The sequence below is a fragment of the Streptomyces sp. NPDC056480 genome, from assembly GCF_042795405.1.
GTDB lineage: Bacteria > Actinomycetota > Actinomycetes > Streptomycetales > Streptomycetaceae > Streptomyces.
In genome coordinates this window covers 1-47,426 of sequence record NZ_JBHTSA010000067.1, presented here as the reverse complement: position 1 = coordinate 47,426, position 47,426 = coordinate 1, and the positions used below count along the sequence as shown (strand labels likewise).

General features: G+C 72.3%; 41 protein-coding genes. 18 read left to right on the top strand and 23 right to left on the bottom strand.

Annotation, left to right across the window (positions count from 1 at the left end):
- Positions 1-143: 143 nt before the first annotated feature.
- Entirely contained in the window at positions 144-2,525 is a 2,382-nt protein-coding gene (treY, locus tag ACFQ79_RS26150; protein WP_383587657.1) for a malto-oligosyltrehalose synthase, read from the bottom strand.
- 90 nt (positions 2,526-2,615) lie between these two features.
- On the opposite strand from treY, the gene ACFQ79_RS26145 reads away from it, so the two are divergent.
- Positions 2,616-3,848: an MFS transporter gene (locus ACFQ79_RS26145; protein WP_383587660.1), complete on the top strand. Its 1,233-nt coding sequence runs from the start codon at positions 2,616-2,618 to the stop codon at positions 3,846-3,848.
- Here the strand turns inward: ACFQ79_RS26145 and glgX are convergent.
- Positions 3,817-5,937 carry a glycogen debranching protein GlgX gene (gene glgX / locus ACFQ79_RS26140; RefSeq protein ID WP_383587653.1) on the bottom strand — a complete coding sequence of 707 codons (2,121 nt, stop codon included), beginning with the start codon at positions 5,935-5,937 and terminating at the stop codon, positions 3,817-3,819. The two genes, ACFQ79_RS26145 and glgX, sit on opposite strands and share 32 nt — an antisense overlap.
- A gap of 138 nt (positions 5,938-6,075) precedes the next feature.
- Here glgX and ACFQ79_RS26135 point away from each other — a divergent pair, with 138 nt between their 5' ends.
- The 4 genes from ACFQ79_RS26135 to ACFQ79_RS26120 all read left to right on the top strand — a co-directional run bounded on the left by ACFQ79_RS26135 (position 6,076) and on the right by ACFQ79_RS26120 (position 10,645).
- On the top strand, positions 6,076-6,987 hold the full coding sequence (locus tag ACFQ79_RS26135) for a Tat pathway signal sequence domain protein (protein WP_383587650.1): 912 nt from the start codon (positions 6,076-6,078) through the stop codon (positions 6,985-6,987).
- A 74-nt stretch (positions 6,988-7,061) separates the two neighbouring features.
- Positions 7,062-8,438, top strand: a complete 1,377-nt coding sequence (locus ACFQ79_RS26130) for a copper amine oxidase (RefSeq protein ID WP_383587647.1) — start codon at positions 7,062-7,064, stop codon at positions 8,436-8,438.
- Positions 8,439-8,548: 110 nt separating this feature from the next.
- On the top strand, positions 8,549-9,832 hold the full coding sequence (locus tag ACFQ79_RS26125; RefSeq protein WP_383587644.1) for an SAV2148 family HEPN domain-containing protein: 1,284 nt from the start codon (positions 8,549-8,551) through the stop codon (positions 9,830-9,832).
- An 87-nt stretch (positions 9,833-9,919) separates the two neighbouring features.
- Positions 9,920-10,645: a 3'-5' exonuclease gene (locus ACFQ79_RS26120; protein ID WP_266970295.1), complete on the top strand. Its 726-nt coding sequence runs from the start codon at positions 9,920-9,922 to the stop codon at positions 10,643-10,645.
- A gap of 10 nt (positions 10,646-10,655) precedes the next feature.
- Here the strand turns inward: ACFQ79_RS26120 and ACFQ79_RS26115 are convergent, their stop codons facing one another.
- The gene (locus ACFQ79_RS26115; protein WP_383587641.1) at positions 10,656-11,480 is read right to left on the bottom strand and encodes an alpha/beta fold hydrolase; all 825 of its coding nucleotides are present in this window, start codon (positions 11,478-11,480) and stop codon (positions 10,656-10,658) included.
- Positions 11,481-11,527: 47 nt separating this feature from the next.
- Complete coding sequence (locus ACFQ79_RS26110) at positions 11,528-12,385, bottom strand: phosphotransferase (RefSeq protein WP_383587638.1); 858 nt, start codon at positions 12,383-12,385, stop codon at positions 11,528-11,530.
- A gap of 165 nt (positions 12,386-12,550) precedes the next feature.
- Here ACFQ79_RS26110 and ACFQ79_RS26105 point away from each other — a divergent pair, with 165 nt between their 5' ends.
- From ACFQ79_RS26105 to ACFQ79_RS26085, 5 genes are all read left to right on the top strand, one after another.
- Positions 12,551-13,495 carry a carbohydrate ABC transporter permease gene (locus tag ACFQ79_RS26105; RefSeq protein WP_383587635.1) on the top strand — a complete coding sequence of 315 codons (945 nt, stop codon included), beginning with the start codon at positions 12,551-12,553 and terminating at the stop codon, positions 13,493-13,495.
- Positions 13,492-14,334 carry a carbohydrate ABC transporter permease gene (locus tag ACFQ79_RS26100; protein WP_383587632.1) on the top strand — a complete coding sequence of 281 codons (843 nt, stop codon included), beginning with the start codon at positions 13,492-13,494 and terminating at the stop codon, positions 14,332-14,334. The genes ACFQ79_RS26105 and ACFQ79_RS26100 overlap by 4 nt, the downstream gene beginning before the upstream one ends.
- Positions 14,331-15,626 (top strand): ABC transporter substrate-binding protein, encoded by a 1,296-nt coding sequence (locus ACFQ79_RS26095; protein ID WP_383587629.1) that lies wholly within the window; start codon positions 14,331-14,333, stop codon positions 15,624-15,626. Before ACFQ79_RS26100 ends, ACFQ79_RS26095 begins: the two co-directional genes overlap by 4 nt.
- 152 nt (positions 15,627-15,778) lie before the next feature.
- Positions 15,779-16,336: a DUF1697 domain-containing protein gene (locus ACFQ79_RS26090; RefSeq protein WP_383587626.1), complete on the top strand. Its 558-nt coding sequence runs from the start codon at positions 15,779-15,781 to the stop codon at positions 16,334-16,336.
- A gap of 74 nt (positions 16,337-16,410) precedes the next feature.
- Entirely contained in the window at positions 16,411-17,037 is a 627-nt protein-coding gene (locus ACFQ79_RS26085; protein WP_383587623.1) for a DsbA family protein, read from the top strand.
- A gap of 105 nt (positions 17,038-17,142) precedes the next feature.
- Here the strand turns inward: ACFQ79_RS26085 and ACFQ79_RS26080 are convergent, their stop codons facing one another.
- From ACFQ79_RS26080 to ACFQ79_RS26010, 15 genes are all read right to left on the bottom strand, one after another.
- Positions 17,143-17,997, bottom strand: coding sequence for a D-alanyl-D-alanine carboxypeptidase family protein (locus ACFQ79_RS26080; protein ID WP_383587620.1), 855 nt, complete (start codon positions 17,995-17,997; stop codon positions 17,143-17,145).
- Between the two features lie 194 nt (positions 17,998-18,191).
- A complete protein-coding gene (locus ACFQ79_RS26075; RefSeq protein ID WP_383587617.1) occupies positions 18,192-18,935 on the bottom strand; it encodes a sirohydrochlorin chelatase in 744 nt (247 codons plus the stop codon).
- Positions 18,936-18,946: 11 nt separating this feature from the next.
- Complete coding sequence (locus tag ACFQ79_RS26070; RefSeq protein WP_266970309.1) at positions 18,947-19,834, bottom strand: ABC transporter permease; 888 nt, start codon at positions 19,832-19,834, stop codon at positions 18,947-18,949.
- A complete protein-coding gene (locus ACFQ79_RS26065; protein ID WP_383587612.1) occupies positions 19,821-20,615 on the bottom strand; it encodes an ABC transporter ATP-binding protein in 795 nt (264 codons plus the stop codon). The genes ACFQ79_RS26070 and ACFQ79_RS26065 overlap by 14 nt, the downstream gene beginning before the upstream one ends.
- A gap of 55 nt (positions 20,616-20,670) precedes the next feature.
- Positions 20,671-21,780, bottom strand: a complete 1,110-nt coding sequence (locus tag ACFQ79_RS26060) for an aliphatic sulfonate ABC transporter substrate-binding protein (protein ID WP_383587609.1) — start codon at positions 21,778-21,780, stop codon at positions 20,671-20,673.
- Positions 21,781-21,985: 205 nt separating this feature from the next.
- Entirely contained in the window at positions 21,986-23,329 is a 1,344-nt protein-coding gene (locus ACFQ79_RS26055; protein ID WP_209497425.1) for a sulfate adenylyltransferase subunit 1, read from the bottom strand.
- Positions 23,329-24,264, bottom strand: a complete 936-nt coding sequence (cysD, locus tag ACFQ79_RS26050) for a sulfate adenylyltransferase subunit CysD (RefSeq protein WP_383587606.1) — start codon at positions 24,262-24,264, stop codon at positions 23,329-23,331. The genes ACFQ79_RS26055 and cysD overlap by 1 nt, the downstream gene beginning before the upstream one ends.
- On the bottom strand, positions 24,261-24,842 hold the full coding sequence (gene cysC / locus ACFQ79_RS26045; RefSeq protein ID WP_383587603.1) for an adenylyl-sulfate kinase: 582 nt from the start codon (positions 24,840-24,842) through the stop codon (positions 24,261-24,263). Before cysC ends, cysD begins: the two co-directional genes overlap by 4 nt.
- Positions 24,824-25,531 (bottom strand): phosphoadenylyl-sulfate reductase, encoded by a 708-nt coding sequence (locus ACFQ79_RS26040; RefSeq protein WP_383587600.1) that lies wholly within the window; start codon positions 25,529-25,531, stop codon positions 24,824-24,826. Before ACFQ79_RS26040 ends, cysC begins: the two co-directional genes overlap by 19 nt.
- A complete protein-coding gene (locus ACFQ79_RS26035) occupies positions 25,528-25,707 on the bottom strand; it encodes a hypothetical protein (protein ID WP_078944884.1) in 180 nt (59 codons plus the stop codon). Before ACFQ79_RS26035 ends, ACFQ79_RS26040 begins: the two co-directional genes overlap by 4 nt.
- A complete protein-coding gene (locus ACFQ79_RS26030; RefSeq protein ID WP_383587597.1) occupies positions 25,704-27,401 on the bottom strand; it encodes a nitrite/sulfite reductase in 1,698 nt (565 codons plus the stop codon). Before ACFQ79_RS26030 ends, ACFQ79_RS26035 begins: the two co-directional genes overlap by 4 nt.
- Positions 27,402-27,537: 136 nt before the next feature.
- Positions 27,538-27,621: a putative leader peptide gene (locus tag ACFQ79_RS26025; protein ID WP_310591794.1), complete on the bottom strand. Its 84-nt coding sequence runs from the start codon at positions 27,619-27,621 to the stop codon at positions 27,538-27,540.
- 237 nt (positions 27,622-27,858) lie between these two features.
- Positions 27,859-28,428, bottom strand: coding sequence for a GNAT family N-acetyltransferase (locus ACFQ79_RS26020; protein WP_383587593.1), 570 nt, complete (start codon positions 28,426-28,428; stop codon positions 27,859-27,861).
- Positions 28,429-28,635: 207 nt separating this feature from the next.
- Entirely contained in the window at positions 28,636-29,937 is a 1,302-nt protein-coding gene (locus ACFQ79_RS26015) for a GAF domain-containing protein (RefSeq protein ID WP_383587590.1), read from the bottom strand.
- Between the two features lie 277 nt (positions 29,938-30,214).
- A complete protein-coding gene (locus ACFQ79_RS26010) occupies positions 30,215-31,912 on the bottom strand; it encodes an acyl-CoA dehydrogenase family protein (RefSeq protein WP_383587587.1) in 1,698 nt (565 codons plus the stop codon).
- 17 nt (positions 31,913-31,929) lie between these two features.
- Between ACFQ79_RS26010 and ACFQ79_RS26005 the strand changes: the two genes are divergently transcribed.
- A complete protein-coding gene (locus ACFQ79_RS26005; protein ID WP_383587584.1) occupies positions 31,930-33,054 on the top strand; it encodes a YihY/virulence factor BrkB family protein in 1,125 nt (374 codons plus the stop codon).
- A gap of 27 nt (positions 33,055-33,081) precedes the next feature.
- Positions 33,082-33,855 carry a helix-turn-helix domain-containing protein gene (locus ACFQ79_RS26000; protein ID WP_383587581.1) on the top strand — a complete coding sequence of 258 codons (774 nt, stop codon included), beginning with the start codon at positions 33,082-33,084 and terminating at the stop codon, positions 33,853-33,855.
- On the opposite strand, the gene ACFQ79_RS25995 is transcribed toward ACFQ79_RS26000, so the two are convergent.
- Positions 33,756-34,205, bottom strand: coding sequence for a VOC family protein (locus tag ACFQ79_RS25995; protein ID WP_383587578.1), 450 nt, complete (start codon positions 34,203-34,205; stop codon positions 33,756-33,758). The genes ACFQ79_RS26000 and ACFQ79_RS25995 overlap by 100 nt on opposite strands.
- A gap of 341 nt (positions 34,206-34,546) precedes the next feature.
- Between ACFQ79_RS25995 and rsgA the strand changes: the two genes are divergently transcribed.
- Together rsgA and ACFQ79_RS25985 are read left to right on the top strand one after the other, a co-directional pair.
- Positions 34,547-35,659 (top strand): ribosome small subunit-dependent GTPase A, encoded by a 1,113-nt coding sequence (gene rsgA, locus ACFQ79_RS25990; RefSeq protein WP_383587575.1) that lies wholly within the window; start codon positions 34,547-34,549, stop codon positions 35,657-35,659.
- An 81-nt stretch (positions 35,660-35,740) separates the two neighbouring features.
- Positions 35,741-37,198 carry a DNA-3-methyladenine glycosylase 2 family protein gene (locus tag ACFQ79_RS25985; RefSeq protein WP_383587572.1) on the top strand — a complete coding sequence of 486 codons (1,458 nt, stop codon included), beginning with the start codon at positions 35,741-35,743 and terminating at the stop codon, positions 37,196-37,198.
- Here ACFQ79_RS25985 and ACFQ79_RS25980 read toward each other — a convergent pair.
- The 3 genes from ACFQ79_RS25980 to ACFQ79_RS25970 all read right to left on the bottom strand — a co-directional run bounded on the left by ACFQ79_RS25980 (position 37,119) and on the right by ACFQ79_RS25970 (position 39,282).
- Positions 37,119-37,517 (bottom strand): PPOX class F420-dependent oxidoreductase, encoded by a 399-nt coding sequence (locus tag ACFQ79_RS25980; RefSeq protein WP_383587569.1) that lies wholly within the window; start codon positions 37,515-37,517, stop codon positions 37,119-37,121. The genes ACFQ79_RS25985 and ACFQ79_RS25980 overlap by 80 nt on opposite strands.
- 77 nt (positions 37,518-37,594) lie before the next feature.
- Positions 37,595-38,077 carry a DUF456 domain-containing protein gene (locus ACFQ79_RS25975; RefSeq protein ID WP_383587566.1) on the bottom strand — a complete coding sequence of 161 codons (483 nt, stop codon included), beginning with the start codon at positions 38,075-38,077 and terminating at the stop codon, positions 37,595-37,597.
- A gap of 221 nt (positions 38,078-38,298) precedes the next feature.
- Complete coding sequence (locus tag ACFQ79_RS25970; protein WP_383587563.1) at positions 38,299-39,282, bottom strand: helix-turn-helix domain-containing protein; 984 nt, start codon at positions 39,280-39,282, stop codon at positions 38,299-38,301.
- Positions 39,283-39,515: 233 nt separating this feature from the next.
- Between ACFQ79_RS25970 and ACFQ79_RS25965 the strand changes: the two genes are divergently transcribed.
- From ACFQ79_RS25965 to ACFQ79_RS25950, 4 genes are all read left to right on the top strand, one after another.
- A complete protein-coding gene (locus tag ACFQ79_RS25965; protein ID WP_383587560.1) occupies positions 39,516-43,277 on the top strand; it encodes a S8 family serine peptidase in 3,762 nt (1,253 codons plus the stop codon).
- An 81-nt stretch (positions 43,278-43,358) separates the two neighbouring features.
- Complete coding sequence (locus tag ACFQ79_RS25960) at positions 43,359-45,065, top strand: protein phosphatase 2C domain-containing protein (protein ID WP_383587557.1); 1,707 nt, start codon at positions 43,359-43,361, stop codon at positions 45,063-45,065.
- Positions 45,066-45,106: 41 nt separating this feature from the next.
- Complete coding sequence (locus tag ACFQ79_RS25955) at positions 45,107-46,849, top strand: pyruvate dehydrogenase (RefSeq protein WP_383587554.1); 1,743 nt, start codon at positions 45,107-45,109, stop codon at positions 46,847-46,849.
- A gap of 25 nt (positions 46,850-46,874) precedes the next feature.
- Positions 46,875-47,324 carry an ATP-binding protein gene (locus ACFQ79_RS25950; protein WP_383587551.1) on the top strand — a complete coding sequence of 150 codons (450 nt, stop codon included), beginning with the start codon at positions 46,875-46,877 and terminating at the stop codon, positions 47,322-47,324.
- The last annotated feature ends 102 nt before the right edge of the window (positions 47,325-47,426 follow it).

Genomic DNA, 47,426 nt, shown 5'->3' with positions numbered 1-47,426 from the left:
GACGGCTCCTTTTACACCATGTGCGTGGTCTCGCGAGCCACCCGAACCTGACCCACCCAAGCCTCCGTGGGGCCCCGGGGTTCACCCCGGGGCCCCTCGGTCCGTCACTCCGTCACTCCGTCGCCCGTCAGTCCGTCAGCCCCTCAGCCGTGCAGACGTGCCAGCAGCGCCACCGGCCGCTCCGCGAACAGCTCCGCCAGTTTCAGCTCCGTCGCCGGCCCGCCGGTGAACTCCCTTACGCCGTCCAGGACATCGCCCCAGCGGCCGTCCGGGAGGACCAGCTCCGTGTCCTGCCAGCCGCCCGCCTCCCAGAGGCGCAGCGGCAGCCGGGTGACGGCGGTGATCACCTCGTCGGAGCGGCTGAAGGCCAGGCAGTGGGCGGCCGTCGGGCCCTCCGCCGTGAGCGGCGTGTACGCGCCCCGGGCGCCGAAGGCCGCGGGGCGCTCGCGCCGCAGCCGCAGCGCCGCCCGGACCAGGGCCGTGTGGTCGTCGTCCGGGCCGACCGCGAACGGGGCCCGGTTGTCCGGGTCGACCAGCGCCCGGTACTCCCGCTCCGTGTTCTGGTACAGCTCCGGCACCCCCGGCATCGTCAGCTGCGTGAGGAGCGCGCCCAGCGCGTGCGCCCGGATGTGCGGCTCCAGGGCGAAGGCCGCCTCCGATGCCGCCCGGAGCGGGATGCGGCCGGGCCCGGCGGCCGCGAACTCCTCCACCGCCCGCTCGTACTCCGTGTCGGGCTCCGTCCAGCTGGTCCTGAGACCCGCCTCCCGTACGGACTTGAGGATCGCCGGGCCGAGCCGGTCCGGGTCCGGGGTGCCGAGGCCGAAGGCGGTCTGCCAGGCCGTCCAGGCCACGTGCGGGTCCGGCGCCGGCACCCCCGCGACCTCCCCGAGGAGATCCGCCCACACCTGCGGGCACTGCGACAGGACCGCGATCGCGGCCCGGACGTCGGCGCTGCGCTTGGTGTCGTGCGTGGACAGGACGGTGCCGGTGCCCGGCCAGTCCCGTGAGATCCGCAGGCAGTACGCGTGGAACTCGTCCACCGGCACCGCCGGGCGCCCCGCGTCACCGCCCACCTCGTTCGCCGAGAGCAGCGGGGTGTACCGGTAGAAGGCCGTGTCCTCCACGGACTTGGCCCGCAGAGCCGACGAGGTCTGCGCGAACCGGGCCCGGAACGCCCGGTGTTCGGGTCCGTCCCCGAGCGTCCCGAGCGCCAGGTCCCGTACGAGGTCGACCGCCGCGGCCTCCTCCGGCACCGCGAAGGCCGCCTTCGCGCCGCGCGCCGCCTCCGGGGTCAGCACCTCCTCGCCGCCGGTCCGGTACGGGCGGTAGACCGGGACCCGGACCAGGAGTTCACGGACGGCGGTGCGCAGCGCCCAGGGCGCATGGTCCCGCAGGGCGGGATCGGCGGCGCAGATCCGCTCCGCGATCCGGGTCAGGACGGCCGTCTCCGCGGCCAGGTCGTGGCCGACCACCTCGTACGCGGCCCGCCGCTCCGTCGCCTCCCAGCGGCCGCCCCTGTCGCCCGCTCGGCAGACGAACTCACGGTAGAGATCGGACAGTTCATGGCAGCCGACCGGATCGGTGAACACCCCGTCGACGTGCCGCAGGGCGTCGTACCCGGTGGTGCCGGCGACCGGCCAGGCGGCGGGCAGGGTCTCCGGACCGGTGAGGATCTTCTCCACCACGGTCCAGCAGCGCCCGCCGGTGGCCCCGGCGAGCTGCTCCAGGTAGCCCTGCGGGTCGGCGAGTCCGTCCGGGTGGTCGATCCGCAGCCCCTCGATCACCCCGTCCCGGACCAGTTCCACGATCTTCGCGTGGGTCGCGCCGAACACCTCGGGGTCCTCCACGCGTACCCCGATCAGATCCGAGATCGTGAAGAAGCGCCGGTAGTTGAGCTCGGTGCGGGCGAGCCGCCACCAGCCGAGCCGGTACCACTGGGCGTCGAGCAGCTCGTCGAGCGGCAGCCCCTCCGTGCCGGCCCGCAGCGGGAAGTCCTGTCCGTCCAGGTGCAGCGATCCGTCCGCGACCCGCAGCCGGTCCCGTACCTCCGGGAGCCGCGCGGGCAGCACCGGGAGCAGCAGCCGGCCGTCCCCGGCGGACCGGTCGATGTCGAACCAGCGGGCGTACGGCGAGGCGGGGCCGTCGCGGAGCACGGCGCGCAGCGCGTGGTTGTGCCGGGCGGAGGCCGCCATGTGGTTGGGCACCAGGTCGACGACGAGGCCGAGCCCGTGGGCCCGCGCGGTCGCGGCGAGGGCCCGCAGCCCCTCCTCGCCGCCGAGCTCGGCGCGTACGGAGCGGTGGTCGGTGACGTCGTACCCGTGGGTCGAGCCGGGGACCGCCTCCAGGACGGGGGAGAGGTGGAGGTGCGAGACCCCGAGGCCCGCGAGGTGCGGCACGGCCCGCTCGGCCGCCGCGAACGGGAACCCCGGCTGGAGCTGGAGCCGGTAGGTGGCGGTGGGAAGCGCGGGACGGGGTGAGGCGGAACCGGACGGGAAGGAGGTCGGGCCGGACGGGAGGGAGGTCATGCGAACGTACGTACCCCGCGGGAGGGCTTCTGTGTCATCGCCTCATGCACCCGTTCGTGTGCATCGCGTTACGTTCGCCCGATGCTCCGGATGTATCGCGACACGCTCTCCCTGCTCGGCCCCGCCCTGCCCGTCGTCTCCTTCCTCGGCCGGCTGCCCACCGCCATGTGCCAGCTGGGCAGCCTGCTCCTGGTCGCCGAGACGAGCGGCTCCCTCGCCACGGCAGGCCTTGCGGGCGGGGCGCTCGCGGCGGGGCAGACCCTCGGCGGGCCGGTCATCGGACGCCTCACCGACCGGCACGGCCAGCGCGGAGTCGTCCTCACGGCCTCCCTCGCCAACGCCGTCGCCGTCACCGCCCTGGTCCTCGCCGCGCTCGCCCACGCCCCCACGGCCTGGCTGATGGTCCTCGGCGGGCTCGCCGGGGCGACCGTCCCGCAGGTGGGGCCGCTCGCCCGGACCCGCTCGGTGGCCCTCGCCCGCCGCTCCGGAGCCGACGACCGGACCGTCGGCACGGTGCTCTCTTTCGAGGGCACCCTCGACGAGGTGTCCTTCGTCCTCGGCCCGGCGTTCGTCGGCCTCGCCGCCGCCGTCGCCCACCCGGCGGCCGCGCTCCTCCTGGCTGCCCTCCTGCTCGCCGTCTTCGGTACGGCCTTCGCCCTCCATCCGACGGCGCGGGCCACCCTTCACGAGCCGTCGGCGTCCACCCGTACGGGCGCCGCCGAACGGACGCGGCTGCCGGGATCCGCGTACGCCCTGCGCGGCACGATGGTCCTCCAGGGCGCCATGTTCGGCGCTTCGCAGGCCGGGATCACCGCACTCACCGAGGAGCTCGGCGCGCCCGCCCAGGCCGGTCTCGTCTACGCGGCCATGGGGGTGATGAGCGCCGCCGTGGGTCTCTCCATGGCGGCCGTGCCCGCCCGGATCGGGCTGACGACCCGCTGGCGCGCGGCGACCGCGGCGCTGGTCGTCCTCTCGGTACCGCTGCTGTTCGTCGGCTCCCTGGGCGCCCTGTACGCGGTCGTGGTCGTCCTCGGCGCCGCCTACGCCCCGCACCTGATCACCGTCTTCGGGCTCACCGAACGGACCGTGCCGGCCACGCGGCTCGCCGAGTCCATGGCCTTCCTCACCAGCGGGATCGTGGCCGGTCAGGCCCTCGCGCTGGCCGTCTCGGGGCGGCTCGCCGAAGGCCACGGCGCCCCCGCCGCCTTCGCGGTGGCGGTGGGGGCGGCCGTGGCCTGCGCGCTGCTGTCCTGGACGGTACGGGCGGCGGTGCCCGGTCCCGTACGGGAACTCAGGCCGGCCGGCGCAGAACGGTCAGGCTGAGCGGCGCGAGGGTCACCCGCTCGCCGCCCACGAGCTCCGGACCCTCCTGCGGCGGCATGCCCTCCGGGTCGGAGGTGTCCACCACCGTGCGCCAGCGGGTTCCGTGGCTGTCGGGGACCGCGAACTCCAGCTCCTTCGACGAGGCGTTGAACATCAGCAGGAAGGAGTCGTCGGCGATCCGCTCGCCCTGGGTGCCGGGCTCCGAGATGGCGTTGCCGTTGAGGAAGACGGTCAGCGCCTGGGCGTGCGCCGCCTGCCAGTCGCGGGAGGTCATCTCCTCGCCCTCGGGCGTGAACCAGGCGATGTCCGTGAGCTCGTCGTGGGTGCCCTCCACCGGTCGCCCGTGGAAGAAGCGGCGGCGCCGGAAGACCGGATGGTCCCGGCGCAGCCGCACCATCGCCCGGGTGAAGCGGAGCAGCGTGGCCTCGGCCTCGCTGTTCTCCTTCGGCCAGCGCACCCAGGAGACCTCGTTGTCCTGGCAGTACGCGTTGTTGTTGCCGCCCTGGGTGCGTCCGAACTCGTCGCCGTGACTGAGCATCGGCACCCCCTGCGAAAGCATCAGGGTGGCAAGGAAGTTGCGGGTCTGCCGGGCGCGCAGCTCGGCGATCCCGACGTCCTCGCTCTCGCCCTCCACGCCGCAGTTCCAGGAGCGGTTGTAGCTCTCGCCGTCGCGGTTGCCCTCGCCGTTCGCCTCGTTGTGCTTGTCGTTGTACGAGACGAGGTCCCGCAGGGTGAAGCCGTCGTGGCAGGTGACGAAGTTGACCGAGGCGAGCGGCCGCCGCCCGTCGTCCTGGTAGAGGTCGGAGGAGCCGGTCAGCCGGGAGGCGAACTCGGCGAGGGTGCGCGGTTCACCCCGCCACAGGTCCCGTACGCAGTCCCGGTACTTGCCGTTCCACTCGGTCCACAGCGGTGGGAAGTTGCCCACCTGGTAGCCGCCCTCGCCGACGTCCCAGGGCTCGGCGATCAGCTTCACCTGGCTGACCACCGGGTCCTGCTGCACCAGGTCGAAGAACGAGGACAGCCGGTCCACCTCGTGGAACTGGCGGGCCAGGGTGGCCGCCAGGTCGAAGCGGAAGCCGTCCACGTGCATCTCGGTCACCCAGTACCGCAGGCTGTCCATGATGAGCTGGAGCACGTGCGGGGAGCGCATGAGCAGCGAGTTCCCCGTACCGGTGGTGTCCATGTAGTAGCGGGGGTCGTCCGCGAGCCGGTAGTACGAGGGATTGTCCAGGCCCCGCATGGAGAGCGTCGGGCCCAGGTGGTTGCCCTCGGCGGTGTGGTTGTAGACCACGTCGAGGATGACCTCGATGCCCGCCTGGTGCAGCGCCCGCACCGCCGACTTGAACTCCAGGACCTGCTGGCCCCGGTCGCCCCAGGACGCGTAGGCGTTGTGCGGGGCGAAGAAGCCGATCGTGTTGTAGCCCCAGTAGTTGGACAGCCCCGCGTCGACCAGCCTGTGGTCGTTCACGAACTGGTGAACGGGCATCAGTTCGAGCGCCGTGACGCCGAGTTCCTTCAGGTGCCCGATCACCGACGGGTGCGCGAGACCCGCGTACGTCCCGCGCAGCTCCTCCGGCAGGTCCGGATGGAGCATCGTCAGGCCCTTCACATGGGCCTCGTAGATCACCGTGTGGTGGTACTCGGTGCGCGGCCGCCGGTCGTCGCCCCAGTCGAAGTACGGGTTGACCACGACCGAGGTCATCGTGTGCGGACCCGAGTCCAGGTCGTTGCGCGCGTCCGGCTTCCCGAAGGGATAGCCGTACACCGCCTCGCCCCACTTCACCTGTCCCGACACCGCGCGCGCGTAGGGGTCGAGGAGCAGCTTCGCCGCGTTGCAGCGGAGCCCGCGCTCCGGGGCGTACGGGCCGTGCACCCGGAACCCGTACCGCTGACCGGGCATCACACCCGGCAGATAGGCGTGCCGCACGAACGCGTCGGTCTCGCGCAGCTCCACCGCCGTCTCCGAGCCGTCGTCGTGGAGCAGACACAGCTCGATCCTGTGGGCGGCCTCCGAGAAGACCGCGAAGTTGGTTCCCGCTCCGTCATAGGTGGCGCCCAGAGGGTACGCCTGTCCCGGCCAGACCTGCATGGATACGACTCTTCCTCTTCTGTCCGGGTTTTATAGCTGTTCTTCGGCCGAATCCTGCCCGAAAGAGGCGCAACCTCCTAGGACTTCGCCCCGTCCTACCGGGTGACCGCAGACCTAGAGGGGGAATGAGGGGGAAGTGTGTACGAAATAGCACGCCGTCACCTGGGGAAGGTGGTGGCGGGAGCGGCCATGGCGGTGACGGGAACCGCCGTCGCGGTCGCGATCAGCCTGCCGGGTCCGGCGGGAGCGGACGACACGCCGGGCGGCCGCGCCGCCGCCGGGGCGGGGACGGCCGGAACCGTGGGGGCGGCCGGAACCGCGGGATCGGCCGGAGCCTCCGCCGCGACCGGACAGGGGGGCGCGGACGGAGCACAGGGCGGCGACGCGCAGGCACAGGGCGCCGCGCCCCCGCCGGCGACCGTGGTCCCCGCGGCGGCCGAGGGGGAGAAGGGCGTGGGCAGCGACCCGCTCACCGACGACGAGCTCACCCGGGCCGAGACGCTGGCGCTGACCGCGCCCGGCGCCGCGGCCCAGCAGAACGTCGAGGGCGGCCGGGGGCCCCAGCACCTGGGCACCGTTCTCGCCGACCCTCCCCCGGTCTCCGACCGGGGGGACCCCCAGCCGGGGGACGGCACGCGCCGCGCCGAGGTCCGCCTCTACGACTACGGGCGGGACGAGCTCATCACCAGGACCGTCAACCTCGCCACGGGGAAGGTGGAGAAGTCCGTCGCGCAGCGCGGGGTCCAGCCCTCCGCCCACCCCGAGGAGCTGCGCGAGGCCCTGGAGCTGATCCTCGCGAGCCCGCTCGGCAAGGGCGTCAAGGAGGACTACGAGGACGCCACCGGCAAGGAGCTCACCTCCACCGCCCAGTTGTGGTTCAACGGCGACCTCTACCGCACCTACCGCGAGGCGAACGTGCCCGCGCAGCTCACCCGTTGCGGCGAGCACCGCTGCGTACGGCTCGTCACCAAGGTCCTCAACGGGGCCTGGATCGACACCCGCGACCTGATCGTCGACCTCTCCGCGAGGACCGTCACCCGCGTCGGCTGACCACCGCCGCCGGTCCTCTCCCGCCGTACCTCGCGGACGGCGGGCCCGAACTCCGTACGAGGGAGTACGTTCCCATGTCCACCCCGCACAGCCCGTCCACCCGGCGACGGCGGCGCACGCGCGGCGCCTTCCTGACCGCGGCCGTCCTGCTGGGCACCGCGACCGCCGCCACCGCTCCGGCGACCGGGGCCACCGCGGCCCCCGCCCCCGCCCCGGCCCCCACGCGCACCCTCGCGGTGCCGCCGCCGTCCTCGACGCGCCCGCCCGTCGCACCCGACGCCGACTGCTCGAAGGCCTACCGCATCACGCAGAAGCTCGACGGAGGCGCCACCTGGCGCATGTGCTGGCGCTACGACACCGACGCCGGCCTCACGCTCGACAAGGTGACCTACCAGCCACCCGGCGCGGCCGCCCCGATCAAGGTCCTCACCAGCGCCCGGCTCGCCCAGATCCACGTGCCCTACGACGACGGCGTCGCCGAGTACGACGACCTCACCGGCGCGGGCTTCGGCTGGGGCCTGCAGAACCTCAAGCCGGCCGAGTGCCCCGGCGGCACCGTCACCACGGTCAAGGTGCCCGAGGTCGGTCAGATCAAGGGTCTCTGCACCACCACGCGGGCGCGTGGCCACGCCTACCGCATGGCCAGCGACAACGGGAGCAAGGTGTACCAGGCGCAGGCCAAGGACCTGCTCGTCTACACGGTGAACAAGGTCGGCTGGTACGAGTACATTTCCGAATGGCGCTTCTCCGCCGACGGCACCATCGGCGCCAACGTCGGTGCCACCGGCAGCCTTTCGCCCGTCGACTACAACGCCACCGACGGCCGCGGCTGGCCCATCGGCAAGGGCTCCCGCGCCTACGCCACCAGCCACGCCCACAACGTCTTCTGGAAGCTGGACTTCGGTCTCGACGGCTCCACCAAGGACCGCGTCGAGCAGTTCGACTCCACCGTCACCGCGCCCGCCCCGGGCGGCGGTGGACCGACGGTGAAGACCAAGCGCACCGTCGTCACCAAGGAGCTCGCCGGCGACGCCAAGAACATGCGCTGGTGGCGGGTGGTCAGCGGCACCGGCAAGAACGCCGACGGCCACGCCCGCTCGTACGAGATCGTCCCCGGCCACACCGACACCCACGCCGGGCGCGGCTTCACCAAGCACGACGTGTACTTCACACAGGCGCGCGCCTGCGAGAAGTTCGCCAGCAACAACATCGGCGGCTGCGCGCCCAACGCCGGTGACAGCGTGGACAAATGGGTCAACGGCGAGACTCTGACCAAGCCGTCCGTCTGGGTCAACATCGGGTTCCACCACATCGCCCGGGACGAGGACCAGCAGCCCATGCCGGTCCACTGGCAGGGCTTCCAGCTCGCCCCCAGGGACGTAACCGCTATGAATCCGCTCACTCCGTCCGATCTCGCCTCCCAGAACGGGCAGCCCGATCTGGGGAGTTGAGGAAGGAGCCTGACGATCCTGCTGCACCGCCTCCCGCTCGCGGAGTACCCTTCCTTGATCGTTGTCGGACCGGTCGACACGGGCGTCCAGGAGCAGAAGGCGGTGCGCGGGTGAGCTCGGGAGGTCTGGAGCTGCCCCCAGGGGATCCGGGTCAGGAGAAGGGTCCCGCCGGCCCCGCCGAGGCCCCGCCGGGCGCGGCCGCGCCGCCGGGCGCCGCGCCGCCCGGCACCGTCGCCGTGGCCCGGCCGGTGGAGATAGGCGCCGAGCTCGACTGGGACGCCGAGGCCTGGAGCGAGGTCCGCACCCGCGCCCAGCGCGCGGGACGGGCCTACATCTGGCTGAACCTCGTCGAGCAGCGGCTCCGTGCCGTGGTCGCCGCCGTCCTGCGGCCCGTGTACGAGCCCGTGCACGGCGAGGAGTGGGTGGTGGCCGCGGCCGGCCCGGCCGGCCAGGAGTGGGTGCAGCGGGCGGTCGCCGTGCGCGAGGTGTCGCGCCGCAAGGGCTATCTGCTCGACCCGGCCGACGACAACGTCCTGAGCTTCCTCACCCTGCCGCAGCTGCGCGAGCTGATGGTGCAGCACTGGCCCTGCTTCGAGCCCTACTTCGACGACCGGCGGGAGGTCGAGCTCGCCCTCGACGAGCTGGAGGTCACGCGCAACGTGGTCTCCCGCAACCGGGCGCTGTCGCTGACCGTCCTCGCCCAGTCGGAGCGGGCCTCGGCCCGCATCCTGGAGATCCTCGGCAGCGGCGCCGGGGTGCCCTCCGCCGACCGGCTGCCCGTGGACGCGGTCGAGGACCTCGTCGGGGACCGGTACGCGGACGTGGTCTCCGTCCACCCCGACCGGGTCCGGCTCCAGCGGCAGCTGCCGGCCGAGGACCTCTTCGGCGGGGCCCGTCGCCTCGACGCCACCGGCATAGGTCTCAACCTGCTCGTGCAGAACTTCTCGGGGCGTCGCATGGTCAGGCTCGCCGAGTCCGGCTGCCGCACCCGGCTCCTCTTCCTCAACCCGGCCAGCAGCGCCGTGAAGCGCCGCGAGCGCGAACTCGGGCTCAAGAAGGGCGAGCTGAGCCGCTCGGTGGAGATGAACATCCTGCACATGCGCCGGGTCCGCTCCAAGCTCCGGGACCCGGGCGCCTTCCAGATCCACGTCTTCGACGAGACGCCCCGCTTCACCGCCTATCTGGTCGACGGCGACGGGCCGGACGGGGTCGGCGTCGTCCAGTCCTATCTGCGCCGCGCCCGGGGCATGGAGGCGCCGGTGCTCGTCCTGCGGGGCGGCGGGAGGAACGTGGTGCGGCACGGTCAGGGCATGCGTGACGGCGATCACGGACTTTTCGAGACATACCGGGAGGAATTCGAGTCCGTCTGGCTCGATTCCCGACCCGTCTCCTGACCCTTCGACGGGGGAGGCCGGGAGCGTTGTCAGTGGTGCGTGCGAGGGTGGTCAGCACCACGGGGGAGATCACGTAAGGAGGACCCGATGGCTTGGCACGGCGAGACGCTGGTCGGCTTCGACCTGGAGACGACCGGCACCGAACCGCTGGAGGCCCGGATCGTGACGGCCTCGATCATCGAGGTCGACGGCGGGGGACACGTCACGCGCCGGCGGGACTGGCTCGCCGACCCGGGCATCCGCATCCCGGAGCAGGCCTCCGCGATCCACGGCATCAGCACCGAGCGGGCGGCCGCCGAGGGCCGGCCGGTGCGCGAGGTCGCCGACGAGATCGCGCAGGCCCTCGCCGAGTACTGGGAGGACGGCGTCCCGGTCGTCGCGTACAACGCCTCCTTCGACCTGACGCTGCTCTCCGCCGAGCTGCGCCGGCACGGACTGCCCTCGCTCAGCGAGCGGCTCGGCGGCGTCCCCATCGGGCCCGTCGTCGACCCGTACACCATCGACCGGGCCGTCGACCGCTACCGGCGCGGCAAGCGGAACCTGGAAGCGGTCTGCGGGGAGTACGGGGTGGTGCTCGAAGCCGCCCACCAGGCCGCCGCCGACGCGCTCGCCGCCGTCCGGGTCGCCGTCGCGATAGCCGAGCGGCACCGCCAGGTCGCCGAGCTGAACCCGGCCGAGCTCCATGAGCGCCAGATCGGCTGGTACCGCGCCTGGGCCGAGAACTTCCAGGCCTTCCTGCGCCGCAAGGGCGACGCGGAGGCGGTCGTCGACTCCACGTGGCCCCTGCGCGAGGCGGTCGCGGCGGCGGTCTAGCACCGACGCGTCAGGAGTTCTCCTTCAGGAAGGAGAGCAGCAGGTCGTTCACCCGCTCCGGCCGGTCCAGCGGGAACCAGTGGCCCGCGTCCTCCACGCGCTCGTAGCGCCAGGGACCGGAGACGTGCTCGCCGGTGTCCACCATCTGCCGCTCGCCGAGGAAACGGTCGCCGGTGGACCAGACGCCCATGACCGGTACGGACAGCGGGGGAAGCACCGGGGGCTCGCCCAGCTGGGTCTCGATGGACAACCCCGACCGGTAGATCTGGAGGGCGGCGGTCAGCCCGCCGGGAGCGCGCAACGGCTCCAGGACGGCCTCCGCCTCCGCGTGGTCGTCCAGCATCTCGCGCATCCGCGCGAAGTCCTCGCGCGAGAGCCACTCCTCGGCGAGTCCCTCGTGCTGGAACATCGACAGGTGCCACAGGCGCTGCCGCTGCTCCCAGCCCGCGGCGAGGATCGCCGCGAGGTTGCCCACCGACATGAGCGTCGCACTCGCCACCCGGTCGGGTACGACCTGCGCGATGCCCTGCGCGAGTCCCGAGCCCCAGTCGTGGCCGACCACGTGGAACCGGTCGATCTCCAGCCGGGCCAGCAGCTCCAGCACATCGCCGACGTGCTTGGCCGGGTGGTACGCCTCCGGACCGCCCTCCGGGCGGTCCGAGGCCCCGAAGCCGCGCAGCGTCGGGGCGACCGTCGTGAACCCGGCCGCGTTCAGCGCCGGGATCTGATGACGCCACAGACGGTGGCTGTCGGGGAAGCCGTGCACGAGCAGCACGGCCGGTCCCTCACCGCTCACCTCGACGTCGAGCGTCACCTCGGACAGTTCCACGCGCATCCCAACACCCCGTTCTCGGACCCCGGTTCGGTCAGGACCTCATGATGTCAGAACGGATACCAGCGCACCTCGGGGTCGCCGTCCCGCAGCGAGGCCACCCGCCGCTCGAATTCGGCCAGCGCCTTCGGGTTCGTCGGCGCGTGCTGCGCCACCCACGCACAGCTCGCGGTCTCCCGCGCCCCGCGCAGCACCGCGCATCCCTCCCACTCCCGCACGTCCCAGCCGTACGCCTCGGTGAAGGCCTCGTACGCGGCCGGGTCCAGGCCGTACCGGTCCCGGGAGAGCGCGAGCACCACGAGGTCGTGCTCGCGCAGATCCGAGGAGAAGGTCTCCAGGTCCACCAGGACCGGTCCTTCGGGGCCGACGTGGACGTTCCGGGGGAGCGCGTCGCCGTGGATCGGGCCGGGCGTCAGGTGCGGCGTCAGCGCGGCCGCCGCCGGGGCGAAGGCATCGCGCCGCTCCCGCAGGAAGGCCGCGTCCGCCGGGTCGATCGCGTCGCCCGCGAGCCGCAGCCATCGCTCGACCCCGCCGAGCAGCTCACGGCGCGGCAGGGTGAAGGCCGCCGGCTCCGGCAGCGCGTGGATCCGCCGGAGCAGCGGCGCCAGATCACGGGGCTCCGCGGGCCGTACGGCCTCGGGCAGCCGGTGCCAGAACGTGAGCGGGTGCCCCTCGACCAGCCGCGGCTTCTCCTCGGCGGCCCGCACCGCCGGGACCCCCGCGTCGGCCAGCCAGGCGGCCAGCGCCAGCTCCCGCTCCGCCCGCTCGAACAGCTCGGCGTCCCGGCCCACCTTCACGGCGAGATCGCCCACGGCGAAGACCGCGTTCTCCCCGAGGGCCAGCAGCCGTGCCTCCGCGACCGGCAACCCCGCCGCGGCCAGGATCTCCCGCGCCCGCGCCTCGTCCATGGACCTCTCCCTACCTGTGTGATTGAGCCAAAGTCTCCCATCCGCGCAGCTCACCGCGCAGATCGCCTTGACCGGCCCCCGGGCCGTCAGCACCATGGCGGGGTTCCCACGGCGGTGCGGGTCCCCCGGCCGGAGTCCGGGGACGGGCGGACGGGGGTCGAATCGGTGAGCTCGCTGACCGCGACGAAGCGGCCGGGCCGGACGCGCACACCGCGCGCCACCCACGGGACACGCCCGCGCGGACCCGACTTCGGCGCCTGGTTCCTGGTCCTCCCGGCGCTGCTGCCGATCCTGGTCCTCAGCGTCGGCCCGCTGCTCTACGGCATCGCGCTCGCCTTCACGGACGCCCAGTCCGGACGCACCCGGGCCACCGGCTGGGTGGGCACGCTCAACTTCCAGGACCTGCTGCACGACACCCTGTTCTGGGACTCGTTCCGCATCGGCGCGGTCTGGGCCGTCGGGGTCACCGTCCCCCAGTTCCTGCTCGCGCTCGGCCTCGCCCTCCTGCTCGACCAGAAGCTCCGCTTCCGCTGGCTGGCGCGGGCCCTCGCGATCGTTCCCTGGGCGATGCCGGAGGTCGTCGTCGGCATCATGTGGCGGCTCGTCTACAACCCCGACGCCGGCATCCTCAACGAGACGATCCGGAACCTCGGCCTCGGCGAAGGCCGCGACTGGCTCTCCGGCCTCGCCACCGCGCTCCCCGCCGTCGTCCTCGTCGGCGTCTGGGCCGGGATGCCGCAGACCACCGTCGCCCTGCTCGCCGGACTCCAGAACACCCCGCACGAACTCCACGAGGCCGCCGCCCTCGACGGCGCCGGAGCCTGGCGCCGCTTCCGCGTCGTCACCTGGCCCGCGCTCAGACCGGTCGCCCTCGCCATCACCGCCCTCAACCTCATCTGGAACTTCAACTCCTTCGCCCTGGTCTATGTGCTGACCAACGGCGGACCGGGCGGCCGGACCCGGCTCCCCATGCTCTTCGCCTACGAAGAGGCCTTCCGCTACGGACAGTTCGGCTATGCCGCCGCGATGGGCTGCGTGATGATCGCCGCCGTCTCGGTGCTCATCGCCCTCTCCCTCGTACGACGGCTGAAAGGGGACCAGGACCGGTGAGCGCCCTCCGGACGAGCAGACCCGCGCGACTCGGCCAGTACGCGGCCCTGCTCGCGTATCTGGTCTTCCTCGCCTTCCCCTTCCTCTGGCTGGTCTCCACCGCCTTCAAACCCGCCCCCGAGCTCGCCTCGCTGCACCCCACCTGGATCCCGAAGGACCCCACGCTCGCCAACTTCCGGCAGGCCTTCGACGAGCAGCCGCTGCTCAGGGCCGCCGGGAACAGCCTGGTCGCCGCGGTCGCCGCCGCCGTGATCGCGGTGGCCGTCGCGACCCCGCTGGCCTATGTGACGGCCCGCCACCGGGGCAGGCTCGCCTCGGCCGCGACCGGCTGGGTGGTGATCAGCCAGGCGTTCCCGTTCGTCCTCGTGATCATTCCGCTGTTCCTGATCCTCAAGAACCTGCACCTCGTGAACAGCGTGCTCGGCCTCGTCCTCGTCTACGTGGTCTGGTCGCTGCCCTTCGCCCTCTGGATGCTGACGGGATACGTCCGGGCCGTGCCCGCCGAACTGGAGGAGGCCGCCGCCGTCGACGGCGCGGGCCGGCTCCGTACCCTCGTCTCGGTCACCGCCCCGCTGCTCGTCCCCGGCATCGTCGCCACCGCCCTCTTCGCCTTCGTCACCGCGTGGAACGAGTTCTTCTTCGCGCTCGTCCTGCTCAAGACCCCGGAGAAGCAGACCCTGCCGGTCGTCCTCACCCACTTCCTCGGCGCCGAGGGCGTCGCCGACCTCGGCCCGCTGGCCGCCGCGGCCTTCCTCGCCACCCTCCCCTCCCTGGTCGTCTTCGGCCTCCTCCAGCGACGGATCACCGGCGGGACGCTGGCCGGGGCGGTGAAGTCATGAGACGACGGATCCTCACCCTCACCGCCGCGCTCGCCCTGCTCGTCACCGGCTGCACGGCGGGGAACGACGCCCCCCAGGACGGGGTCGTACGGCTCCGCTTCCAGTCCCTCGCCTGGCAGAAGGAGTCCGTCGACGCCAACCGCCGGCTGGTGGAGGAGTGGAACGCCACCCACCCCGACGTCCAGATCGACTACGTCCAGGGCAGCTGGGACTCCGTCCACGACCAGCTCCTCACCTCCTTCGAGGGCGGCGAGGCGCCCGACATCATCCACGACGCCTCCGACGACCTCGCCGACTTCGCCTACGGCGGCGACCTCGCCGACCTCCGCCCGCTGCTGCCCGAGCGGCTCCGCGCCGACATCCCCGCCCGCAGCTGGCAGACCACCACCTTCGGCGAGGGAATCTACGGCGTGCCGTTCCTCCAGGAACCGCGCGTGATCATCGCCAACCGGAAGATCCTCGAATCCTCCGGCGTCCGCCTCCCCACCCCCGCGGAACCCTGGACCTGGACCGAGTTCCGGCAGATCGCCCGGGACCTCACCCGCACCATGGGCTCCGGCCGGTACGCCGTGGCCTGGCCGCTCAAGGAGCCCGTCTCCGTCAGCCTCAACCTGGGGCTCTCGGCGGGCGGCCGGCTCTTCCACCGGGAGGCCGACGGCCGGGTCGCCATCCGCTTCACCGAGGCCGACGCCGTCGTCCCCGGCACGATCCACGACCAGGTCGTCACCGACCGCACCGCCCCGCGCACCACCCTCGGCAGCGGCGGCTCCGACACCCTCCCCGGCTTCTTCGCCGGCAGGTACGCCATGGTCCCGCTGGGCTTCGCCTACCGGCAGCAGATCGCCCAACAGGCCCCCGAGGGCTTCGAGTGGACGGTCCTGCCCGCCCCCGCCGGAGACGACGGACTCACCCAGGGCGTCTCCCCGCAGACCCTGTCGATCGCCGCGGACAGTCCGTACAAGAAGGAGGCGGCCGCGTTCCTCGACTTCTTCCTGCGGCCGGAGAACATGGTGCGGCTCGCGCGCGGCGACTGGATGCTGCCCACCGGCACGACCGCGCTCGCCGACCCCTCGCTCCACACCGCCCGGGACGGCTGGGCGACGGGGGCCGCGGTGGCCGGGCGGCTGCGGCCCGCGCCGGCGCAGTCGGTGCGCGGTTACCCGGAGTGGAAGGACAAGGTGGCCACGCCCGCCTTCCAGGAGTACTACAGCGGCGCCATCGACGGCGCCGAGCTCCGCAGGCGTCTGGTGACGGACGGCAACCGGGTGCTCGCCCGCTATCAGCGCAAATGACGCTTTCACCAGGGGTTCGTCATTACGAAGCTTTGTTGAATAAGTCACAGATGGGTGAAGGGTCTTCTCGCCGATCCCCTTGATCGGACAGTGTTCGAACCGGCCACCGCGCCGCCCCCCACGAGGCGCGGTGGCCCGCCTAGATTTGACCCATGACGACGAAGACGTACGCGGCCCTGCTGCGCGGCATCAACGTGAGCGGACACCGCAAGGTCCCCATGGCGGAGCTCCGGCCCCTCCTCGAAGGTCTCGGGCACACGAACGTCCGCACCTACCTCCAGAGCGGGAACGCCGTCTTCACCACCGACTCCGGCACCGGGGAGGACGAGCTCGCCACCGCGCTCGAAGACGCGATCGAGGAGCGGTTCGGCTTCCGCGTCGACTGCCTCGTCCGCGGCGGCGACTACCTGGCGGCGGTGGCCGAGGCCTGTCCCTTCCCGGCCGCCGAGCTCGAGGGCAAGCAGCTCCATGCCATCTACTACTCCGGCCCCGTCGACCCCGAGCGCTTCGCCGCGATCGACCGCGAGGCCTATCTCCCCGAGGACTTCGCCCTCGGCGACCGCGTGCTCTACCTCTACGTCCCCGACGGCCTGGGAAGGTCCAGGCTGGGCGACGTGGTCTCCCGTCCGGCCGTGGTGAAGGGGCTCGTCGCCACCGCCCGGAACTGGAACACCGTGGTCAGGCTCATCGAGATGACCAAGGAGGACTGACCGCCGAGTGGCCCACTCCGAGGGGGCGCGATTGGACCACTGGGGCAGGCCAATGAATGGCTAGATTTCTCGGCATGACGCACACCGAGACCACGCCCCGGCCCGCCGTCGACTTCTACTTCGACCCCGCCTGCCCCTTCGCCTGGATCACCTCACGGTGGATCCTGGAGGTCGAACGCGAGCGGGACATCGACCTCCGCTTCAAGGTCATGAGCCTGTACCTGCACAACGAGGGCAACACCCTGCCCGACTGGTACCGCGCACTCGTCGACGCCTCGATCGGACCGGTCAGAGTCGCCGCGGCCGCCGCCGAACGCCACGGCGAGGAGATCCTGCGCCCGCTCTACACCGCGTACGGAACCCGCATCCACGAGCAGAAGCGGCAGGACTTCGACGCCGTCGTCGCCGAGTCGCTCGCCGAGCTCGGCCTGCCCGCCGCACTCGCCGCGGCCGCCCACGACCCGGCGTACGACGAGGCCGTCCGCCGCAGCCACGACGCCGGCAAGGACCCCGACGCCGACGCGTACGTCGGCACCCCCACGATCCACGTCGACGGCACCGTCTGGTTCGGCCCGGTGCTGCGTGCCGTCCCGCGCGGCGAGCGCGCGGCCGAACTCTTCGACGGCTTCCGGGTCCTCGCCGGCCACCCGGACCTCTTCGAACTGAAGCGGACCCGCACGGGCGGCCTCGACTTCGGCTAGCGGGTGTCCGGCGGAACACGGCGAAGGCCTGCCTCCCGACGAGCGGAAGACAGGCCCGGGGCGGGACCGGCGCCGTCGTGGGCCGTTCACCGCCGATCACGCGAACTACCTGGCGAAGCCGTAGTCCAGCAGCTTCTTGACGTCGGCCGCCCGGTTCGTCTCGCTCGACGAGGCGAGCACCGCACCGATGACCGTCTTGCTGCCGCGGGTGGCCGCGAAGACGAGGCAGTACTTGGCCTGCGGGCCCGAACCGGTCTTCACGCCGATCGCGCCGCTGTAGGTGCTCAGAAGCTTGTTCGTGTTGGTCCACGACATGTACCGGTAGCCGCCGGTCTTCGTGGTCACCTTCTGCTTCGTGGACTTCGTCTTGACCACGGTACGGAACGTGGAGTTCTTCATCGCACTGCTCGCGAGCTTCGTCAGATCGCGAGGAGTCGAGTAGTTGCTCCCATTGCTTATTCCGTCGAAGGAGTCGAAGTGGGTGTTGCGCATGCCGAGGTTGCGGGCCTCGGTGTTCATCTTCCCGATGAACGACTTGATCCGGGCGGCCCGCGTGGTGCCGGTGCCGAACTTGTCGGCCAGCGCGTAGGCCGCGTCGCAACCCGACGGCAGCATCAGGCCGTAGAGGAGCTGCCGGACCGTCACCTTGTCGCCGACGATGAGACGGGCGGACGAGGCGTTCTTGGAGACGATGTAGTCGCTGTACGCCTTCTGGATCGTGACCTTGGAGTCGAGGTTCAGGCCCCGCTGCGCCAGGACCACCTTCGCGGTCATGATCTTCGTGGTCGAACCGGTCGACCGACGGGTGTCGGCGGCCTTCCCGAACAGCGTGGTGCCCGTCCCGTTGTTCATGACGAAGCCGCCCTGGGCGGTGATCGACGGGGTGGGCGGCGCGGCGTACGCCTGGCCCGTGAAGAGGCCGCCGGCCAGTACGGCCGAGGCCGTGATCGTGACGGTCACGGCTCTGCGTACGCCGAGTGTCGAAGTGATCAAAGTCTTCTGCCCTTGGTAGGAACCGATGTCATCCGGGCACGCAAAGGCCCGGCGCACAGAAGACGCACGAGAGGGGCCGATGGATGCACGGCACGGGCATGAAGTTGCTCGCATCCGCCGACCGGCCGAATTGTCGGACAGGTTCCCGGGGAGTTCCCCCTCTAGGCCGAGTGGGCCACGGCGACGCGGGCCGCGTGGGCGGCGTCGTAGCGCTCGAGGAGCAGCCGGGCCAATTCCGGGGAGGGGCCCAGGACATCCGCCAGGACGTCCGCCTCCGCCGCGCCCGCCGCGATGCGGTCCGGGAGACGCCCGGGGGCGATGACATACGGGGCGACGGCCACCCGGCGGACGCCCGGCTCGGCCCGCAGGGCCCGCACGGCGTCCTCCGTGCGGGGCAGGGATGCGGAGGCGAACGCGGGCCGCACGGAGCACCAACCGGTGCGCCGCAGCTCCCGCGCCGTTTCTGCGATCACCGCGATCGCCTCCGGGTCGGTGGAGCCCGCCGAGGCCAGGACGACCCCGGTCGCGCTCTTGTCGCCGGGCGTGAGCCCGGCCTCGTACAGCCGCCGTTCCACCGCTTCGATGAGCAGCGGCGAGGGTCCGAGGACCTCCGCCTGGCGGATCCGCAGGGACGGCGGAGCCTGGCGCAGCACGGCGGGGATGTCGGCCTTCGCGTGGAAGGCCCGGGTCAGCAGCAGCGGCAGCGCCACCACGTCCCGTACGCCGTCGGCGGCGAGCCGGTCGAGCACCCCCGGAACCGACGGCAGGTTGAAGTCCAGGAACGCCGTCTCCACCCGCAGCTCCGGCCGCAGCGCACCGGCCCGGCGCACCAGCGCCTGGACGGTCGCCGCGTGCCGCGGATCGCGGCTGCCGTGGGCGATGACGAGAAGGACAGGTCGGTTCATGGCGGATCGGCTCACTTCACCAGCAGGCCGCGGCTGCGGAGCACCCAGCGCTCCAGCGGGCTGAAGATCAGCAGGTCGATCGCGATGCCGACGACCAGGATCAGCAGGATCGCGAGGAACACTCCGGGCAGGTCGATGTTGTTGCGGCCGTTCTCCAGCAACTGGCCCAGGCCCAGGCCCAGGTCCGGGGAGGAGGCGATGATCTCGGCGGCCATCAGCGAACGCCAGGAGAAGGCCCAGCCCTGCTTCAGACCGGCCAGGTAGCCGGGCAGCGCCGCCGGAAGCGTCACGTGCCAGGTGCCCCGCAGGCCGGTGGCGCCCATGGTGCGGCCGGCCCGCAGGAACAGCGGCGGGACCTGGTCGACGCCGGAGACCAGACCGTTGGCGATGGACGGGACGGCACCCAGCAGGATCACCGTGAACATCATCGCGTCGTTCAGGCCGAACCAGAGCACGGCCGGCGGCACCCACGCCACCGACGGCAGCGACTGCAGGCCCGACAGGATCGGGCCGATCGCGGCGCGCACGAACTTCACCCGGGCCACGAGCAGGCCCAGCGGGGTGCCGATGGCGAGGGCCAGCAGGAAGCCCGCCAGACCCCGGGACACGCTGGTCCAGATGACCTCGAGCAGGGTGCCCTGCAGCCACATGTCGGTCAGACCGTCCCACACCGCGGACGGCGCGGGCAGCTTGGTCTCCTCGGTGATCTTCGCGGAGACGAGGATCTGCCAGACCGCGAGGACCAGGACGACGGCGAGGGTGGGCGGGAAGACCTTCTTGAGGAGGACCTCCCGGACCGGGGTGCGGCGGATCTCGACCGCGTCCAGGGCGTCGAGTCCGGCCTCCAGACCGGCGAGGTCGTCCTTCTTGACCGTCGCGGCGGTGTCAGTGCTGGCCATGGCGGCGGATCTCCCCACGCAGGTGTTCAGTGATCTCAAGGGACAGCTCGGCCACGTCCGCGTCCTCGATGCGGCGCGGCTGCGGGATGCCCACGGTCCATTCCTTCGCGACCCGGCCCGGGCGGGAGGAGAGGAGGACCACCCGCTGCGCGAGGCGCACGGCCTCGCGCACGTTGTGGGTGACGAACAGGACCGAGAGGTTGGTCTCCTCCCAGATACGGGTGAGCTCGCCGTGCAGCACGTCACGGGTGATGGCGTCCAGGGCCGCGAACGGCTCGTCCATCAGCAGCAGCTGGCTGTCCTGGGCCAGCGCCCGGGCGAGGGCCACGCGCTGCCGCATGCCGCCGGACAGCTCGTGCACCCGCTTCCCGTACGCGCCGCCGAGCCGGACCAGTTCGAGCAGCCGCTCGGCCTCCGGCCTGCGCTCGGCCTTCGCCACCCCGCGCAGCCGCAGGGCCAGTTCGATGTTCTTGCCCGCGGTCAGCCACGGGAAGAGGGCGTGCTCCTGGAACATCAGGGCCGGCCGGCCGCCCGGGGTCTCGATGGACCCCTGGGTCGGCCGGTCGAGTCCCGCGACCAGGTTCAACAGGGTGGACTTGCCGCACCCCGAGGCCCCCAGGATGGTGACGAACTCGCCGGGCGCGACGTCGAGAGTGACGTCGTCCAGGACGAGCTGGGTACCGGCCGGGCCGGAGAAGGACTTCGAGACGTGCTCGATCCGGGCGGCGTGCGTCTGCTCCGCTACGGTGCCCTCGGCAGCCTTGGCGAACGTCGTGGCCATGGTCGTCACCTCCTGGGGTTACGGATTCGCGGTCTGTCGTGTCGGCTCGGCGCGGTTACTTGACGCCGAGACCGGCGTCGGAGACCTCGGGCTGGCCGGCGGCCTTCAGCACCTTGTTGAGGAGCTTCAGGTCGTAGATGCCGGACAGCTCGGGCTGCTTGATCAGCTGGGCCTTGACCGCCCACTCGGACTGGGTCTTGAGCGTCGCGGCCAGCGGGTCGTTGGTGATCGCGATGCTCGGCCACGCCGGGTCGATGACCTTGGCGTCGAGTGCCTTGCCGCCGAGGGACTTCAGCGCCGCGTTGGCGGACGCCTTCGCCTTGTCCGGGTTGGCGTTGATCCACTCGTTGGTCTTCACCGTGCCCGTCAGCACGGCCTCGACCACGTCCGGGTGCTCCGTGAGGAACTTCTGCGACACGATGATGTTCGTGATCACGAACTTCTTGTCGGGCCACAGGGAGGTCTCGTCGAGGAGGACCTTGCCGCCCTGGGAGACCAGCTTGGAGGCGGTCGGCTCGGGCACCCAGGCGCCGTCGATGGAGCCGGACTTGAAGGCGTCCGGGGTCACCTTGTTGTCCGTGCGGACGACGGAGACGTCACCCTTGCCGGACTCCGGGTCGACCTTCCAGCCCTTCTCCGCGATCCAGTTGAGGAGCGCGACGTCCTGCGTGTTCCCCTTCTGAGGGGTGGCGATCCGCTTGCCCTTGAGGTCGTCCAGGGTCTTGATCTTGTCGGGGTTCACGACCAGCTTGACGCCGCCGGAGGCGGAGCCGGAGATGATCCGCAGGTTCGAGCCCTTGGACTTGACGTACGCGTTGATGGACGGCGAGGGGCCGATGAAGCCGATGTCCAGGGAGCCGCCGTTGAGCGCCTCGATCTCGGACGGGCCGGCGTTGAAGGTCTGCGGCTTCAGCGTGGTGCCGCCCAGCTCCTTCTGGATCAGGCCGTCCTGGACGCCGATCAGCGCGGTCGCGTGGGTGAGGTTGGGGAAGTACCCGAGCCGTACGGTGTCGGCGGAGAGCTTCTTGCCCTCGGCGGCCACCTTCTTCTCGTCGTTCTTGGCGTCGGAGCCGTAGCCGCACGAGGCGAGCGCGCCGATCAGCAGCGGCAGGGCGGCGGCGGCGGCGAGGCCGCGGCGCAGGGTGGTACGGGTGGTGGCAGGCACGGGAGGTTTTCCCCTCGATTCAGCGTCTTCGAAGTCTGCGTCTATGTCGTTCGGGGTGGAGCGGGTGGAGCGGGGTCGCACCGCGCATGCGGCGCGTCGAGGTCAGCACGCACATCGCGCGACGCCTCCCATGCCTGCGCCGAGGGCGCCGGAGCCCACTCGGCCGCCTTCCTTCGCGAAGGTGGCGTAGACGTTCTCTCTCATCTCAGAAGTCCCATCCTTCTTCGTCCTCGACGACCGCGACGGCCTTGGCGGTGGCGAAGGACTCGCCCGCCATGCCCGCCGCGAGCGTCGTGCCGTCAGCGGGGTCGATCAGCAGGAACGAACCGGTGCGGCGCGAGTCGGCGTACGCGTCGAGCGCGAGCGGCTCGGCGGTGCGCACCACGACCCGGCCGATGTCGTTGGCGACCAGCTGACCCGGGTTCGGGTGCTGCGAGAGGTCGTCCAGGGTCAGCCGCGAGGGGATCTCCTTGACGATCGCCTTGACGGTGCGGGTGGTGTGCTTCAGCAGCACCCGCTGGCCGACGGCGAGCGGGTGGTCCGCCACGTGGCAGACGGTCGCCTCGATGTCCTGCGTGGTCGGCGGGGCGTCACCGCTCGGGGCGAGCAGGTCGCCGCGCGAGATGTCGATGTCGTCGGCGAGCCGGATGGTGACCGACTGCGGCGCCCAGGCGATGTCCACGGCCTCGCCCAGCGCGTCGATCCCGGTGATCGTGGAGGTCTTCCCCGACGGCAGGACGGTGATCTCCTCGCCGACCCGGAAGGCACCGGCCGCGATCTGACCGGCGTAGCCCCGGTAGTCGGGGTGCTCGGCGGTCTGCGGGCGGATCACGTACTGCACGGGGAACCGCGCGTGGCAGGCCGTCAGGTCGTGGCTGACCGGGACGGTCTCCAGGTGCTCCAGGACCGTCGGGCCGCCGTACCAGTCCATGTTCGCGGACGGCTCCACGACGTTGTCGCCGGCCAGCGCCGAGATGGGGATCGCGGTGATCTCCGGGACGCCGAGCTCGGAGGCGTACGTCGTGAACTCCTCGGCGATCGCGGCGAAGACGGGCTCCCGGTACTCGACCAGGTCCATCTTGTTCACGGCCAGGACCACGTGCGGCACGCGGAGCAGCGCGGCGACGGCCGCGTGCCGGCGGGTCTGCTCGACCACGCCGTTGCGGGCGTCGACGAGGACCACGGCGAGCTCGGCGGTGGAGGCGCCGGTCACCATGTTCCGGGTGTACTGCACGTGCCCGGGGGTGTCGGCGAGGATGAAGCGGCGGCGGGGCGTCGCGAAGTAGCGGTAGGCCACGTCGATGGTGATGCCCTGCTCGCGCTCGGCCCGCAGACCGTCGGTGAGGAGCGCCAGGTCGGGAGCCTCCTGGCCACGGGAGCGCGAGGCGTGCTCCACGGCCTCCAGCTGGTCGACCAGCACCGACTTGGAGTCGTGGAGCAGCCGGCCCACCAGGGTGGACTTGCCGTCGTCGACGGAGCCGGCGGTGGCGAAGCGCAGCAGGGTGGTGGCCGCCAGCTGCTCGGTCAGCTGCTCGGTGGACGTGCTCATTAGAAGTACCCTTCGCGCTTGCGGTCTTCCATCGCTGCCTCGGACATCTTGTCGTCGGCGCGGGTCGCGCCCCGCTCGGTGAGCCGGGAGGCGGCGATCTCGGCGATGACGGCGTCCAGCGTGGTGGCGTCGGAGTCGACGGCGCCGGTGCAGGACATGTCGCCGACGGTGCGGTAGCGGATCAGCCGCGTCTGCGTGGTCTCGGACTCCTTCGGGCCGCCCCAGTCGCCGGCCGTCAGCCACATGCCGCTGCGGGCGAACACCTCGCGCTCATGGGCGAAGTAGATCTCCGGGAGCTCGATCTTCTCGCGCTGGATGTACTGCCAGACGTCCAGCTCGGTCCAGTTGGACAGCGGGAAGACACGGACGTGCTCGCCGGGGGCGTGGCGGCCGTTGTAGAGCTGCCACAGCTCGGGGCGCTGGCGGCGCGGGTCCCACTGAGAGAACTCGTCGCGCAGCGAGAACACCCGCTCCTTGGCGCGGGCCTTCTCCTCGTCGCGGCGGCCCCCGCCGAAGACGGCGTCGAAGCGGTGCTGCTGGATCGCCTCGGTGAGCGGGACGGTCTGCAGCGGGTTGCGGGTGCCGTCGGGGCGCTCGCGCAGCTTGCCGGCGTCGATGTACTCCTGCACGGAGGCGACGTGCAGCCGCAGGCCGTGCTTGGCGACGGTGCGGTCGCGGTACTCCAGCACCTCGGGGAAGTTGTGCCCGGTGTCGACGTGCAGCAGCGTGAAGGGGATCGGCGCGGGGGCGAAGGCCTTCAGCGCCAGGTGCAGCATGACGATGGAGTCCTTGCCGCCGGAGAAGAGGATCACCGGCCGCTCGAACTCGCCCGCCACCTCACGGAAGATGTGGACGGCCTCGGACTCGAGGGAGTCGAGGTGCGACAGCGCGAACGGATTGTCGGTGCTGTCGTGAACATGAGCGACGGTGGTCACAGCAGACCCCTCTCGGTGAGCAGCGCGTGGAGCTGCGCCGCGGACTCCTGCACGGTCTGGGTGTGGGACTCGATCCGCAGATCCGGGTCGCGCGGCTCGTCGTACGGGTCGTCGACACCGGTGAGGCCGCTGATCTCGCCCGCGGCCTGCTTGGCGTAGAGACCCTTCACGTCGCGTACGGAGCAGACGTCCACCGGAGTGGCGACGTGCACCTCGACGTAGGGGGTGCCTTCGGACGCGTGGCGCTTGCGGACCGCCTCGCGGCTGTCCTCGTACGGGGCGATGACGGGGACGAGGGCCTTCACGCCGTTGGAGGCGAGCAGCTCGGCGACGAACCCGATCCGCTGCACGTTGGTGTGCCGGTCCTCGCGGCTGAAGCCGAGGCCCGCGGAGAGGAACTCGCGGATCTCGTCGCCGTCCAGCACCTCGACCCGGTGGCCCTCCTCGCGGAGCCGGCCGGCCAGCTCGTACGCGATGGTGGTCTTGCCGGCGCTCGGCAGGCCGGTGAGCCAGATGGTGGCACCCGTCACGTGCTTCTCCTGAACTTCCTGAGTGTCCGTCATCCGTGCAGCCCGCATTCGGTCTTGCCGCGTCCCGCCCAGCGTCCGGCGCGGGCGTCCTCGCCCTCCAGGACGCGACGGGTGCAGGGGGCGCAGCCGACGGAGGCGTAACCGTCCATCAGGAGCGGGTTGGTGAGGACGCCGTGCTCGGTGACGTACGCGTCGACGTCGTCCTGCGTCCAGCGGGCGATGGGGGAGACCTTGACCTTGCGGCGCTTCTCGTCCCAGCCGACGACCGGGGTGTTGGCCCGGGTGGGGGACTCGTCGCGGCGCAGACCGGTCGCCCAGGCGCTGTACCGGGTCAGGCCCTCTTCGAGGGGCTTGACCTTGCGCAGCGCGCAGCACAGGTCGGGGTCGCGGTCGTGGAGCTTCGGACCGTGCTCCGCGTCCTGCTCGGCCACCGTCCGACGCGGGGTCAGGGTGATGACGTGGACGTCCATGATGGCGTCCACGGCGTCACGGGTGCCGATGGTCTCCTCGAAGTGGTAGCCGGTGTCGAGGAAGACGACGTCCACGCCGGGCCGGACCCGCGAGGCGAGATGGGCGACGACCGCGTCCTCCATGGAGGAGGTGACGCAGAAGCCCTCACCGAAGGTGTCCACGGCCCAGCGGAGGATCTCCAGTGCGGAGGCGTCCTCCAGATCACGGCCGGCCTGCTCGGCGAGTGCCTTGAGGTCGGCCGTGGTGGCGTCCTGAGTGAGCGTCATATCTCTTTCCCTCCAGGGGTGTTGCCTGAAGTGCCGGGGGCGAGCAGCCCCAGGAACTTCAACTGGAAGGCTCGGCTGCACGCGGCGCATTCCCAGGCGCCGTGACCCTGCTCGTTGGGACGCAGGTCCTCGTCGCCGCAGTAGGGGCAGTGGAACGGTGCGGCACGCTCGCTCATGAGAGGGACTCCTCCGAGGCGCGGGCCGCCCAGGTCGCGAAGCGCTCCCCGGTCTCGCGCTCCGCCTGGAAGCGCTTGAGGACCCGCTCCACGTAGTCGGGGAGCTCGGCCGCGGTGACCTTGAGGCCGCGGACCTTGCGGCCGAAGCCGGCCTCCAGGCCGAGCGCGCCGCCCAGGTGCACCTGGTAGCCCTCGACGCGGTTGCCGTCGTCGTCCAGGACCAGCTGGCCCTTGAGGCCGATGTCGGCGACCTGGATGCGGGCGCAGGCGTTCGGGCAGCCGTTGATGTTGATCGTCAGCGGCTCGTCGAACTCCGGTACGCGGCGCTCCAGTTCGTCGATGAGCGAGGCACCGCGCGCCTTGGTCTCGACGATCGCGAGCTTGCAGAACTCGATGCCGGTGCAGGCCATCGTGCCGCGCCGGAACGGGGTGGGGTTCACCCGCAGGTCGAGGGCCTCCAGCGCGGCGACCGCCGAGTCGAGCTGGGCCTCCTCGACGTCGAGGAGGATCATCTTCTGGTCCGCGGTGGTGCGCAGCCGGCCGGAGCCGTGCTGCTCGGCCAGGCCGGCGATCTTGGTGAGCGTGGCGCCGTCGACCCGGCCCACCCGCGGGGCGAAGCCGATGTAGAACCGGCCGTCCTTCTGCTGGTGCACGCCCATGTGGTCGCGCCACTGGCCGGCGGGCTGCTCGGGAGCGGGGCCGTCGGTCAGCTTGCGCTGGAGGTACTCGTCCTCCAGGACCTGGCGGAACTTCTCCGGGCCCCAGTCGGCGACGAGGAACTTCAGGCGGGCGCGGTTGCGCAGCCGCCGGTAGCCGTAGTCGCGGAAGATCGAGATGACGCCCTCGTAGATGTCCGGGACCTCGTCGAGGGAGACCCAGGCGCCGAGGCGGACGCCCAGCTTGGGGTTGGTGGAGAGGCCGCCGCCGACCCAGACGTCGAAGCCGGGGCCGTGCTCCGGGTGGTGCACGCCGACGAAGGCGATGTCGTTGATCTCGTGCGCCACGTCGAGCTGCGGCGAGCCGGAGATCGCGGACTTGAACTTGCGGGGCAGGTTGGAGAAGTCCTTGTTGCCGACGATCCGACGGTAGATCTCGTCGATCGCGGGCGTGCCGTCGATGATCTCGTCGGCCGCGATGCCGGCCACCGGGGAGCCGAGGATGACACGCGGGGTGTCGCCGCAGGCCTCGGTGGTGGACAGGCCGACCGCCTCCAGGCGGTTCCAGATCTCGGGGACGTCCTCGATGCGGATCCAGTGGTACTGGACGTTCTGCCGGTCCGTGATGTCGGCGGTTCCCCGGGCGAACTCCTCGGAGATCTCGCCGATGACCCGGAGCTGCTCGGTGGTCAGCCGGCCGCCGTCGATGCGGACGCGGAGCATGAAGTACTCGTCGTCCAGCTCCTCCGGCTCCAGGACACCCGTCTTGGTGCCGTCCAGACCCTGCTTGCGCTGGGTGTAGAGGCCCCACCAGCGCATGCGTCCGCGCAGGTCGTTGGGGTCGATGGAGTCGAATCCGCGCTTCGAGTAGACCGTCTCAATACGTGTCCGTACGTTGAGACCGTCGTCGTCCTTCTTGAACTGCTCATTGCCGTTCAGGGGGGTGAAGTGCCCCACGGCCCACTGACCCTCGCCACGGTGGCGCCCGGTCTTGCGGCGTGCGGCGGCGGGAGTGGGGTTTTCCGGGGTGGCGGCCATGGCGTCTTGTCCTTCGGGACTGCGAGAGGGCGGCTCTGACCTGCACACTGGCGCTCAGGTCGGAGGGTGGCGCGTCAGTGCGCAGCAAGGTCGGGCAGAGTCGTGCTGAAAAGTGATCGCGGCGGTGCTGGTTCTCTCAGCGCGCCGGACAGATGGCGCTGGACATGCGGCCTAGGTCGACGTGCCGCCGACTCACCAAGGCAATTCCAGTTCCAGACATGACGGAAGCGTGTCATGGGACTTTGGACCCAGTCCAGCATCGTCCAGAATATGGACGTAGTCGTCTCGCTTGATGAGATGGTGTGGTGTGGGTCACGCGAAAGGGGCCCTGATCAGGGCCCCTTCACGGGTCTCCGGTACGAGACACCGGGCGGGACGTACCGCGCGGCGTGCACCGAGGGCGCGCACCGGGGAGCAGGCGCCGAGGAGCACCTACCGCGCGGCGCGCCCGACGGCGTCAGGCGTGGGCGCCCGGCCACGGGCCCGGGGTCTCGGTCTCGTCGACCTCCTCCACCTTGGTGTCGAAGAGCCGGAAGCCGCGGCGCTCGTAGTTGGCCATGGCGTGCGGGCCGTCGAGCGAGCAGGTGTGCAGCCAGACGCGCTTCGTCGCCTCCCGCTCCGGCCAGCGCTCGGCCAGGTCCCAGGCCCGCGCGACCCCGTACGACAGCAGGTGACCACCGATCCGGCGCCCCCGGAAGGCCGGGATCAGGCCGAAGTAGACGATCTCGACGACGCCGTCGTCCTGCGGGTCCAGCTCCACGTACCCGGCCGGCGTCCCCCGGTCGTACGCCACCCAGATCTCGGCGCCCGGCTTGTCGACGATCTCCTGCCACTGCTTGTACGTCAGCGCCAGCCGGTCGTTCCAGCGGATGTCGCCGCCGACCGCCGTATAGAGGAAGCGGCTGTACTCCGGCGACGGGACCGCGGCCCGCGCGATCGTGATGTCGTCACCCTCCGGGACGGGGGAGGGACGCAGATCGGACGGTGAGGTCTGCTCAAGGGACCAGGTGGTGAGAGTGATGCGCATGGGTTCATCGCATCACGACCCCGTTCGGCGGGGCGACCGGGGGGCCGTGCGGCCGGGCCCCCGGGCCGGGGTGTCCGCATGCTGGACGGCCGTGGCCGGAACGGGGACGTGAGCGCCCCGAGCGCCCGGCCCACGCGCGCACGTGCCCACGTGCCCGCGCGCCCCACGCGTTCGTGCCCGTGCGGGGCGCCCCCGCGCCTCCGCGCGCTACGCGTTCGTGCCCGTGCGGGGCCCCCGTACCGCCGGTGCCAGGGAGTGGGGCAGCAGGTCCGCCGGGCGCTCCGGGCGCAGGACCTCCACCGCGACCTCCTCGCTGAAGCGGTACGGGCGGTGCGCCAGGACCCCGGCCAGGTTCCGGCGTACCCGTGACATCTCCGCCCGTACGGTCACCGTCCGCGTACGGTCCCCGAACACGTCGTCCGCCAGCTCCGCCGCCGTCCGCCCGTCCCGGTGCATCGCCAGGACGTAGAGGAGCTCCGCGTGCCGGGGGCTCAGCTCCTGCTGCCAGCTGCCCGCCGCACCGGAGACGGACACCGTCCAGCGGCGCGGCCTGCTCAGGTCGAGGATCACCCGGCTCGCCGCCGCCGTGCCCGGCTCCTCCGGCGGCGTCTCCTCCTCGACCCGCAGCAGCCAGCCGCCCGGCAGCGGCTCCACCGCGCACACGCCGAGCGAGGGCAGCCACATCCGGCCGGACCTGAAGGACTTCGGCAGCGCGATCCGGTCCACCGGCGCGAGCCCCGTCACCGCCGCCGTCCAGCCGTGGGTGTCCACCGCCACGGCCCGGCCGCCCACCCGGCACAGGATCGGCGCGGCCACCGCCCGCAGCCGTTCGACCGAGCTGCGGTGCCGCTCCCGCATCTCCGCCTCGGCGAGCTGGGCCACCGAACCGACCAGGGCCAGCATCGCCGGATGGAAGCTGGACGCGGGACCGCTCACGTCCACGATGCCGAGCAGCCGCCGGTCGCGCGGGTCGTGCACGGGCGCGGCGGCGCAGGTCCAGTTGTGGAGCGCCTGGACGTAGTGCTCGGCGGAGTGCACCTGGACCGCCCGGCCCATGGCGAGGGCCGTGCCGACGGCGTTCGTCCCGGTGGTGTGCTCGGTCCAGGCCGCGCCCTCCTCCAGGCAGATGCCGTTCGCCTGCCGCATCACCGACAGGTTCCCCTGCCGCCACAGCACCCGGCCGTGCTCGTCGGTGACCACCATGATCTGCAGGGAGGTGTCGGCGATGCCGGCGAGGCCGTCGCTGAGCGTCTGCATGACCTCGGAGAGGAGCGTGGTTCTGCGCCGCTGCTCCAGCTCGTCGCGCTGGAGCAGCACACTGCTCGTGCCCTGGTCGGGGTCGAGCCCCAGCCGGGCCATCCGCTGCCAGGACGCGTCGATCACCGCGCGGGGCGCGATCGGCGGCGTGCGGCCGGCGAGCGTCTCCTCGCGGACCCGGTGGAGCAGCCGGGTGGCCTGAGCGGCGTCCATGGCGGCGAGGCGCTTCATGTCGAGCTGCGTGTTATTCATCGGTCTCTCCCAGCCACCCGGGGTGCTGTATCGGTTCTGCACGGGGCAGATGTCCGGAGTGTCGGTGCCCATCGTGCCGTTCGGAACCGTCCGGCGAGGCCCGGTTCGGGTAATCCTGCAACCCTTTGCAACTCTGGTCGCCGACCCGCCCCCTGGGCGAAGCTGGTGCGAGCGGCGGGTGGTGCCGTGTCGGCGCAGCACCACCCCCGCTTTTCCGCGCGTGCCGACCCTTGCGGTCCACCCCTGGCGCGCGCGGCGAACTTCCCCCGGACGTACGTCAGTCGCTCGTGACCTCCACCCGTGCCCGCTCCACGAGCGCCCGCAGGTCCAGCGTGTGCGGCAGCGTCCCGAAGGCCGCGCCCCCGTCCCCGCCCAGCCGCGACGCGCAGAACGCGTCCGCCACCTCCGGCGGTGCCCACCGCACCAGGAGCGCCCCCTGGAGGACCAGCGCGAGCCGCTCCGCGAGCCGCCGCGCCCGCGCCTCGATCCCGTCCAGGTCCGCCAGTTCGACGAGCAGCCCACGGATCGCCCGGTCGAGCCGGTGGTCCGCGCCCCGGGCCGCCCCGACCTCCCGCAGGAAGGCGTCCAGCGCGGCGGGCTCCGTCCGCAGCACCCGGACCACGTCGAGCGCCTGGACGTTCCCCGAGCCCTCCCAGACCGAGTTGAGCGGCGACTCCCGCAGCAGCCGGGGCAGCCCGGACTCCTCGACGTACCCGTTGCCGCCCAGGCACTCCAGCGCCTCCGCCACCATCGGCGTGCACCGCTTGGTGACCCAGTACTTCGCCACCGGAACGGCGATGCGGAGCAAGGCCCGCTCACGCTCGGCGTGGTCGCCGCCGCCGGATTCGCCGGCGCGATCGGTTGCGGTGGTGCCTTCGGCGGCGTCGTAGGCCGCCGCGAGACGCATGCCCAGGACCGTCGCCGCCTCCGACTCCAGGGCCAGGTCCGCGAGTACGTTCCGCATCAGCGGCTTCTCGATCAGAGGGCCGCCGAAGGCCTCGCGGTACGCGCAGTGGTGCACGGCCTGCGCCACCGCCTGCCGCATCAGGGCCGCCGAACCCAGGACGCAGTCGAGCCGGGTCGCCGCCACCATGCCCATGATCGTGCGGAGCCCGCGCCCCTCCTCGCCGACCCGGCGCGCCCAGGTCGTCCCGTCGAACTCCACCTCGGCGGAGGCGTTCGAACGGTTGCCCAGCTTGTCCTTCAGGCGCTGGATCGCGAACGCGTTGCGCGAGCCGTCCGCGAGCACCCGCGGCACCAGGAAACAGGTGAGCCCCGCCGACGCCTGCGCGAGCACCAGGAAGGCGTCCGACATCGGCGCCGAACAGAACCATTTGTGCCCCGTCAGGACGTACTCCCCGTCGGCCGCCAGCGGGCGCGCCTCCGTCGTGTTCGCCCGGACGTCGCTGCCGCCCTGCTTCTCCGTCATCGCCATCCCCAGCAGGACACCCGGCTTCTCGGCGACCGGGCGGAGCTCCCGCTCGTACACGTGCGAGGTCGCCGCCGGCTCCCACACCTCGGCGAGCTCCGGCTCGGCGCGCAGCGCGGGCACGGCGGCGTGCGTCATCGACAGCGGGCAGCCGTGGCCCGCCTCCGCCTGTGACACCACCAGGAACCCGGCGGCCCGGCGCACATGACCGCCCGGGCGCCCCCACGCGTCCGTCAGCCCGGCCCCCACCGACTTGCCGAGGAGCCGGTGCCAGGCCGGATCGAAGTCCACCTCGTCGATCCGGTGGCCGTACCGGTCGTGGGTCCGCAGCCGCGGCGGGTGGGCGTTCGCCCGCTCGCCCCACTCACGGACCTGGGCCGAACCGGCCGCCTGACCGAGCACGACGAGGTCCTCGCGGACCTCCGCCCGGAGCTCCGGCGCGAGGTGTCGTTCGACTGCCTCCGTCAGGACGGGATCGGTCATGAAGACGTCGTACCCGACCAGGGGCGGAGCCTGGTTGGTCACGGTGTGGGTGCTCGCTGCCATGCCGATACGGTAAGCAGGTGCAGGCAGCAAGCGAAACACCCGAACGGCCCGAGCGGCGGCCCTGGAGCAGGCTCCACCGCGCGCGCGTCCTCTACCGCAACGTCTCGAAGCGGAAGATGGTCTGGCTGCTCCTCAAGGACACCGTCAACTCGTGCATCGAGTACCGGATCCTCGGCCTCGCCGCCGAGGCGGCGTTCTTCACCCTGCTGTCGCTGCCGCCGCTGCTCCTCGGCCTGATCGCCCTCCTCGGCTACGCCGACGACTGGACCAACACGGACACCGTCGCGAGCATCGAGGAGAACATCCTCCGCGCCGCCGGAACGGTCCTCTCCGACCGCGGGGTGCACGACATCGCGAAACCGCTCCTGGACGACGTGACCCAGGGCAAACGCCCCGAGCTGGTCTCCCTCGGCTTCGCGATCGCCCTCTGGTCCGGCTCGCGCGCGGTGAACGTCTTCATCGACACCATCACCGTCATGTACGGGCTCGACGGCCACCGGGGCATTGTGAAGACCCGGCTCCTGGCCTTCCTGCTCTACATCGTGGCCCTGATCATCGGAGCGGTGGTGCTGCCCCTCGCGGTCGTCGGCCCCGACCGGGTCGTCGAACTCGTCCCCTGGGGCACCGAGGTCGTCGCCGTCCTCTACTGGCCGGCCGTCATCCTGCTCTCCATCGCCTTCCTCACCACGCTCTACCACGTGTCCGTGCCCGTCAGATCGCCGTGGATCGAGGACATCCCGGGCGCCCTCGTCGCCCTCGGGATGTGGATCCTCGGCAGCTTCCTGCTGCGCATCTACCTCACCAGCCAGGTCGAGGGACCGACGATCTACGGTTCCCTCGCCGCCCCCATCGCCGTCCTCCTCTGGATCGGCATCTCGGCCTTCGCCGTCCTGGTCGGCGCCGCCGTGAACGCGGCCATCGACCGCGTCTGGCCCTCCGTCGCCACCGCCGCCGCCCGTGAGGCCAACGACCGGGCCCGCGCCATCCAGGCGGCGGAACTCGTCGCACGCGTGCGTGCGGAGGCGGAGGACGTCGACGAGGACGACCCGGACATGCCGTCCGAGTTCCCCGAGCGCTGGTCCCGGTTCCTGCCCCCGGACGACGTGAAGGCCCGCCTGCACTCGGGCTGGGAGAAGGACTGACCGACCGGCGGGGCCTATCGTCGAGGTGTGTACGAGGAGCGCCCCGCCCTGCTCGACGGAGCCGTCCTGTGGACCCGGACCGCCGGCCCCGCCACGGACGCCGTCCGGCCCGTGCTGCCCGACGGCTGCATGGACCTGATCTGGGCCGACGGACACCTCCTCGTCGCAGGACCCGACACACGCGCGTACGTACCGGGGGAGTCCGCCGCGCGGTACGCGGGAATCCGCTTCGCCCCCGGTGACGCGCCCGGCTTCTTCGGGGTCCCGGCCCACGAGCTCCGCGACCGGCGCGTCGCCCTCGGCGCGCTGTGGGGCGAGGCCGAGGCGCGGCGACTCGGCGAGCGGATCACCGGGGCCCCCGACCCGGCCGCGGCCCTGGACGAACTCGTCCGGCTCCGGGCCGCCGGGGCCCCCGCGCCCGACCCGCTGCTCAGGGCCGTCGTGGCGCGTCTCGCGGCCGGCCGCGCGGTCGCCGAGACGGCCGACGCGGTCGGGATCGGCGCCCGGCAGCTGCACCGGCGGTCCCTGGACGCCTTCGGCTACGGCCCGAAGACCCTCGCGCGCGTGCTCCGGCTCCAGCGGGCGCTCGCCCTTGTCCTGACCGGCGTGCCGTACGCCGAGGCGGCCGTCCGCGCGGGCTGCGTCGACCAGGCCCATCTCGCACGCGAGACCAGGGCGCTGGCCGGGATGACGCTCGGCGCCTACGTGGCGTCCGTGGCGGAGCCGGTCGAGTCGGCGGAGTCGGCCGAGTCGGCGAACAGGGAGACGCCCGAGCCGTCCGGGTCGAGGACCACGGCGTAACGCTGCCCCCAGACCGCGTCCCAGGGCTTCAGATGCCCCCGGTACCCGGCGGCGAGCAGCTCCTCGTACACCGTGTCCACGGCCTCCGGCGTCGCGCACCGGAAGGCGAGCTCGATCCGGTTGCCGCCCTCGGGCGGCCGTCGGCCGGGGTCGAAGGACCGGACGACGTCCTCCGTGTCCCAGGCGATCCGCAGTCCGCCGGGCAGCACGGCCTCCACGTGCGGGGCGGACTCGGCCCCGGCCGGGATCTCCAGGCCGAGACGGCGGTAGAACGCGAGCGAGGCGGCCATGTCGGAGACGACGACGCCGACCAGGTCCAGGTGCGGGGTGATGCGGGGTGCTGTGTCCATGAGGGCACGGTAGGCAGGCCGTCCCCGGCCGGTCTTGTACGAATCGGACCTCGGCCCCGGTCGGATCATGGCCGGAACAGGGCTCCCGGCGGAGGCCGAGAATAAATGCGTGGCGTGGTCCGAAGGGGCCGCGCTAAGGTCATGCCGTTCTCACGGACCGGCCGTTGTGCCGGCCGTGACCGTCGCTGTGTGTGATCCAGGAGGTGTGACCGATGGCTGTCGACACGACGGGCGTTGCCCGCATTCAGCAGTTCGTTCACTCCACCTCCGTGGTCGCCGGCTGACCTTCCTTCTGCACGCCGATCGGCGTGTGCCGGGGCCACCCCTGTGAAGGGTCCCCCTTGTCTTTCCCGCTTTCCCCCACCACTTCCTCTTCTTCGCTGCTCGACGCCCATGGCTGGGACGCCGGGTGGGCCACCGCCTTCGCTCCGTACGCCGCCCAGGGACTCGTCCCCGGCCGGGTGATCCGGGTCGACCGCGGCCAGTGCGACGTCGCCACCGCCGAGGGGATCGTGCGCGCCGACACGGCGTTCGTGACCCCGCACGACCCGCTCCGGGTCGTCTGCACCGGCGACTGGGCCGCGATCGACCCCGAGGGCGCGAGCGACCCCCGCTACGTCCGGGCGTGCCTGCCGCGCCGGACGGCCTTCGCGCGCTCCACCTCGTCCAAGCGGTCCGAGGGGCAGATCCTCGCCGCCAACGTCGACCACGCCGTCATCACCGTCTCGCTCGCCGTCGAGCTCGACCTCGGCCGCATCGAGCGCTTCCTCGCCCTCGCATGGGAGTCCGGTGCCCAGCCGACCGTCGTCCTCAGCAAGGCGGACCTCGTGCCCGACCCCGTCGGGCTCTCCTACCTCGTCGAGGACGTCGAGACGGTCGCCCCCGGCGTCCAGGTCGTGCCCCTGAGCTCGACCACCGGGGAAGGCCTCGACGTGCTGTCCGCGGTGGTCGCGGGCGGTACGACCGTGCTGCTCGGCGTCTCCGGCGCCGGGAAGTCGACCCTCGCCAACGCCCTCGTCGGCGAGGACGTCATGGACGTCCAGGCCGCCCGGGACATCGACGGCAAGGGCCGGCACACCACCACCACCCGCAACCTCTTCGTCCTCCCCACCGGGGGAGTCCTCATCGACACCCCCGGTCTGCGCGGAGTCGGCCTCTGGGACGCGGAGACCGGCGTCGGCCAGGTCTTCTCGGAGATCGAGGAACTGGCCGCGGACTGCCGCTTCCACGACTGCGCCCACGAGTCGGAGCCCGGCTGCGCCGTGGCCGCCGCCATCGAGGACGGCTCGCTGCCGGTGCGCCGCCTGGAGAGCTACCGCAAGCTGATCCGGGAGAACCAGCGGATCGTGGCCAAGACCGACGCCCGTGTGCGCAGCGAGATCCTCAAGGACTGGAAGCGCAAGGGCGCGGAGGGCCGCCACGCCATGGAGATGAAGCGCGGGCGCGTCCGGTAGCGGGCGGTGCGGGGGACGCGCGCGGGTGTACCTACGGGGGAGGGTCGTCGGCCCGGCGTCCCTCCCCGCTCTCGCAGCGCCGTGTCCGAAAACCGCGAGCCGGGGGTCGTCGGCCGTCGCACACTGGGAGACGTGAAGGACGACGACACCCGCTACGAGGCGGTCAGCAGCAGGGACGCACGGTTCGACGGAGAGTTCTTCTTCGCCGTCCGCACCACCGGCATCTACTGCCGTCCCAGCTGCCCCGCCGTCACCCCCAAACGGCAGAACGTCGCGTTCTTCCCGACGGCCGCCGCAGCCCAGGGCCACGGCTTCCGGGCCTGCCGCCGCTGCCGCCCGGACGCCGTCCCCGGCTCCGCCGCCTGGGACGTACGGGCCGATGTCGTCGGGCGCGCGATGCGGATGATCGGCGACGGAGTCGTCGACCGTGAGGGCGTTCCCGGCCTGGCCGGGCGCCTCGGCTACAGCACCCGGCAGGTACAGCGCCAGCTGACCGCCGAGCTCGGCGCCGGACCCGTCGCGCTCGCCCGCGCCCAGCGGGCGCACACCGCGCGGCTGCTCCTCCAGACCACCGGGCTGCCGGTGACCGAGATCGCCTTCGCGGCCGGCTTCGCCAGCGTCCGCCAGTTCAACGAGACGATCCGCGCCGTCTACGCCCGCACCCCCAGCGCGCTGCGCGCCGAGGCGGGCAGCGGCGCCGGAGCCCGTACCGCGCTCGCGGCCGGAGTACCGCTGCGGCTCGCCCACCGGGGTCCGTACGCGGCCGGCGAGGTCTTCGACCTGCTCGCGGCCGAGGCCGTGCCCCGCGTGGAGGAGATCGCCGGCGCCCCCGGCGCCCGCACCTACCGGCGCACCCTCCGCCTCCCGTACGGCACCGGGATCGTCTCCGTCGACGAGCGCTCCGCCGGGCGCTGGCTGGAGGCCCGGATCCATCTCACCGAGCTGCGCGACCTCACCACCGCCGTGCACCGGCTGCGCCGCCTCTTCGACCTGGACGCCGACCCGTACGCGGTCGCCGAGCGTCTCGGCGCGGCGCCCGGGCTCGCCGCCGAGGTGGCCGCCCGGCCCGGCGTGCGGTCCCCGGGGACGGCCGAGCCGGAGGAGTTCGCGCTGCGGACCCTGCTCGGCGCGGCGGAGTCCGCCCGGGTCGTCGAGACGCACGGCACCCCGCTGGCCACCGGCTGCGGCAGCCTCAGCCATGTCTTCCCCGAGCCCCGCGCGCTGACCGGCCACCCCGTCGCGGGCCCGCTGGCCCGAGCGCTCGCCGACGGAGCCGTACGCCTCGACCCCGGAGCCGACCGCGACGAGGCCGAGGCCGCACTCCGCGCCGTCCCCGGAGTGACGGCAGAGGCCGCCGCCCTCATCCGCATGCGGGCCCTCGGCGACCCCGACGTACTCCCGGCGGGTGTCCCGGCCGCGGAGGAGTGGCGGCCCTGGCGCTCGTACGCCGCCCGCTACCTCAGGACTCCGCTCCCGGGGACTCCTCGAGACCCCAGCTGTGGATCCGGCGCGGACGGATCCGGATCACCTCCTCGCTGAAGTGCGGGCCCAGCGCGTGCGGGCCGACCAGGAGCTCCGCCTCGCCCCGGATCTCGACACCCCGCACCCGCCAGGGGCGGACGCTCGCGAGATCGTCCACGACCAGCGCCACCTTCGGGTTCGCCCGCAGATTGCGCCACTTCTTCGTACGGCCCATCGCGAGGCCGCCCACCAGGACGGTGCCGTCCTCCTGCGGGAAGAAGCCCACCGGATTGACCTGGGGCTGACCGGAAGGGTCGACCGTGGCCATCCGGGCGAGCTGCCGGCCACCCGTGAGATAGGCGCGTTCCGCCGCGCTGAAGCCCTCGAAATCCCTCATGGGACCAGCATCCTGCGACCGGGCCCCGGGCGGATCGGCGGACGGGCCCACTCGGCCTCCCCCTTCCGTCCTAGGTCTCAGCCCCAGAGCACCGCGCCCGCCCACGCCCCCACGACGAGCAGGCAGGCGAACAGCTCCACGAGGACGCTCGTGCCGGCCGCCCGCATCACCGTCCGGGTGGCCGCCCCGGCCTGGCCGTGGCCGCCCAGCCGGAGGCGTTCCGAGAGGTAGATCCCGCCGACGAAGCCGGGGATCGCGCCGAGCACCGGCACCAGGACGAAGCCCAGGAGGGCGCCCGCGCCGGCGTAGGTCACCATCCGCCGGGTGATGCCCACGCCCCGGAAGCGACGGGGTGGCAGCTGCCAGACGACCACCTGGGTGAGCAGCAGCAGACCGGTCGTGGAGGCGAGCAGGATCCAGGCGAGGTCGGTCCGCTCGTGCAGGGACCACCAGAGCATCGCGGCCCACACCAGCCACGTCCCCGGCACGCCGGGGGCCAGCACCCCGAACACGCCGAGCAACATCACCGTCGCGACCATCAGGAGCTGCCACACACCCACGCGCCCAGGGTCCCCCACAACCGGCGTCCGCGCAGGTCGCGGAGGGCATCCGGGTGCGGTGAGAGGGGGGGGCGTCCGGGGAGGGCGAGGGGGCGGGCGTCCGCGCACGGTGAGGACGGTGGACGGCCGGGTGCGGCGAGGCGGGCGGCCGGGGTACGGCGAGGTGGGCGGCCGGGGTACGGCGAGGGGCGCGGGTCGGGCGGCAGGGGGCGGAGGCCCGCTCAGCCGCGCGCCACCCAGCCCTTCTCGTACGCGTGCCAGCCCAGCTGCAGCCGGGTGGTCACCCCGGTCAGCTCCATCAGGCCCTTCACCCGGCGCTGCACCGTCCGGAGCCCCAGGTCCAGCTGCTTGGCCACGCTCGCGTCCGTCATCCCGGCGAGCAGCAGCGAGAGGATCTCCAGGTCCATGACGTCCGGACCGGGCGCCTCCTCCTCGGTGATCTGCGCACCCGCCCCGAGTCTCAGCGGCAGCGCGTCCCGCCACACCGACTCGAACAGGCCCATCAGCGATTCCAGGAGCCCGCTCGCGTGCACGACGATCGCCGCCGGTTCCGCGCCCCGCCCGGTCAGCGGGACCATCGCCAGGTTCCCGTCGGCGACCACCAGCTTCGTCGGGACCCGGTCCGCGACCCGGATGCGCTCCTCACGGCTGAGCGCCGCCGAGAGTTCGAGCAGTCCGGACGGGAGCGTGAGCACGTCCCGCTCGATCACCACCCGGTAGCGCACTCCCCGCCCGGCGGCCTGCTCCTCCGCGTCGTTCTCCATGCCGGAGACCGCGATCGGCTTGCCCGTGACCAGGGCGCAGACCTCGTCCTGCGCGCCCAGCTGGAGCTGGAGGAAGCGATGGGTGACGGCGCTCGCGCCGGTCACCACCTCCACCAGGTCGTGCACGGCCGCCTCGGCGGCCTCCGCCCGGTACTCCTCGGCCAGCAGCGCCGCCGCCAGCTCCGCCTGCTCCAGCTCGTGGCGCTGCTGGGTGAGGAGGGCGCCCAGGGCCACCCCCGGCGGCGCCGCCACCCACCGGCCCGTCCTGGCCGAGGACTGCGCGGCGAGGCCCTGCGACTCCAGACGGCGCAGCGCCCGCTCGGTGTCCAGCTCCGGCAGCGCGAGCCGGTGCGCCAGGTCGGTCACCTCGGCCGCGCCCAGCGCGACCAGCGCCCGGTACGCGGACTCCTGGCGCTCGTCGAGTCCTATCGCTCCCAGCATGGATGCCCCACCCCTCGCCCTACCTTCGGCGGCGAGCCCCGGATCTTCCCAGGACATTCACCGGAGGCATTCGTTCCGTTGGTGACCTGGCGGGAAACGGCCACGGCGTATTCCCGCCTCGCCCATCATCCCTGTACCGCCCTCACCTCTGCCAATGTGGCGCCACCGCAGCACCAACAGCCTCCGGAGACAGGTGTCTTGTGCCCTTTTTCCGGAATCAGATGGGGAGAGCGATGCGCCCGATTTCGCGTACGGCCCTGGGGGCGGCGACCGCCGTCGTCCTGGCCGTCACCGCGGTCGCGCCGTCCGTGGCGAACGAGCCGCAGGACGACACGGCCGGCAAGCGACCGCTGGTAGGGAGCGAGGCCGCGGCCCGCGCCGGGGACCGTCCCGTCACGGTGACCCTGGTCACCGGGGACCGCGTCGTGGTCGGCCGCGACGCCGACGGCAACCCCTCCGCCACCGCCCTGCCGCGCGAGGACGGAACCGTCCCCCTGGTCCAGGCCCGCCGCTCCGGCCAGGACCTGTACGTCTACCCCGAGGGCGCCACCGAGGCGCTCGCCGCGGGCCGCGTCGACCAGGAGCTCTTCAACGTCACCGGCCTCGTCCGGCAGGGCTACGACGACGCCGCGAGCGCGACGCTGCCCCTCATCGCGGTCTACGGCTCCGACCTCGCCCGCTCCGTCCCCGCCGCCCCGCGCGGCGCCCGGCGCGGCCAGGTCCTCAGGACCGTCGACGGCGTCGCGCTCAAGGCGGAGAAGAAGCAGGCCGCCACGTTCTGGGCCGAGGTGAACACGCCCACGGCCCGCTCCGCCTCCGGAATCAAGAAGCTCTGGCTCGACCGCAAGGTCCAGGCCACCCTGGAGCGCTCGACGAAGCAGGTCCACGCGCCCGAGGCCTGGGCCGCCGGCTACGACGGCACGGGCACCAAGGTCGCCGTCCTCGACACCGGCGCCGACGCCGAGCACCCCGACCTCGAGGGCCGGATCGCCGCCTCGGAGAACTTCACCGACTCCGACAGCACCGGCGACCGCCAGGGCCACGGCACCCACACCCTCTCCACCGTCGGCGGTTCCGGCGCCGCGAGCGACGGCAGGAAGAAGGGCGTCGCGCCCGGCGCGGCCCTCCTCAACGGCAAGGTCCTCAACGACTCGGGCTCCGGCGCCGCCTCCTGGATCATCGCGGGCATGGAATGGGCCGTCGCCCAGGGCGCCGACGTCGTCTCGATGAGCCTCGGCAGCCCCGTACCCACCGACTGCACCGACCCGATGAGCCTCGCGGCCGAGGAACTCGCCCAGAACAAGGGCACGTTGTTCGTCATCGCCGCCGGGAACTCGGGCCCCACCCTCAACACGGTCTCCTCGCCCGGCTGTGCGCCCAGTGTGCTCACCGTCGGCGCCACCGACCGCGACGACTCCACCGCGTACTTCTCCAGCCGCGGCCCGACGATCGTCAACCACACCCTCAAGCCCGAGATAGCGGCGCCCGGCGTCGGCATCTCCGCCGCGGCGGCCGGCGGCCGGGGCGTCTACGCCTACCAGTCGATGTCCGGTACGTCGATGGCCACCCCGCACGTCGCGGGCGCCGCCGCCATCGTCAAGCAGCGTCACCCCGACTGGACCGCCCAGCAGATCAAGGCCGCGCTCGTGGCCTCCGCCGAGAGCTCCGTCCCCGGCGACGTCCGCGAGGTCGGCGGCGGCCGCCTCGACGTCAAGGCCGCGATCGACCAGACGGTCCTCGGCTCGCCCGCCGTCCAGGGCGGCACCTACAACTGGCCGCAGGACAGGACCGACCGCACCACGGTCTCCGTCCCGTACACCAACACCTCCGGCGCCCCGGTCACCCTGAACCTGGCCGTCGAGAAGGTCACCGGCAACGACGGCTCCCGGGTGCGGAGTTCGGTCGCCCACCTCGGCAGGCGCACCGTCACCGTGCCCGCCGGCGCCACCGTCCAGGTCCCGCTGGAGCTCGACCCCGCGGCCCGCCTCGACCGCGCCCAGTACGGTGACGTCACCGGCCGCGTGGTCGCCACCGGCAAGGGCGGCCTCCATGTCTCCACCCCGTTCTCGCTCTACGTCGAGCCCGAAACGGTCACCCTGCGCGTCAAGTTGATCGACCGTCAGGGCGAGCCCGCCGCCGGAGCCTCCTCCCTCGATGTCATCGGCACCGACGTGGCCGGTGGCGAGCGCCGCTTCAACGACGGAGCGGCCGACCAGGTCTACCGGGTGCGCCCCGGCAGCTACTTCCTCTCCTCCTTCGTCACCACCCCGGACGCGGGTGAGGGCGCCACGCTGAACGACTCGCTCAGCTACCTCGGCCGCCCGCAGCTGGAGGTCGAGAAGGACACCACCGTCGTCCTCGACGCCCGCAAGGCCCACAGGCTGTCGGTCGCGACCGACAAGGCCTCCGAGGCCCGCGGCACCACCCTCGCGTTCGCCCGGTCGTGGGACGACTTCTGGCTGCACGCAGGCACCGCCGCCGGCGGGCGCACCATCCGCGGCTACTACGCCTCCGTCGAAGGCGCGGCCACCGAGGGCGACTTCGAGTTCGGCAGCTACTGGCGCACCGCGGCCCCGCTCATCACCTCCCTCCGCACCACCGACGGTCTGACCCTGCACCCGGTCACCGCCTCCACCGGCTCCGACAACCTCGACGGCACCGGCTCCGCCGGTCTCGTGGACGCCGGCACCGGCACCCCCGAGGAGCTCAAGGCCGCCGGAGTCCAGGGCCGCATCGCCCTGGTCCGCTTCCCCGACACCTCCAACTCGGCGCTGACGGTGGCCCGTAACGCCAAGGCCGCGGGCGCGGTGGCCGTCCTCGCGTACCGCACCGGCCCCGGCCGCTGGTACCCCGCGGGCGGCTTCGCCGGCGCCGGCTTCCCGGTCCTCGCCGTCGACTCCGCCGAGGGCACGGCCCTGCTCGGCAGGCTCGCCGCCGGCCAGGTCGGCCTCTCCTGGAGGGCCACGGCGAAGAGCCCGTACCTCTACAACCTCGCCTTCCCCGAGAAGGGGTCGATCCGCGGCGACAAGAACTACCGCGTCCGTGACGGGCAGCTCGGCCGCACCGAGTCGACCTACCGCGCCATGGGCCTCGCCAACGACTTCATCGACTTCAGCGGCGCCTCCCGGCCCAACGGCACGTCCGTCTCCTTCGCCGACCTCGCGCTGGTCTCCGCGCCGGGCACCCGCACCGAGTACTACACCGCCGGCGACACGAGCTGGGACCGGATGCTCTCCTCCAGCTTCCCCTTCGGCGAGTACATGATCGGCACCCCGCACACGTACCAGGCCGGCGAGCGACGCACCGAGCGCTGGTACGACGGGGTCGTCGCCCCCACCGCCCCGCGCGACGCCACCGGCAAGCCGGTCCTCGTCGCCGAGCGCCAGGGCGACTACATCGGCTTCTCCGCCGCGATCTGGGGCGACAACACCCACCACGGCGAGGCCGGTTCCTTCGGTGACATCGGCGGCATCCGCCTGAGCCGCGACGGCGAGGTGCTCGGTGAGAGCGGCTGGCCGTTCGGAGCCTTCCAGGTGCCCGCCGACGAGGGTACGTACACCCTCGAACAGAACGTCATGAAGATCGGGAGCAAGGTGTGGGCCCGCTCGAACTCCGTCAATTCGGTATGGAAATTCACCTCCAAGCTTGACGAGAGCGTCTATTCTCAGGGCATCCCGATTCTCTTCCCCCGGTACGACCTTCCGGAGGACGGACTCAAGACCCTCGCCGCGACCGGCGGCCAGCACATCGGCCTCACCGCGACGGGTCACGCGGGTTACACTCCCGCGGCGCTCACCTCGGCCAAGCTCTCGTACTCCTACGACGGGGGCACGACCTGGACCGAAGCGCAGGTCTCTCAGCAGGGCGGCCACTGGACCGCGACCGTGAACCACACGGGCGCGACCGGTAAGCAGGTCACCCTGAAGACCGAACTGACGGACGCCAACGGCAACTCCGTCACCCAGACCGTGGTCCGCGCCTACGACGTGCGCTGATCACGCCGGTCCGCCGGGCGTCCTTCCCGTGGGGGGTGGGGCCGCCCGGCGGACCACCCATTTGCAGCAACGGTTTTCCTGATGTCCCGTTTTCGGGCGCCCCGAGCGGTGGACAATAAGGGCATGACTCAGCAGGGGGACGACAACTGGTGGGACAAGCTCTACGACGAGTCGGCGCCGGACACGGCCCCGACGGCGTCGGGTGACACCCTCGACGACCACTTCACCACGGCGACCCGGGCCACCACGGGCCCGCCGGGTGCGACTCCGGGCCCGACGCCGGACCCGTGGGCCACGGCGGCCGTCCCGATCCCGGTGCCGCCGCCGAAGGCCGCCGCACCGCCGAGCCCGCCCTCCGCACCGCCGAGCCCGCCCTCCGCACCGCCGAGCCCGCCCTCCGCACCGCCGAGCCCGCCCGCCGCGCCGCCCGCCCCGCCCACGCCGCCGATGGCCGCCGCGCCGCCCCCGTCGCCGGGCCCCGCCGCACCCCTCGTGCCCGGCCGGGCGCCCTGGGAGGCGCGGCAGGAGGGCCCGCAGACCTTTCCGGCCCCGCCGCCACCGGCTCCGCCCGCCCCGCCCGTCGAGACGCCCACCGTTCAGGTCCAGGTGCCCGGGAGACCGGAGGACCGCGAGGGGTCCGAGCCCGAGACCGAGATCGAGCCCGGGTTCGAGCCCGGGCTCGCGTCCGGGTTCGCTTCCGGTTCCGCGTACGGGGACGAGGCGGCCCCGACCGGCGGTCCCGACTCCGGCTCCGATTCCGGCTCCGGACTCACCGTCGAGGTCTCCGTGCCCCGGCCCCGTACCGGATACGTCGGGAGCCGGCCGCCCACCTACGAGCCCGAGCCGACCGCGCTGCCCGTCGCCCGGCCCGGGGAGCTCGGCGAGCTGGTGTCCGACACCGTGCTCGACGGCGCCCGCTACGGCACCTGCACCCTGCGGGCCGCCTCCGTACGCGGTGACTCCGCGCGCTACCGGGGCGAGCCCCGCCGCGACGCCCTGCTCACCGCCCGCTTCGGCCACGACGAGACCGCCCTCGTCCTCGTCGCCGTCGCCGCGGGCTCCCGCGCCGCCGAGGACGCCCATCTCGCCGCCGCCGACGCCTGCCAGTGGATCGCCGAGGCCGTCTGCCGCAGTCACGCCCGGCTCTCCGAGGACATCAGGTCCGGCCGCCGCGGCGACCTCAAGTCGGGACTGCACCGGCTCACCGACCGCACGTACGGCAGGCTCCGCGCCCGCGCCGCCGAGCGCGGCCTCGCCCCCGACGAGTACACCGCGACCCTCCGCTGTCTGCTCGTCCCCGCCGACCCCGACTGCCGCACCCGGGTCTTCTTCGGCATCGGCGGCGGCGGTCTCTTCCGGCTCCGCGACGGCGCCTGGCAGGACATCGAGCCGCTGCTTCCCGAGCCGGCCGCCGTCACCGGCGCCCCCGTCGTGGGCTTCGGCTCGCCGCCCCCGCAGGACGTCGCCTCCGAGACCGAGGAGGGCGACCGGCTCACCATGGACCTCGGCATCACGACCGCGCCGGGACCGCTCGTCGAGGAGCCCGTACCGCCGCCCGCCGAGCCGTTCCGCTTCCGCGCCTCCGTCGCCCGCCCCGGCGACACCCTGCTCCTCGCCTCGCCCGGCCTCGCGGAGCCGATGCGCGGCGAACCCGCCCTCGCCCGCGAGCTCGCCGCCCGCTGGGCCGACGCCGAGGCGCCCGGCCTCGCCGCGTTCCTCGCCGACACCCAGCTGAGGGTGACCGGCTACGCCGACGACCGTACGGGGGTGGGTGTCTGGGAGGCGTAGTCCACCGGGCGCGACCCGCCGGGCCATGGGTTGATGGAGCCATGGCCAAACAGAACGTGGCGGAGCAGTTCGTCGACATCCTCGTCCGCGCGGGAGTCCGGCGCCTGTACGGCGTCGTCGGCGACAGCCTGAACCCGGTCGTCGACGCGATCCGCCGCACCCCCGCGCTCGACTGGATCCAGGTGCGGCACGAGGAGACCGCGGCCTTCGCCGCCGGCGCCGAGGCCCAGATCACCGGTGGCCTCGCCGCCTGCGCCGGCTCCTGCGGCCCGGGGAACCTGCACCTCATCAACGGCCTGTACGACGCCCACCGCTCCATGGCTCCGGTCCTGGCCCTCGCCTCGCACATCCCGTCGAGCGAGATCGGCCTCGGCTACTTCCAGGAGACCCACCCCGACCGGCTGTTCCGCGAGTGCAGCCACTACAGCGAACTCATCTCCAACCCGAAGCAGATGCCCCGGCTGCTCCACACGGCGATCCAGCACGCCGTCGGCCGCGGCGGCGTCAGCGTGGTCGCGCTGCCCGGCGACATCGCCTCCCAGCCGGCCCCGGAGAAGGCCGTGGAGACGGCGCTCGTCACCACCCGGCCGACCGTCCGCCCGGGGGACGCCGAGATCGACGCCCTGGTCCGGATGATCGACGCGGCCGACCGGGTGACGCTCTTCTGCGGCAGCGGGACGGCCGGGGCACACCCCGAGGTGATGCAGTTCGCCGAGCGGATCAAGTCCCCCGTCGGCCACGCCCTGCGGGGCAAGGAGTGGATCCAGTACGACAATCCGTACGACGTCGGCATGAGCGGACTGCTGGGCTACGGTGCCGCGTACGAGGCCACCCACGGGTGCGATCTGCTGATCCTGCTCGGCACCGACTTCCCGTACAACGCCTTCCTGCCCGACGACGTCAAGATCGTGCAGGTGGACGTCCGGCCCGAGCACCTCGGCCGCCGTTCCCGGCTCGACCTCGCCGTCTGGGGGGACGTCCGGGAGACCCTGCGCTGCGTGATCCCCCGGGTCCGGGCCAAGACCGACCGGCGCTTCCTCGACAAGATGCTCAAGAAGCACGCCGACGCGCTCGAAGGCGTGATCAAGGCCTACACCCGCAAGGTCGAGAAGCACGTCCCGATCCACCCCGAGTACGTGGCCTCCATGATCGACGAACTCGCCGACGAGGACGCCGTGTTCACGGTGGACACCGGGATGTGCAACGTCTGGGCGGCCCGCTACCTCAGCCCCAACGGGCGTCGCAGGATCATCGGTTCGTTCAGCCACGGCTCGATGGCGAACGCGCTGCCGCAGGCCATCGGCGCTCAGTTCACCGACCGGAACCGGCAGGTCGTCTCGTTCTCCGGCGACGGCGGATTCTCCATGCTGATGGGCGACTTCCTCACCCTCGTGCAGTACGACCTGCCGGTGAAGGTCATCGTCTTCAACAACTCCTCGCTCGGCATGGTCGAGCTGGAGATGCTGGTCTCCGGGCTTCCCTCGTACGGAACGACGAACAAGAACCCGGACTTCGCGGCCATCGCCCGCGCCGCCGGGGCCTACGGCGTACGGGTCGAGAAGCCCAGGCATCTGGCGAGCGCCCTCAAGGACGCCTTCAAGCACAAGGGTCCGGCCCTGGTGGACGTCGTCACCGACCCCAACGCGCTCTCCATCCCCCCGAGGATCAGCGCCGACATGGTGACCGGCTTCGCCCTCTCCGCCAGCAAGATCGTCCTGGACGGGGGAGTGGGCAGGATGGTCCAGATGGCCCGTTCCAACCTGCGCAACGTGCCCCGACCCTGAGGGAATGCGGGCGTTTCGGCGGGGCATGCATCCCCGTGAGCCTGTTCGACGCGATCTGTGGGTGGGGGATATGGCCGGGGAGGCACGACAGCCGACTCAACTGCTCAGAAAGGTGGGATGCGCGGATCTCACCGCGGTGCCGGAGGTGCGGCACGCCTTGCGTGAACTGCTCCGGAAATGGGGCGGACCGGGCGCCTCCGACGTGGCGGAACTGCTCACCAGCGAGCTGGTGACCAATGCCCTGATCCACACCGAGCACGGGGCCGTCGTGACGGCGACGGTCGTGCCCGAGCAGCTGAGGGTCGAGGTCCGCGACTTCGTCCCCGGCATCGCGCCACCGCACGTACCGCGCGCCGACGACGGTACGCACGGCAGGGGGCTGATCCTCGTCGAGGCCCTGGCCGACTCCTGGGGAGTCGAGAACCACGGGGTGGGCAAGGTGGTGTGGTTCGAACTGAACGGCGGGGCCGCCTGAGAGGCGGCCCCCCCGGGGTGCGGTGGACGGACCAGTCTCTTATAAACAAAAACGATCCCACGAGACCCAATTCGATCTCGGTTTGCGGGTTGTGGGTGTAAA

What these genes read in the sequence shown, in the direction of transcription:
- ACFQ79_RS26025 (WP_310591794.1), bottom strand. Translation starts at nt 27,621, where the DNA reads ATGTCTGGAACTGGAATTGCCTTGGTGAGTCGGCGGCACGTCGACCTA.
- ACFQ79_RS26015 (WP_383587590.1), bottom strand. Translation starts at nt 29,937, where the DNA reads ATGAATAACACGCAGCTCGACATGAAGCGCCTCGCCGCCATGGACGCC.
- ACFQ79_RS25955 (WP_383587554.1), top strand. Translation starts at nt 45,107, where the DNA reads ATGGCCAAACAGAACGTGGCGGAGCAGTTCGTCGACATCCTCGTCCGC.
- ACFQ79_RS26075 (WP_383587617.1), bottom strand. Translation starts at nt 18,935, where the DNA reads ATGAACCGACCTGTCCTTCTCGTCATCGCCCACGGCAGCCGCGATCCG.
- ACFQ79_RS26020 (WP_383587593.1), bottom strand. Translation starts at nt 28,428, where the DNA reads ATGCGCATCACTCTCACCACCTGGTCCCTTGAGCAGACCTCACCGTCC.
- ACFQ79_RS25995 (WP_383587578.1), bottom strand. Translation starts at nt 34,205, where the DNA reads ATGGACACAGCACCCCGCATCACCCCGCACCTGGACCTGGTCGGCGTC.
- ACFQ79_RS26115 (WP_383587641.1), bottom strand. Translation starts at nt 11,480, where the DNA reads ATGCGCGTGGAACTGTCCGAGGTGACGCTCGACGTCGAGGTGAGCGGT.
- ACFQ79_RS26070 (WP_266970309.1), bottom strand. Translation starts at nt 19,834, where the DNA reads ATGGCCAGCACTGACACCGCCGCGACGGTCAAGAAGGACGACCTCGCC.
- ACFQ79_RS25950 (WP_383587551.1), top strand. Translation starts at nt 46,875, where the DNA reads ATGCATCCCCGTGAGCCTGTTCGACGCGATCTGTGGGTGGGGGATATG.
- ACFQ79_RS26055 (WP_209497425.1), bottom strand. Translation starts at nt 23,329, where the DNA reads ATGAGCACGTCCACCGAGCAGCTGACCGAGCAGCTGGCGGCCACCACC.
- ACFQ79_RS25965 (WP_383587560.1), top strand. Translation starts at nt 39,516, where the DNA reads ATGCGCCCGATTTCGCGTACGGCCCTGGGGGCGGCGACCGCCGTCGTC.
- ACFQ79_RS26145 (WP_383587660.1), top strand. Translation starts at nt 2,616, where the DNA reads ATGTATCGCGACACGCTCTCCCTGCTCGGCCCCGCCCTGCCCGTCGTC.
- ACFQ79_RS26085 (WP_383587623.1), top strand. Translation starts at nt 16,411, where the DNA reads ATGACGCACACCGAGACCACGCCCCGGCCCGCCGTCGACTTCTACTTC.
- ACFQ79_RS26030 (WP_383587597.1), bottom strand. Translation starts at nt 27,401, where the DNA reads ATGGCCGCCACCCCGGAAAACCCCACTCCCGCCGCCGCACGCCGCAAG.
- ACFQ79_RS25980 (WP_383587569.1), bottom strand. Translation starts at nt 37,517, where the DNA reads ATGAGGGATTTCGAGGGCTTCAGCGCGGCGGAACGCGCCTATCTCACG.
- ACFQ79_RS26095 (WP_383587629.1), top strand. Translation starts at nt 14,331, where the DNA reads ATGAGACGACGGATCCTCACCCTCACCGCCGCGCTCGCCCTGCTCGTC.
- ACFQ79_RS26130 (WP_383587647.1), top strand. Translation starts at nt 7,062, where the DNA reads ATGTCCACCCCGCACAGCCCGTCCACCCGGCGACGGCGGCGCACGCGC.
- ACFQ79_RS26065 (WP_383587612.1), bottom strand. Translation starts at nt 20,615, where the DNA reads ATGGCCACGACGTTCGCCAAGGCTGCCGAGGGCACCGTAGCGGAGCAG.
- ACFQ79_RS26040 (WP_383587600.1), bottom strand. Translation starts at nt 25,531, where the DNA reads ATGACGCTCACTCAGGACGCCACCACGGCCGACCTCAAGGCACTCGCC.
- ACFQ79_RS26120 (WP_266970295.1), top strand. Translation starts at nt 9,920, where the DNA reads ATGGCTTGGCACGGCGAGACGCTGGTCGGCTTCGACCTGGAGACGACC.
- ACFQ79_RS26010 (WP_383587587.1), bottom strand. Translation starts at nt 31,912, where the DNA reads ATGGCAGCGAGCACCCACACCGTGACCAACCAGGCTCCGCCCCTGGTC.
- cysC (WP_383587603.1), bottom strand. Translation starts at nt 24,842, where the DNA reads ATGCGGGCTGCACGGATGACGGACACTCAGGAAGTTCAGGAGAAGCAC.
- treY (WP_383587657.1), bottom strand. Translation starts at nt 2,525, where the DNA reads ATGACCTCCCTCCCGTCCGGCCCGACCTCCTTCCCGTCCGGTTCCGCC.
- ACFQ79_RS26035 (WP_078944884.1), bottom strand. Translation starts at nt 25,707, where the DNA reads ATGAGCGAGCGTGCCGCACCGTTCCACTGCCCCTACTGCGGCGACGAG.
- ACFQ79_RS25970 (WP_383587563.1), bottom strand. Translation starts at nt 39,282, where the DNA reads ATGCTGGGAGCGATAGGACTCGACGAGCGCCAGGAGTCCGCGTACCGG.
- ACFQ79_RS26110 (WP_383587638.1), bottom strand. Translation starts at nt 12,385, where the DNA reads ATGGACGAGGCGCGGGCGCGGGAGATCCTGGCCGCGGCGGGGTTGCCG.
- ACFQ79_RS25960 (WP_383587557.1), top strand. Translation starts at nt 43,359, where the DNA reads ATGTCCCGTTTTCGGGCGCCCCGAGCGGTGGACAATAAGGGCATGACT.
- ACFQ79_RS26090 (WP_383587626.1), top strand. Translation starts at nt 15,779, where the DNA reads ATGACGACGAAGACGTACGCGGCCCTGCTGCGCGGCATCAACGTGAGC.
- glgX (WP_383587653.1), bottom strand. Translation starts at nt 5,937, where the DNA reads ATGCAGGTCTGGCCGGGACAGGCGTACCCTCTGGGCGCCACCTATGAC.